The 54,551-nt window shown below is 69.0% G+C and carries 61 protein-coding genes (1 of these 61 running past the window's edge); 29 read left to right on the top strand and 32 right to left on the bottom strand.

Annotated elements, in window-relative coordinates:
* The 7 genes from ACWF7A_RS31825 to ACWF7A_RS31795 form a co-directional block, all read left to right on the top strand.
* Positions 1 to 3,293: the 3' portion of a polymorphic toxin-type HINT domain-containing protein gene (locus ACWF7A_RS31825; protein WP_452254201.1), read on the top strand. Its footprint begins 784 nt before the window's first position; only the last 3,293 of its 4,077 coding nucleotides appear in the window; its start codon lies beyond the left edge, outside the window; it ends in the stop codon at positions 3,291 to 3,293.
* A 20-nt stretch (positions 3,294 to 3,313) separates the two neighbouring features.
* Positions 3,314 to 4,207: a hypothetical protein gene (locus ACWF7A_RS31820; protein ID WP_452254200.1), complete on the top strand. Its 894-nt coding sequence runs from the start codon at positions 3,314 to 3,316 to the stop codon at positions 4,205 to 4,207.
* Positions 4,208 to 4,519: 312 nt separating this feature from the next.
* On the top strand, positions 4,520 to 4,675 hold the full coding sequence (locus ACWF7A_RS31815) for a hypothetical protein (RefSeq protein ID WP_452254199.1): 156 nt from the start codon (positions 4,520 to 4,522) through the stop codon (positions 4,673 to 4,675).
* Between the two features lie 192 nt (positions 4,676 to 4,867).
* Positions 4,868 to 5,473, top strand: coding sequence for a hypothetical protein (locus ACWF7A_RS31810; protein ID WP_452254198.1), 606 nt, complete (start codon positions 4,868 to 4,870; stop codon positions 5,471 to 5,473).
* A gap of 177 nt (positions 5,474 to 5,650) precedes the next feature.
* The gene (locus tag ACWF7A_RS31805) at positions 5,651 to 6,436 is read left to right on the top strand and encodes a metallophosphoesterase (protein WP_452254342.1); all 786 of its coding nucleotides are present in this window, start codon (positions 5,651 to 5,653) and stop codon (positions 6,434 to 6,436) included.
* 14 nt (positions 6,437 to 6,450) lie between these two features.
* Complete coding sequence (locus ACWF7A_RS31800; RefSeq protein WP_452254197.1) at positions 6,451 to 8,046, top strand: AMP-binding protein; 1,596 nt, start codon at positions 6,451 to 6,453, stop codon at positions 8,044 to 8,046.
* A gap of 137 nt (positions 8,047 to 8,183) precedes the next feature.
* The gene (locus tag ACWF7A_RS31795) at positions 8,184 to 8,576 is read left to right on the top strand and encodes a VOC family protein (protein WP_452254196.1); all 393 of its coding nucleotides are present in this window, start codon (positions 8,184 to 8,186) and stop codon (positions 8,574 to 8,576) included.
* Positions 8,577 to 8,633: 57 nt separating this feature from the next.
* Here the strand turns inward: ACWF7A_RS31795 and ACWF7A_RS31790 are convergent, their stop codons facing one another.
* The gene (locus tag ACWF7A_RS31790; RefSeq protein WP_452254195.1) at positions 8,634 to 9,008 is read right to left on the bottom strand and encodes a YccF domain-containing protein; all 375 of its coding nucleotides are present in this window, start codon (positions 9,006 to 9,008) and stop codon (positions 8,634 to 8,636) included.
* A gap of 21 nt (positions 9,009 to 9,029) precedes the next feature.
* Here ACWF7A_RS31790 and ACWF7A_RS31785 point away from each other — a divergent pair, with 21 nt between their 5' ends.
* Positions 9,030 to 9,989 carry a Gfo/Idh/MocA family protein gene (locus tag ACWF7A_RS31785; protein WP_452254194.1) on the top strand — a complete coding sequence of 320 codons (960 nt, stop codon included), beginning with the start codon at positions 9,030 to 9,032 and terminating at the stop codon, positions 9,987 to 9,989.
* Here the strand turns inward: ACWF7A_RS31785 and ACWF7A_RS31780 are convergent.
* Together ACWF7A_RS31780 and ACWF7A_RS31775 are read right to left on the bottom strand one after the other, a co-directional pair.
* Entirely contained in the window at positions 9,968 to 11,173 is a 1,206-nt protein-coding gene (locus ACWF7A_RS31780; RefSeq protein WP_452254193.1) for an Nramp family divalent metal transporter, read from the bottom strand. The genes ACWF7A_RS31785 and ACWF7A_RS31780 overlap by 22 nt on opposite strands.
* A gap of 55 nt (positions 11,174 to 11,228) precedes the next feature.
* The gene (locus ACWF7A_RS31775) at positions 11,229 to 11,771 is read right to left on the bottom strand and encodes a TetR family transcriptional regulator (RefSeq protein ID WP_452254192.1); all 543 of its coding nucleotides are present in this window, start codon (positions 11,769 to 11,771) and stop codon (positions 11,229 to 11,231) included.
* A gap of 52 nt (positions 11,772 to 11,823) precedes the next feature.
* Here ACWF7A_RS31775 and ACWF7A_RS31770 point away from each other — a divergent pair, with 52 nt between their 5' ends.
* Entirely contained in the window at positions 11,824 to 12,441 is a 618-nt protein-coding gene (locus ACWF7A_RS31770; protein ID WP_452254191.1) for an HAD family hydrolase, read from the top strand.
* On the opposite strand, the gene ACWF7A_RS31765 is transcribed toward ACWF7A_RS31770, so the two are convergent.
* Positions 12,413 to 12,616: a hypothetical protein gene (locus tag ACWF7A_RS31765; protein ID WP_452254190.1), complete on the bottom strand. Its 204-nt coding sequence runs from the start codon at positions 12,614 to 12,616 to the stop codon at positions 12,413 to 12,415. The genes ACWF7A_RS31770 and ACWF7A_RS31765 overlap by 29 nt on opposite strands.
* Positions 12,617 to 12,738: 122 nt before the next feature.
* Here ACWF7A_RS31765 and ACWF7A_RS31760 point away from each other — a divergent pair, with 122 nt between their 5' ends.
* Together ACWF7A_RS31760 and ACWF7A_RS31755 are read left to right on the top strand one after the other, a co-directional pair.
* The gene (locus ACWF7A_RS31760) at positions 12,739 to 13,128 is read left to right on the top strand and encodes a cold-shock protein (RefSeq protein WP_191303833.1); all 390 of its coding nucleotides are present in this window, start codon (positions 12,739 to 12,741) and stop codon (positions 13,126 to 13,128) included.
* 13 nt (positions 13,129 to 13,141) lie between these two features.
* Positions 13,142 to 13,726, top strand: a complete 585-nt coding sequence (locus ACWF7A_RS31755) for an HD domain-containing protein (protein WP_452254189.1) — start codon at positions 13,142 to 13,144, stop codon at positions 13,724 to 13,726.
* Here the strand turns inward: ACWF7A_RS31755 and ACWF7A_RS31750 are convergent.
* The 3 genes from ACWF7A_RS31750 to ACWF7A_RS31740 are packed head-to-tail and all read right to left on the bottom strand — an operon-like array spanning position 13,723 to position 16,445.
* Complete coding sequence (locus ACWF7A_RS31750; protein ID WP_452254188.1) at positions 13,723 to 14,157, bottom strand: DUF2771 family protein; 435 nt, start codon at positions 14,155 to 14,157, stop codon at positions 13,723 to 13,725. The genes ACWF7A_RS31755 and ACWF7A_RS31750 overlap by 4 nt on opposite strands.
* 31 nt (positions 14,158 to 14,188) lie before the next feature.
* Positions 14,189 to 15,688, bottom strand: a complete 1,500-nt coding sequence (locus tag ACWF7A_RS31745; protein ID WP_452254187.1) for an MFS transporter — start codon at positions 15,686 to 15,688, stop codon at positions 14,189 to 14,191.
* Between the two features lie 4 nt (positions 15,689 to 15,692).
* A complete protein-coding gene (locus tag ACWF7A_RS31740) occupies positions 15,693 to 16,445 on the bottom strand; it encodes a glutaminyl-peptide cyclotransferase (protein ID WP_452254186.1) in 753 nt (250 codons plus the stop codon).
* Between the two features lie 58 nt (positions 16,446 to 16,503).
* On the opposite strand from ACWF7A_RS31740, the gene ACWF7A_RS31735 reads away from it, so the two are divergent.
* The gene (locus ACWF7A_RS31735) at positions 16,504 to 17,241 is read left to right on the top strand and encodes a DUF3027 domain-containing protein (RefSeq protein WP_452254185.1); all 738 of its coding nucleotides are present in this window, start codon (positions 16,504 to 16,506) and stop codon (positions 17,239 to 17,241) included.
* A complete protein-coding gene (locus ACWF7A_RS31730; protein WP_452254184.1) occupies positions 17,238 to 20,012 on the top strand; it encodes a sacsin N-terminal ATP-binding-like domain-containing protein in 2,775 nt (924 codons plus the stop codon). Before ACWF7A_RS31735 ends, ACWF7A_RS31730 begins: the two co-directional genes overlap by 4 nt.
* Position 20,013: 1 nt before the next feature.
* Here the strand turns inward: ACWF7A_RS31730 and ACWF7A_RS31725 are convergent, their stop codons facing one another.
* The 3 genes from ACWF7A_RS31725 to ACWF7A_RS31715 are packed head-to-tail and all read right to left on the bottom strand — an operon-like array spanning position 20,014 to position 23,237.
* Positions 20,014 to 21,279: an MFS transporter gene (locus tag ACWF7A_RS31725; protein WP_452254183.1), complete on the bottom strand. Its 1,266-nt coding sequence runs from the start codon at positions 21,277 to 21,279 to the stop codon at positions 20,014 to 20,016.
* 58 nt (positions 21,280 to 21,337) lie between these two features.
* Positions 21,338 to 21,763 (bottom strand): MarR family winged helix-turn-helix transcriptional regulator, encoded by a 426-nt coding sequence (locus ACWF7A_RS31720; RefSeq protein ID WP_452254182.1) that lies wholly within the window; start codon positions 21,761 to 21,763, stop codon positions 21,338 to 21,340.
* A 40-nt stretch (positions 21,764 to 21,803) separates the two neighbouring features.
* On the bottom strand, positions 21,804 to 23,237 hold the full coding sequence (locus tag ACWF7A_RS31715; RefSeq protein WP_452254181.1) for an NCS2 family permease: 1,434 nt from the start codon (positions 23,235 to 23,237) through the stop codon (positions 21,804 to 21,806).
* Positions 23,238 to 23,292: 55 nt separating this feature from the next.
* Between ACWF7A_RS31715 and ACWF7A_RS31710 the strand changes: the two genes are divergently transcribed.
* Positions 23,293 to 23,520, top strand: a complete 228-nt coding sequence (locus tag ACWF7A_RS31710) for a DUF2530 domain-containing protein (RefSeq protein ID WP_452254180.1) — start codon at positions 23,293 to 23,295, stop codon at positions 23,518 to 23,520.
* Here ACWF7A_RS31710 and ACWF7A_RS31705 read toward each other — a convergent pair.
* The 3 genes from ACWF7A_RS31705 to ACWF7A_RS31695 form a co-directional block, all read right to left on the bottom strand.
* The gene (locus ACWF7A_RS31705) at positions 23,517 to 23,813 is read right to left on the bottom strand and encodes a hypothetical protein (RefSeq protein ID WP_452254179.1); all 297 of its coding nucleotides are present in this window, start codon (positions 23,811 to 23,813) and stop codon (positions 23,517 to 23,519) included. The two genes, ACWF7A_RS31710 and ACWF7A_RS31705, sit on opposite strands and share 4 nt — an antisense overlap.
* 60 nt (positions 23,814 to 23,873) lie before the next feature.
* The gene (locus tag ACWF7A_RS31700) at positions 23,874 to 24,341 is read right to left on the bottom strand and encodes a DUF6247 family protein (RefSeq protein ID WP_452254178.1); all 468 of its coding nucleotides are present in this window, start codon (positions 24,339 to 24,341) and stop codon (positions 23,874 to 23,876) included.
* A 400-nt stretch (positions 24,342 to 24,741) separates the two neighbouring features.
* Positions 24,742 to 25,365 carry a superoxide dismutase gene (locus ACWF7A_RS31695; RefSeq protein WP_452254177.1) on the bottom strand — a complete coding sequence of 208 codons (624 nt, stop codon included), beginning with the start codon at positions 25,363 to 25,365 and terminating at the stop codon, positions 24,742 to 24,744.
* Between the two features lie 91 nt (positions 25,366 to 25,456).
* Between ACWF7A_RS31695 and ACWF7A_RS31690 the strand changes: the two genes are divergently transcribed.
* From ACWF7A_RS31690 to ACWF7A_RS31680, 3 genes are all read left to right on the top strand, one after another.
* Complete coding sequence (locus ACWF7A_RS31690) at positions 25,457 to 27,109, top strand: ABC-F family ATP-binding cassette domain-containing protein (RefSeq protein WP_452254176.1); 1,653 nt, start codon at positions 25,457 to 25,459, stop codon at positions 27,107 to 27,109.
* Complete coding sequence (locus tag ACWF7A_RS31685; RefSeq protein WP_045312902.1) at positions 27,106 to 27,516, top strand: hypothetical protein; 411 nt, start codon at positions 27,106 to 27,108, stop codon at positions 27,514 to 27,516. The genes ACWF7A_RS31690 and ACWF7A_RS31685 overlap by 4 nt, the downstream gene beginning before the upstream one ends.
* A 66-nt stretch (positions 27,517 to 27,582) precedes the next feature.
* Positions 27,583 to 28,548 (top strand): hypothetical protein, encoded by a 966-nt coding sequence (locus ACWF7A_RS31680; RefSeq protein ID WP_452254175.1) that lies wholly within the window; start codon positions 27,583 to 27,585, stop codon positions 28,546 to 28,548.
* A gap of 7 nt (positions 28,549 to 28,555) precedes the next feature.
* On the opposite strand, the gene ACWF7A_RS31675 is transcribed toward ACWF7A_RS31680, so the two are convergent.
* Positions 28,556 to 30,052, bottom strand: coding sequence for a glutamate--cysteine ligase (locus tag ACWF7A_RS31675; RefSeq protein WP_452254174.1), 1,497 nt, complete (start codon positions 30,050 to 30,052; stop codon positions 28,556 to 28,558).
* Positions 30,053 to 30,261: 209 nt separating this feature from the next.
* On the opposite strand from ACWF7A_RS31675, the gene ACWF7A_RS31670 reads away from it, so the two are divergent.
* A complete protein-coding gene (locus ACWF7A_RS31670) occupies positions 30,262 to 31,053 on the top strand; it encodes a TrmH family RNA methyltransferase (protein ID WP_452254173.1) in 792 nt (263 codons plus the stop codon).
* Here the strand turns inward: ACWF7A_RS31670 and ACWF7A_RS31665 are convergent.
* From ACWF7A_RS31665 to ACWF7A_RS31655, 3 genes are all read right to left on the bottom strand, one after another.
* Complete coding sequence (locus ACWF7A_RS31665) at positions 31,050 to 31,661, bottom strand: DUF2537 domain-containing protein (protein WP_452254172.1); 612 nt, start codon at positions 31,659 to 31,661, stop codon at positions 31,050 to 31,052. The genes ACWF7A_RS31670 and ACWF7A_RS31665 overlap by 4 nt on opposite strands.
* Positions 31,662 to 31,781: 120 nt before the next feature.
* Positions 31,782 to 33,617 (bottom strand): ABC transporter ATP-binding protein, encoded by a 1,836-nt coding sequence (locus ACWF7A_RS31660; protein WP_452254171.1) that lies wholly within the window; start codon positions 33,615 to 33,617, stop codon positions 31,782 to 31,784.
* Complete coding sequence (locus ACWF7A_RS31655; protein WP_452254170.1) at positions 33,614 to 35,311, bottom strand: ABC transporter ATP-binding protein; 1,698 nt, start codon at positions 35,309 to 35,311, stop codon at positions 33,614 to 33,616. The genes ACWF7A_RS31660 and ACWF7A_RS31655 overlap by 4 nt, the downstream gene beginning before the upstream one ends.
* Positions 35,312 to 35,510: 199 nt before the next feature.
* Between ACWF7A_RS31655 and ACWF7A_RS31650 the strand changes: the two genes are divergently transcribed.
* Positions 35,511 to 35,735 (top strand): hypothetical protein, encoded by a 225-nt coding sequence (locus ACWF7A_RS31650; protein WP_452254169.1) that lies wholly within the window; start codon positions 35,511 to 35,513, stop codon positions 35,733 to 35,735.
* On the opposite strand, the gene ACWF7A_RS31645 is transcribed toward ACWF7A_RS31650, so the two are convergent.
* The 10 genes from ACWF7A_RS31645 to ACWF7A_RS31600 form a co-directional block, all read right to left on the bottom strand.
* A complete protein-coding gene (locus tag ACWF7A_RS31645) occupies positions 35,722 to 36,144 on the bottom strand; it encodes a hypothetical protein (RefSeq protein WP_452254168.1) in 423 nt (140 codons plus the stop codon). The two genes, ACWF7A_RS31650 and ACWF7A_RS31645, sit on opposite strands and share 14 nt — an antisense overlap.
* Positions 36,110 to 36,538: a hypothetical protein gene (locus tag ACWF7A_RS31640; RefSeq protein WP_452254167.1), complete on the bottom strand. Its 429-nt coding sequence runs from the start codon at positions 36,536 to 36,538 to the stop codon at positions 36,110 to 36,112. The genes ACWF7A_RS31645 and ACWF7A_RS31640 overlap by 35 nt, the downstream gene beginning before the upstream one ends.
* Before the next feature lie 44 nt (positions 36,539 to 36,582).
* Positions 36,583 to 36,729, bottom strand: a complete 147-nt coding sequence (locus ACWF7A_RS31635) for a hypothetical protein (RefSeq protein WP_452254166.1) — start codon at positions 36,727 to 36,729, stop codon at positions 36,583 to 36,585.
* Positions 36,714 to 36,980, bottom strand: coding sequence for a hypothetical protein (locus tag ACWF7A_RS31630; RefSeq protein ID WP_452254165.1), 267 nt, complete (start codon positions 36,978 to 36,980; stop codon positions 36,714 to 36,716). The genes ACWF7A_RS31635 and ACWF7A_RS31630 overlap by 16 nt, the downstream gene beginning before the upstream one ends.
* An 8-nt stretch (positions 36,981 to 36,988) precedes the next feature.
* Positions 36,989 to 37,405: a hypothetical protein gene (locus ACWF7A_RS31625; RefSeq protein WP_452254164.1), complete on the bottom strand. Its 417-nt coding sequence runs from the start codon at positions 37,403 to 37,405 to the stop codon at positions 36,989 to 36,991.
* Entirely contained in the window at positions 37,399 to 37,809 is a 411-nt protein-coding gene (locus tag ACWF7A_RS31620; RefSeq protein WP_452254163.1) for a hypothetical protein, read from the bottom strand. The genes ACWF7A_RS31625 and ACWF7A_RS31620 overlap by 7 nt, the downstream gene beginning before the upstream one ends.
* 42 nt (positions 37,810 to 37,851) lie before the next feature.
* Positions 37,852 to 38,154 carry a hypothetical protein gene (locus tag ACWF7A_RS31615; RefSeq protein WP_452254162.1) on the bottom strand — a complete coding sequence of 101 codons (303 nt, stop codon included), beginning with the start codon at positions 38,152 to 38,154 and terminating at the stop codon, positions 37,852 to 37,854.
* 79 nt (positions 38,155 to 38,233) lie between these two features.
* A complete protein-coding gene (gene sepH / locus ACWF7A_RS31610; protein WP_452254161.1) occupies positions 38,234 to 39,169 on the bottom strand; it encodes a septation protein SepH in 936 nt (311 codons plus the stop codon).
* Positions 39,170 to 39,270: 101 nt separating this feature from the next.
* On the bottom strand, positions 39,271 to 40,419 hold the full coding sequence (locus ACWF7A_RS31605; RefSeq protein WP_452254160.1) for a sensor histidine kinase: 1,149 nt from the start codon (positions 40,417 to 40,419) through the stop codon (positions 39,271 to 39,273).
* Entirely contained in the window at positions 40,416 to 41,075 is a 660-nt protein-coding gene (locus ACWF7A_RS31600) for a response regulator transcription factor (protein WP_452254159.1), read from the bottom strand. The genes ACWF7A_RS31605 and ACWF7A_RS31600 overlap by 4 nt, the downstream gene beginning before the upstream one ends.
* Before the next feature lie 89 nt (positions 41,076 to 41,164).
* On the opposite strand from ACWF7A_RS31600, the gene ACWF7A_RS31595 reads away from it, so the two are divergent.
* The 4 genes from ACWF7A_RS31595 to ACWF7A_RS31580 are packed head-to-tail and all read left to right on the top strand — an operon-like array spanning position 41,165 to position 44,488.
* Positions 41,165 to 41,650, top strand: coding sequence for a hypothetical protein (locus tag ACWF7A_RS31595; RefSeq protein WP_452254158.1), 486 nt, complete (start codon positions 41,165 to 41,167; stop codon positions 41,648 to 41,650).
* Positions 41,647 to 42,699, top strand: coding sequence for a peptidoglycan-binding protein (locus ACWF7A_RS31590; RefSeq protein WP_452254157.1), 1,053 nt, complete (start codon positions 41,647 to 41,649; stop codon positions 42,697 to 42,699). The genes ACWF7A_RS31595 and ACWF7A_RS31590 overlap by 4 nt, the downstream gene beginning before the upstream one ends.
* Complete coding sequence (locus tag ACWF7A_RS31585) at positions 42,696 to 43,346, top strand: ABC transporter ATP-binding protein (RefSeq protein WP_452254156.1); 651 nt, start codon at positions 42,696 to 42,698, stop codon at positions 43,344 to 43,346. Before ACWF7A_RS31590 ends, ACWF7A_RS31585 begins: the two co-directional genes overlap by 4 nt.
* Before the next feature lie 29 nt (positions 43,347 to 43,375).
* Positions 43,376 to 44,488: an ABC transporter permease gene (locus ACWF7A_RS31580; RefSeq protein WP_452254341.1), complete on the top strand. Its 1,113-nt coding sequence runs from the start codon at positions 43,376 to 43,378 to the stop codon at positions 44,486 to 44,488.
* Between the two features lie 60 nt (positions 44,489 to 44,548).
* Here the strand turns inward: ACWF7A_RS31580 and serC are convergent, their stop codons facing one another.
* The 5 genes from serC to ACWF7A_RS31555 all read right to left on the bottom strand — a co-directional run bounded on the left by serC (position 44,549) and on the right by ACWF7A_RS31555 (position 49,064).
* Complete coding sequence (serC, locus tag ACWF7A_RS31575) at positions 44,549 to 45,676, bottom strand: phosphoserine transaminase (protein WP_452254155.1); 1,128 nt, start codon at positions 45,674 to 45,676, stop codon at positions 44,549 to 44,551.
* A gap of 136 nt (positions 45,677 to 45,812) precedes the next feature.
* Complete coding sequence (locus ACWF7A_RS31570; RefSeq protein WP_452254154.1) at positions 45,813 to 46,415, bottom strand: response regulator; 603 nt, start codon at positions 46,413 to 46,415, stop codon at positions 45,813 to 45,815.
* Entirely contained in the window at positions 46,412 to 47,467 is a 1,056-nt protein-coding gene (locus ACWF7A_RS31565; protein ID WP_452254153.1) for a sensor histidine kinase, read from the bottom strand. The genes ACWF7A_RS31570 and ACWF7A_RS31565 overlap by 4 nt, the downstream gene beginning before the upstream one ends.
* Positions 47,446 to 48,243, bottom strand: a complete 798-nt coding sequence (locus ACWF7A_RS31560) for an ABC transporter permease (RefSeq protein ID WP_452254152.1) — start codon at positions 48,241 to 48,243, stop codon at positions 47,446 to 47,448. Before ACWF7A_RS31560 ends, ACWF7A_RS31565 begins: the two co-directional genes overlap by 22 nt.
* The gene (locus tag ACWF7A_RS31555; protein WP_452254151.1) at positions 48,240 to 49,064 is read right to left on the bottom strand and encodes an ABC transporter ATP-binding protein; all 825 of its coding nucleotides are present in this window, start codon (positions 49,062 to 49,064) and stop codon (positions 48,240 to 48,242) included. The genes ACWF7A_RS31560 and ACWF7A_RS31555 overlap by 4 nt, the downstream gene beginning before the upstream one ends.
* Positions 49,065 to 49,208: 144 nt before the next feature.
* Here ACWF7A_RS31555 and ACWF7A_RS31550 point away from each other — a divergent pair, with 144 nt between their 5' ends.
* From ACWF7A_RS31550 to pdxH, 6 genes are all read left to right on the top strand, one after another.
* The gene (locus ACWF7A_RS31550; RefSeq protein WP_452254150.1) at positions 49,209 to 49,808 is read left to right on the top strand and encodes an urease subunit gamma; all 600 of its coding nucleotides are present in this window, start codon (positions 49,209 to 49,211) and stop codon (positions 49,806 to 49,808) included.
* Complete coding sequence (locus ACWF7A_RS31545; protein WP_452254149.1) at positions 49,805 to 51,487, top strand: urease subunit alpha; 1,683 nt, start codon at positions 49,805 to 49,807, stop codon at positions 51,485 to 51,487. Before ACWF7A_RS31550 ends, ACWF7A_RS31545 begins: the two co-directional genes overlap by 4 nt.
* A complete protein-coding gene (locus ACWF7A_RS31540) occupies positions 51,484 to 52,095 on the top strand; it encodes an urease accessory protein UreF (RefSeq protein ID WP_452254340.1) in 612 nt (203 codons plus the stop codon). The genes ACWF7A_RS31545 and ACWF7A_RS31540 overlap by 4 nt, the downstream gene beginning before the upstream one ends.
* On the top strand, positions 52,085 to 52,720 hold the full coding sequence (ureG, locus tag ACWF7A_RS31535; protein ID WP_452254148.1) for an urease accessory protein UreG: 636 nt from the start codon (positions 52,085 to 52,087) through the stop codon (positions 52,718 to 52,720). The genes ACWF7A_RS31540 and ureG overlap by 11 nt, the downstream gene beginning before the upstream one ends.
* 68 nt (positions 52,721 to 52,788) lie before the next feature.
* Positions 52,789 to 53,418: an urease accessory protein UreD gene (locus ACWF7A_RS31530; RefSeq protein WP_452254147.1), complete on the top strand. Its 630-nt coding sequence runs from the start codon at positions 52,789 to 52,791 to the stop codon at positions 53,416 to 53,418.
* Positions 53,419 to 53,573: 155 nt separating this feature from the next.
* Positions 53,574 to 54,230, top strand: a complete 657-nt coding sequence (gene pdxH, locus ACWF7A_RS31525; protein WP_452254146.1) for a pyridoxamine 5'-phosphate oxidase — start codon at positions 53,574 to 53,576, stop codon at positions 54,228 to 54,230.
* The last annotated feature ends 321 nt before the right edge of the window (positions 54,231 to 54,551 follow it).

The raw sequence follows: 54,551 nt of genomic DNA, 5'->3' as shown, positions 1-54,551 counted from the left end.
AGGAGGCCTCCGCACGAGCCGTCGCAGCGGCCGAACAGGCAAAGCAGGCAGCACTCGTGGCCGCGGCCGAAGCCGCCGCGGCGAAGGACGACGCCGCTGCGGCAGCGGCCGCCGCCGGACGGGCAGCCGACTTCGCCAGCCGCGCCGCCAGCGCCGCACAGGAAGCCGTCGCCGCCGCCAACTCCGCCAACAACGCCGCCCGCGTCGCCTCCAACGCCGCGATGCAGGCAGCCGCAGCGGCCTCAGCCGCCGCGCAGGCGGCCTCCGACGCCCGCGGTGCCGCCGCGGACGCCGCGACCGACGCGAACCAGGCCGCCAACGCCAGGATCGCCGCGCAAAAGGCACGAGACGTCGCCGCAGGTGCACGCCTCGCCGCGGACGCGTCCAAGGCCGCGGGCGAGGCCGCCTCGCAGGCCGCGGGCGCCGCCCGGTCCGCGTCGAGCGCGGGTGCCAACGCCGACCGGGCAGCCTCGGCCGCCGAGGACGCCGCCAACCAGGCCGGCGTGTCCGGCGCGGAAGCCGAGCGCGCCCGCCGCGCCGCGGCCGACGCCCACAGGTTCGCCGCACAGGCCAACCGGGCCGCCACCAACGCCGAATCACTGGCCAACCAGTCGGCCAAGGCCGCCGGAGACGCCTACCGCGCCGCGATCCGCGCCGCCGAACACGCCGAGAACGCCGCCAGGGCCGCGGACGAGGCCGCCGCCCACGCCGGGGAGGCCGACAAGGCCGCCACGGAGTCGGAAAAGCACGCCATAGCAGCACAAGAAGCAGCCGCCGTTGCCACCCAAGCCGCCGAACTCGCCGACCAGGTCGAGAAGAACGCCCGCACGGCGGACAGCAACCGTCTGCAGTTGCTGCAGGACGAGGGCGTAGCAGCCGCGGAGAAGGCCAAGGCCGCGCTGGAGAACAAGGCCGCCTGGGAGGCAGGTGAGGCCTCCCGGATCGACCAGGAGACCCAGCGGTTCCTGGATCAGGCCACCGCGCCGAACGCCGACTCCGCCACGATGCTGAGCAATGGACGGCAGGCCGCTCTGCGGCTGCGCAACACAGGCGGCCCGTGGACCCAGTCCGCCGCGGAGATGGTGTTGTCCGGTGGCGAGCCGGAAATGCTCGACTACCTGGAAACCGGCCGAGAAGAGGCGGCGGAGGAGGACGACCGGGCGAGGGTTCGCTACCTGGCGGAATCCACGCCCGTCGAACAGCAGAAGATCGCCGCTCAGCAAGCCTTCCTCGGTGACGGCGACGATGTTCGCGAGTTCCTGAAGACGCAGTACTACGACGGCAAGGTCATCGACGACCGCAAAAAGGTCGGCCTGATCATCTCCAAGGGCGGCCCGGCCACCCAGCGGGCGGGCCAGAAGGCGCTTGAAAGCACACCGGAGGCCGTACGGGAGTTCCTCGCCGTCGGCCAGTACGACTCGGCGGCTCTCGACGACCGGATGAAGATCGGCGAGATCATCAGCGCCGGTGGTCCGGAGACCCGGACCGCCGGCCAGATCGCGTTGGCCGGGCCGCGTCAGTACGCGAGGGATTTCGTCCAGACCGGCCAGTTCAAGGCCGCGCAGCGCGACTCGCTGAACGCGTCGCACATCGCTGCGGTTCGCAGGCTGGTGGCGGAGGCGGCCCGCATCGCCGCGACCGCGCGGGAGAACGCGGCGGAAGCCTCTCGGGTTGCCGCGGTGGCCCGCAACGCGGCTGACCAGGCCGCGCAGTGGGCGGAGAGGGCTCGGCAGTCGGCCACCGAAGCTGCGGAGTACGCCAGACAAGCCCAGCAGTCCGCGAAGGACGCGCAAGCCTCCGCAGACCAGGCAGCGGAGTCTGCCCGATCAGCACGTGCAGCGGCCGATGCAGCCGCACGGGACGCGGAGGCGGCGACGCTGTCCGCGACCAAGGCGGAGGGTTCAGCTGCGCAGGCACGGGCTTCGGCGGCGGACGCGGCGAGTTCCGCGCAGGCCGCGAAGGCTTCCGAACTCGCTGCCGGCCGCGATGCCGCATTGGCACAGGAGGCGGCCGACGACGCGTACGAGATCGCCAAGACCAAGCAGCAGGACGAGCAACGGGCAGTAGCCGGTGGGCCACTCACCCCGCAAGAGCAGTCCGACCTCATGGCTACCTGCAACGGCGACCAAGCCTGCGTCGACAAGTACAACAAGGCTGTCGCCGACGCGAACCTGAGCTTGGTCGACTTCCTGAAGCAGGAAGGCGCCGAGATCATCCTGGAGATGATCGGCTACAACGACGCGGTCAAGTGCTTCACCCAGGGCGACGTCGAAGCGTGCATCTGGACCGCGATCAACGCGCTGAGCATGGTCAATCCGATCGGCTTGCTCGCCAAGGGCGGCAAGTTGGTCGCCGCGATCGCCAAGATCGCAGGCAAGGTCGGCAAGTTCCTCAAGCGGTCCGAGGAAGCGAAGTCCGAGGTCAAGGCCGGCCGGGAGGCCATCCACGAGGCCATGAGGGCCTGCAAGCTCAAGGTGATCGGCAGCAGCTTCGCGCCGACAACACGCGTTCTCATGGCCGACGGCACAACCAAAGCGATCAAGGACGTGGTGGTCGGTGACCAGGTCGCCGCAACCGACCCGGAAACCGGCAAGCTGGCAGGCCGCCCAGTCGGTTCGATCATCAGTGGTAGCGACCTCAAGCAGATGGTGTCCATCACCGTCGGCGACGACACCAGGTCCGGCTCCGTCGAGGCGACCGGCAATCACCCGTTCTGGGTAGTCGAGCGACAGCAGTGGGTGGATGCCGGGGACATCAAGCCCGGTGAGCACCTGCAGGAGCCGGACAGCAAACCGGCCAAGGTCGTCGACGTCCGGTCGTACACGCAGGTCATGCAGGTCTACAACCTCACGGTCGAGGGCCTGCACACCTACTACGTGGTGGCCGGGGACATCCCGGTACTGGTCCACAACGCAGGCAAAGATCGCTTCAGCTACCTCGATCGGCCCGGATACAGTAACTACGTGCTGAAGGACGCCGACGGCAAGATCTACTACTCCGGGATGTTCGGTGGGAAGCAAACGCAAGCCACGGTGGAAAAGCGCCACTCCAGGAACCGGAACCGTTATTCGCCCGCTGATGGCGACACTATCGAGGTTCAAGCGGACAAGCGGACCTACGGCGAGTCGCGACTGTTGGAGCAACGCCTGTCGGAGAAGCACGGCACCTATATCGGCCGCGACGGCGACAACTATCGCGGAAATCGACAGAATCCTCTGGTTGAAGAGAAACGCCCCGAGTACGAAGGCTACGAAAAGCGGCTGAAGCAGATCGCAGGCGAGGGGTGCCCGTGAGTCCTCAAGCGTTGTCTGAAGTGGAACTCGAAGAGGCATTGGAGCTGTTCGGCAGGGTTGTCGATGCATTTTCCGATGAGGAAAGGGGAAGCCCGAGCCTGGGCGAGTTCCTTGAGATCGCAGGTTCTTCAGAGCCGGCCAACAGCGCGTTCTCGTTCCCTTTGGTATTCAAGGCCAAGATCGCCGGGAATCGTCTCTACAAGGCGAACCTATCCGAACGCGTTTCCGGACTGAATGACAACACCTTCAACGAGGCGGCCGAACTGCTGGCCTTCCTGATCGAGCACGCCGACTCGGACAGTGACCAACCCGCTTCACCGTCTGATGTGGCAGGCCACCTTCTCCAAGTCCTGCAGGCAGCCAAATTCTCGTTTTCCGACATCAGCAGCGAGAACGTGGTGGACCTGACAGTGAAGGTGCCGAAACGGTTCGCCAAGGCCAAGCGGGGAGACGTGGTGGCGATTCCGGCAGCAGAGCACGGGTACCACCTGGCCGTAGTGCTGTCGGACGACCAGGCCGGCCTGGCTCTCGGGCTCTTGAAAGGCGTGTTCTCGGCGCCACGAGTCGGTCGTGTCGACCAGCATCTGGCCCGGCACATCCCGGTCTACACCGGCGACGGATTGATCAAGAACGGAACCTGGCGCGTCGTCGGCCACAACGAGGTGCTGCTCGACCTGTTCCCCGATCCGCCGGAACTCTACTGGGGTGCGGTTACCGCCTTCGGTGATCGGTTCGGAGACTACGGAGCCGCAGGGGTTGTCGGTGAACCGAAACGTCTCATCGGCAAAGCCGAAGCAGAGGTAGTTGGCCTGCTGAACAATACCTATCGGCAAACCTACGTCGACGAGTATTTCCAAAAGGTGCTCAATGAAGGCCGTTTCGACAACGGGCCGTTGCCGGGAACCTTCAGGTAGCCTGCCTGCCTCTTTCCGCTCACGACCCTAATCGGGCAGCATCTGCCGTCGACCGCAGAAGCAGTTCGGCCCCGGTTCCCCACAGGAACCGGGGCCGTTCGTTTGACTTGCGGGCGTTGGACGGGGGTTCAGCGCCCAAGCGCGGCAATGAGGTCGCACGCGTCTTGATGGGTGTCCGGCACCCGTTCTGGGTACCCGGCGAAGCTCGCCGAGTTCGAAACGGCCATGCGAGCGCACATGACCGCGCCGGACACGAAGATCTACCGGTTCAACTAGCGCAACCAAGGTCAGGCGATCGGCTTCATCGATCCGATGACCAAGCTCATGGTCATGTTGCGCACTGGCGGAAGCTTTTGGGCTGCCTACCAGCTGAAGATTTTCAAGAAGATGGACAAGGACATACCCGACAGGACGATCTCGGTCTACGACCAGTTCGCCAGCGTCATCGACAAGGGGTTCCTCTGGTGACCGATCGAGCCGGGCCGGCCGGTGCCGCGGGGTTGTCGGACGTCCTGTTCGGCGGTGCGGCGAGCTTCAGCCCTGCCTGGTTGAGCCGGTTGGACGGGATCGTGGTTCCGTTCGCGTCCCCCGCCCACATCGACCGCAGACTCGCCGACGTGCTCTACGCGGGCGCGAAAGCGGTCCGGGTGGACTGGGGGAGTGGCCGGACGGCTCAGCGAGGATCACCGGGACGACGCGCTCGTGCCGGTGTCGCTGAGGGATTCGGCTGCTCTGGTGGCTGCCACGTGGCGGGGCACCGACTTCGCGGTGGCACTACCTGACCTGACGGCGGCGCTGGTGGTCACCACCGACGGGTACTCGCTGCTCGGCGGCTCCCCTGCCTTCGTCCAGGGAGCCGTCATCGGAGGAGGTGTCGATGACGCCAGGGCTCAATTCGGCCGTGTCGCCAAGAAGCTCGGTGGTGCGCTACCTGGGATCGCGGCCCAGTACCCGCCCCTGCATCGGATATGGGCGACCGTGCATGACGCCGAACCCGGATCGGCCGTGTCCGAGCAGATCGCCTTGATGACCGCGGTCGTCGCCGGCGAGATTTCTCCGCCTGCTTTCGCCTCTAAGTGGATGGACGCGTCGAGGCGGGAACTGCACCACGGCGAACGAGTGGGCGGCGCGCTGGGCCTCGCCCTGCACGATGTCTTCTTCGTCATCGAGGACTACGCCGAACCGGACCTCTGGCAGCCCGGTGACCTGAACGACGAAGAACTGGTGGTCAAGGTCCGCGAAGCTCTGGCTTTGCTGGACCTGTAGGCCCGAACACACCTGCGGGGGTCGCGTTTCGCGGCCCCCGCAGGTGTGTGTTCACCGCTTGCCGCGTGGCGCGGGTGGGCAGGTCGCTCGCACGTCGGCAGCGCTGAATCAGGCCGAACACTGACGCGCGAGGGTTCATCACCTATCGTCGCGGAGGTGGACACGGATCGTCGGCCGATGTACGTCGTTGGTGACGTGCACGGGCACCTCTCGGAACTGATCAGAGCCCTGCACGTCGCCGAACTGTGCGACGAGGAGGGGCACTGGGTCGGTGGCGAGGCCGAGCTCTGGTTCCTCGGCGACTTCGTGGACCGCGGGCCCGACGGGGTGGGCGTGATCGACCTGGTCATGCGCCTCGGTGACGAGGCCGTCCAGGCCGGTGGGTCGGTCAGCTCGTTGATCGGCAACCACGAGGTGCTGCTGCTCGGCATGCACCGGTTCGGGGACGAGCAGGTGCCCGACAGCCTCGGGCCGCGGTCGTTCGCGCGGAGCTGGCTGCTCAACGGCGGCCTGCGCAGCGACCAGGACCGGCTGACCGACGAGCACGTCGAGTGGCTGACGACGCGGCCCGTGCTGAAGCTGCGCGACGACCACCTGCTGATGCACTCCGACACCGTGGCCTACCTCGAATGGGGGGCCTCGATCGAAGAGGTCAACGAGTCGGTCCGGCAGGTCCTCAAGGGCGACGACCTCGTCGACTGGTGGGAGTGCTGGCGCAAGATGACGACCCGGTACGCGTTCCGGGGCCCGCAGGGGCCCGAGATCGCGGACGAGCTGCTCGCGACCCTCGGCGGCAGCACGATCGTGCACGGGCACAGCGTCATCGCCGACCAGCTCGGGGTGCCGCCGGACCAGATCGACGGGCCCCTCGTCTACGCCGACGACAAGGTGCTGGCGATCGACGCGGGCCTCTACAGCGGTGGTCCGTGCCTGGTCGTCCCCTTGCCATACCGCGAGGCCTGACTACCGTCTGGGGGATGACCTCCAGCTACTCCTCGGGCACGTCCGCCGCCCCGCTGCTGGGCGACACGATCCACGCGAACCTCGCGGCGACGGTCGCGCGCTTCGGCGACCGCGAGGCACTTGTCGACAAAGCCACAGATCGACGGTGGACGTACGCGGAGCTCGCGCAGGAGGTCGACCGAGCCGCCGCCGGGCTGCACTCGCTCGGCGTGCGCAAGGGCGACCGGGTCGGGATCTGGGCGCCGAACTGCGCCGAGTGGGTCTTCGTGCAGTACGCGACGGCCCGGATCGGCGCGATCCTGGTCAACGTCAACCCGGCGTACCGCGTGCACGAGCTGGAGTACGTGCTGAACCAGGCGGGCATCCACACGCTGGTGTCCGCGCGGTCGTTCAAGACGTCGGACTACGCGGCCATGATCGAGGAGGTCCGGCCGCGCTGTTCGGAGCTGGAGCACGTCGTGTTCACCGACGATCCACAGTGGACCGGGGACGAGCTGCCGGACGTCGAGCTGGACCGCGACGACCCGATCAACATCCAGTACACGTCCGGCACCACGGGCTTCCCGAAGGGCGCGACGCTCTCGCACCACAACATCCTCAACAACGGCTACTTCGTCGGCGAGCTGATCGACTACACCGAGCACGACCGCATCTGCGTGGTGCCGCCGTTCTACCACTGCTTCGGCATGGTGATGGGAAACCTGGCCGCCACCAGCCACGGCGCGTGCGTCGTGATCCCGGCGCCCGCGTTCGACCCGGCGAAAACCCTTGCGGCCGTTCAGGAGGAGAGGTGCACGTCGTTGTACGGCGTGCCGACGATGTTCATCGCGATGCTCGACCTGGTCGACGGCTACGACCTGAGCAGCCTGCGCACGGGCATCATGGCGGGCTCGCCGTGCCCGGTCGAGGTGATGAAGCAGGTCGTCGAGCGCATGGGCATGCGTGAGGTCTCCATCTGCTACGGCATGACCGAGACCTCCCCGGTGTCGACGCAGACGCGCACCGACGACTCCCTCGACCGTCGCGTGGGGACGGTCGGCCGGGTCGGCCCGCACCTCGAGGTCAAGATCGTCGACCCGGACACGGGCCGCACGGTGCCACGCGGCGAGCCGGGGGAGCTGTGCACGCGCGGTTACTCGGTGATGCTCGGCTACTGGAACGAACCGGAGAAGACCGCCGAGGCCGTGGACTCCGCGGGCTGGATGCACACCGGCGACCTCGCGGTGATGGACGCCGACGACTACGTCAACATCACCGGCCGCATCAAGGACATGGTCATCCGCGGCGGCGAGAACATCTACCCGCGCGAGATCGAGGAGTTCCTCTACACCCACCCCGACGTGCTCGACGCCCAGGTGATCGGCGTGCCCGACACCCGCTACGGCGAGGAGCTGATGGCGTGGGTGCGGCTGCGCGACGGGGTCTCGGGCCTGACCGCCGAGGCCGTCCGCGAGTTCTGCTCCGGCAAGCTCGCCCACTACAAGATCCCGCGGTACGTGCACGTCGTCGAGGAGTTCCCGATGACGGTCACCGGCAAGATCCGCAAGGTGGAGATGCGGGCGAAGTCGGTCGAGCTGCTCGGCCTCGACGACAGCACGACGCACGCCTAGGTGAACACTGCCCGGCGCCGCCTGTGCACGGAGCGAGTTCGACCGGCGGATCAACGATCACCGCAGGTCAAAGTACCTCTTGTGCATCAGGTGTGACGGGCGCAACATCGGAGAGGTTCCGCCGAAAGGAGGCGCTGATGCTCACCGCCACCAGAACCACGACGATGCTGCCCGTCGAGGATCCCGAACGCGCCGGCCACTTCTACGCCGACGTGCTCGGCCTGAAGCCCCTCGCCACGATGCCGGACGGCACCCGGATCTTCGCGCTCGGCCAGGGCGACGCGCTGGGGCTGAGGCCTGCGGAGAAGGGCGCGCAGTCGGGGCAGACGGCCATCAGCTTCGAGGTGCCCGACCTGGAAGGCGAGATCCGCGAGCTCGAGGACAGGGGCGTCCGCTTCGAGGACTACGACCTGCCCGACTTCAAGACCGTGAACCACATCGCGGAGATGGGCGGCGAGCGCGCGGCGTGGTTCACCGACAGCGAAGGCAACATCCTGTGCCTGCACGAACTCCTGGGCAGCGAAGCCTGAGAGTCGTGCCGCTGAGTGGTCTCCCGTTCCTCGCCCCCGACGAGGGGCGGGAGATCCTCACGGGACCTCGATGATCTCCTTGCCCAGCGGCACCAGCGAGACCTTCACGAGCTTGAAGTTCGCGACGCCGAGCGGGATGCCGATGATCGTGACGCAGAGCGCGATGCCGGTGATGATGTGGCCGATCGCGAGCCACAGGCCGGCGACGATGATCCAGATGACGTTGCCGAGCAACGACCCCGTGCCCGCACCGGGCTTGTCGACGACCTCGCGCCCGAACGGCCAGAGCGCGTAGTTCGCGATCCGGAACGACGCGATGCCCCACGGGATCGTGATGATCAGGATGCAGCAGATGACGCCGGCCACGGCGTAGCCGACGGCCATCCAGAAACCGGCGAGCACCAGCCAGATCACGTTCAGGATGAGGCGCATGCCTCCATCTAAGCTCAAGTCATGAAGTGGGGTGTGATCGCTACAGGCGGAATCGCGCATGCCGTGACCGCCGACATGCTCAAGGTGCCCGACGTCGAGGTTCTCGCGGTGTCCTCGCGTGACATCACGAAGGCACAGGCGTTCGCCGGTGAGTTCGGCATCAAGCGCGCGTACGGCGACTACCGGGAGCTCCTCGCGGATCCCGACGTGGAGATCGTCTACGTCGCCACGCCGCACGGTCAGCACCACGAGGTCGTGCTCGCCGCGCTCGACGCGGGCAAGCACGTCCTGTGCGAGAAGGCCTTCGCCCTCACGGTCGCCCAGGCCGAGGAGATGGTCGAACGGGCAAGGGCGCGCGGGAAGCAGTTCCTCATGGAAGCCATGTGGACACGCGTCAACCCGTTGGTCCGCAAGGTCGTCGACGCGGTCGAGGCGGGCGAGATCGGTGAGGTGCGGACGATCACCGCCGACTTCGGCTTCCGGCACGAGTTCGACGAGAACCACCGGTTGTGGGCGAAGCGGGCGGGTGGCGGGTCGATCCTCGACCTCGGCATCTACCCGATCTCGCTCGCGCACCGGATTCTCGGCATGCCGTCGCACATCGCCGCGCACGGTGGCCTCGCACCGTCCGGAGTGGACTCCGACGCGTCGCTCCTGCTGGGCTACGAGAACGGCGCGCAGGCCCTGCTGAGCTGCTCGCTCGTCGCCGACCTCGGCTGTGCGGCGGAGATCGTCGGCACCGGCGGCCGGATCGAGATCGTCGACCCGATGTACAACCCCACCAGGGTGGTCATCAACGGCGTCGAGCACACGACTGACGACCTTGGCTACCGCCACCAGATCCACGAGGTCGAGATCAGCGTCGGCCAGGGCGCGGTGCAGCACTACGACGTGCCGTGGTCCGCGACCCTGGAGATCATGACGATCATGGAGGAGGCGCTGGGCCAGATCGGCGTCTCCTACGCGGACGTCGTCAGGTAGATCAGCGCCACGTTCAGCACGACGACCGCGAAGGCCACCACCCACGCGGCGACCGTGACGACACGCCGGTTCGTGAACGAGCCCATCACGGACCGGCGCGCGGTCAGCCAGACCAGCGGCACCAGCGCGAACGGGATGCCGAACGACAGCACGACCTGCGAGAGCACCAGCGCGAACGTCGGATCGACCCCGAGCGCCAGGATCGCCAGCGCCGGCACCAGCGTGACCAAACGCCGTGCCAGCAACGGAATCCGCACGCGCAGCAGCCCGTCCATCACCACCGCGCCGGCGTAACAGCCGACGGCCGTGGACGCGAAACCCGAAGCCAGCAGACCGAGTGCGAACAGCAGCGCGATCCCGCCACCCAGCGTGGAACCGACCGCCGCGTGCGCGCCTTCCAGCGTGTCCACGCCCTCGCGTCCCTGCAGCGCGGAAGCCGCGAGCAGCAGCATCGCCATGTTGACCGCGCCCGCCAGCACCATCGCGACGAGGACGTCGACCTTCGTCGCGCCGAGCACCGCGGGGTTGCGGCCGTGCCGGTCGCGGGCCAGCGCCGAGTGCAGGTAGACCGCGTGCGGCATCACGGTCGCGCCGAGCATGCCCGCCGCCAGCAGGACGCTGTCCGCGCCGTCGAACCGCGGCACCAGCCCGGAGACCGCGCCGCCCACCGAAGGCGGGGACACGAAGAGCCCGGCCATGAACCCGACCGCGATCACGACCAGCATCGTGGTGATCACGCGCTCGAACGGCTTCTGCCCGCGCCTGTCCTGCACCAGCAGCAGAACCGTCGACACCACGCCGGTGATCACGCCACCGAGCAGCAGCGGGAGGTCGAAGAGCAGGTGCAGCGCGATCGCCCCGCCGAGCACCTCGGCCAGGTCGGTCGCCATCGCGACGACCTCGGCCTGGCCCCAGTAGGCGAGCCGCACCGGGCGGGGCAGGTGGTCCCGCACCGCCTCGGGCAACGACTTCCCGGTGACCAGGCCGAGCTTCGCCGACAGGTACTGCACGAGCCCCGCCATGACGTTCGCGACGACGAGCACCCACACGAGCAGGTAGCCGTACTTCGCGCCCGCCGTGGTGTTGGTGGCCACGTTCCCCGGGTCGACGTACGCGATCGCGGCGACGAACGCCGGACCGAGCAACGCCGCACCCGCGCGCAGACGCGCCGAGACAGCGACCACCGGACACCTCCCCTTGATGCAAGATTATTGCAACAAGGGACCGCGCTCTAACCGGTCATGCGTCCATCGTCACTCTGGCGACCCTGACGACGGCGTCCATCGCGCTGTCGAGGTCGCCGCTCGGCATCAGCAGGTGGCTCAGCGCCAGTCGCACGGTCGTCTCCGCCGTGAGCCGCACGTGCCTGCCGGGGAAGTGCTTGCTCAGGTGCTGCTCCACGACCTCGGTCGCGTGGAACAGGATCGGATGGCCGCGGATCGTGATGAACGGCAGCAGGTCCTCGGCGTTCTGGCCGGTCAGCACGGCCGAGACCAGCCGGTCCTTCTCGGTCTGCTCGAAGGTGAAGCGGAACGCCGACCGCATCGCCTCCCACGGGTCGGGGTCGTCCTGGAGCCGGGTCATGACCCCGGTCAGGTACTCCTCCGTCTTGTGGACCGCGACGGCCTGGACGAGTCCCTCCTTGTTGCCGAACTCGTTGTAGACGGTCTGTCTGCTCACTCCGGCACGGCTGGCGACCTCGATCATGCGCAGCCCGTGGAAGCCCCGGGCTGCCAGGAGGTCGGCGGCCGCATCCAGTAAGAGCTCGGTGATGTCGCTCACCACCTCACCTTTACACAGTTATGGCTTTTGTAAAGACGTAGAGTCGGGTTCCGTGCCGTTCACCGTGGGCTTCGACCTCGACATGACCCTCATCGACCCGCGACCGGGGATGGCCGCCGTGATGAACGAGGTCGGTGCCCGCAGCGGCTACGCCCTCGACGGCGAGCTCTTCGCGTCGAACCTCGGCCCGCCGCTGGACATGACCTACCGCGAGATGGGCGTGCCCGAGGAGGAGATCCCGGACCTCGTCTCGCTCTTCCGCGCGCTGTACCCGGAGGTCGTGATCCCGTCGACCGTCGCGCTGCCGGGAGCGGCGATGGCCCTGCAGTGCGTGCGGGAGCTGGGCGGGCAGACCATGGTCGTCACCGGCAAGTACCGCAAGAACGCGGCGCTGCACCTCGAGGCGATGGGCTGGGAGGTCGACCACCTCTACGGCGAGCTGTGGGCGACGGGCAAGGCCGAGTCGCTCAAGCTGCACGGCGCCGCCGTCTACGTGGGCGACCACGTCGGCGACATGCGCGGTGCCGCGGCCGCCGGAGCACTGGGCGTCGGCGTCGTCACGGGGCCGTGCTCACGAGCCGAACTGGCCGAGGCAGGTGCCGCCGTCGTGCTGGAGGACCTGCGCGAGTTCCCCGAGTGGCTCAGGACTTCTTCTGTCGTGACTTCCTGATCACCGCGATGATCCCGAGCCCCAGCCCGATCGCCGGCAGGTAGGTGGCCGCGACGTTCAGCGCCACGGGCAGGTCGCTGTGGCCGGTGGCGAACAGCACGAAGACCACGATGATCGCCAGTACGCCCACGGCGAACAGGCCGATGGCCAGCGGCATCAACTTCGGAGCGGTCATACGAGCAGGGTAGTCGCGCTAACGGAGGTGCCTTCCCCAAGGTCTTCTGGCTACTCTGGTGGGACGCGTCCCGGGTACGCCCAGGGCGCGTTCGTCGTGCAGACAAGGGAATGGTGAGCGCGGTGCCGACCGGCAAGGTCAAGTGGTACGACACGGAGAAGGGCTTCGGATTCGTCACCCAGGACGGTGGCGAGGACGTCTACGTCCGCAAGGCGGCGTTGCCCCCCGGCGTCGACGGCCTCAAGGCCGGCCAGCGCATCGAGTTCGGCATGGCCGAGGGCCGTCGCGGGCCGCAGGCGCTGTCCGTGCGCCTCGTCGACCCGGCGCCGTCCGTGGCCGAGGCGCGCCGCCGGCCCGCGGAGGAGCTGCACGGCCTGATCGAGGAAGTGATCAGGCTGCTGGAGAACAAGGTCCAGCCCGACCTGCGCCGCGGCCGCTACCCGTCCGACAAGAAGACCATGAAGCTCGTCGCCGAGGCCGTCCGCGTGGTGGCGCGGGACCTCGATCCGTAAAAGGATCGGTGTCATGTCCGACACTGACAGGATCGTCGAGTTCGTCTACGAGGTCGGCCAGCTCAAACGCCTGCCCAGAGCGGGGTGGCTCTTCGCCGGGGTGCAGAACCCCGAGTCGGTGGCCGCCCACTCGTTCCGGGTGGGCGTTCTGGCGTTCGCGCTCGCCGTGCAGGAGGGCGCGAACCCCGACCGGGCGGCGACCCTCGGCCTCTTCCACGACGTGCCGGAGGCCCGCATCGGCGACATCCCGTACGTCGGCAAGCTCTACCTCGACGTGAAGATGCCGCCCGAAGCCGTGGCACGTGACCAGGTCCAGCACCTGCCCGCGCCGCTGGCCGCGCACATCGAGGCGCTCGTCGCCGAGCACGAGTCCGCCAAGGGCTTCGACCACACGCCCGAGGCGCGCTGCTCCCGTGACGCGGACAAGCTGGAGCTGTTGCTGCAGGCCAGGGAGTACCAGGCCGCGGGCGTCTCCAAGATGGAGCGCTTCATCCAGACCATGCAGGAGTCGGTGGTCACCGACACCGGCAAGGCGCTGCTCGACTCGGCCCTGCGGATCGCCCCCAGCGAGTGGTGGGAGGCGTTCGGCCGGCGTTAACGGGTGATGTCGACGACCCAGGAACCGCGCATGAGCGGCTGGCCGGTCTCCAGCACCGCGCCGGCCGCCTCGTGCACCTCGATGCGCAGCAGCTGGTCGGAGTCGTTCGGCACGGCCAGCGTGTACGTGTAGTCGTCGCCCTTGCCGAGCAACGGCGACGTGCAGCCCTCCTGCACGCGGGCCGCGTTCTCGTACACGCAGACGACCTCCCAGAGGCCGGACGCGAGCTGCCCGTCCACCGAGATCTGCACGACCTTGCCGGGCGGCACCTTCAACGTGCCGGGCGCGTTCTTCTCGGCGCAGTTGGAGCCCTCGACGTCGCAGTAGATCGTCGGCTCGATGCGGATGGTCTCGCCGTTCGCGTAGAACGTGACCTCCGGGTCGTGCCGCTGCAAGGAGCAACCGGACAGCACGAGAACACTGGCAGCCATTACAGAAGCAAGTCGACGCACGTCAGGCAGCCTACGGGGTCACCGGGGCGGGCCTGCGGACCAGCCTGTGCAACGAGGTGCCGTTGCGGTACATCCACGTCTGCGCGAGGCCCAGCGCGAGCAGCACGGAGAGCACCAGGAAGCCGACCCAGAACGTCGCGGGCAGCAGCACGCCGAGCGCGCCGCCGAAGACCCACGCGAGCTGCAGGATCGTCTCGGAGCGGCCGAACGCGGACGCGCGCGACTCCTCCGGCAGGTCGTCCTGGATCACCGCGTCCAGGCTGATCTTGGCCAGCGACGACGCCGTGGCGCCGAGCAGGCCGACGATCGCCGCCGTGACCAGGCCCGGCAGCGCGGCGGCGACGATCGTGGCCGCGAGCGCCGTGGCGACGCAGGCGAGGATCACCTCGTCCGGCTTGCCGAACTGCTGGCGCGCGCCGATCGCGTTGCCGAGGAAGCTGCCGATGCCCGCCGCGCCGGCGATCACGCCGAGCAGCAGGAGCTGCCGGACCGCGTCGCCCTCGGTCTGCTCGCGGACCACGAACGCCGCGAAGAGCGTCAGGAACCCCGTCAGCATGCGGATGGAACCGTTGCCCCACAACGAGACCGCGACGTGCCGGGAGATGCGTTGCCTCGCCGGCTTGGACGTCAGCGTCGCGGGCACCTCGCCCTCGGTCACCTCGACCCAGGACGGGATCTTCATGCAGAAGTACGCGTTCACGCCGCACAGCACGGCGGTGAACCAGAGCGCGCCCGGCGAGCCGAACAGGTTCGCGAAGCCCGCCGCCAGCGCACCGAACACCGCGCCCGCGGCCAGCCCGAAGACGGTCATGCGCGCGTTGGTCTTGGACAGCGTGATGTCCGGCGGCAGCACGCGCGGCGTGATCGCGGACTTGAGCACGGTGAACGACTTGGACAGCACCATGCTGCCCAGCGCAGCCGGGTACAGCAGCCAGTTGTCGAAGTTCAGCGCCATCACGACCGCCAGCCCGATCCGCAGCACGCACGACGTGGCCAGGGCCAGCCTGCGTCCGCGCTGGATCTTGTCGAGCAGCGGGCCGATCACCGGCGCGATCAACGCGAACGGCGCGACCGTGATCAGCAGGTAGAGCGCGACCTTGGTCTTGGACTCGGCGCTCGCGGCGGAGAAGAACAGCGTGTTCGCCAGCGCGACGGCCATCGCGGCGTCGGCGGCGTAGTTCATCATCACCGCGTAGGTGACCGACGTCATGCCGGACTTGCCCGCCCCGTCGGCGCGGGCCGCCCGCCGGAACGCCGCGAGCGCCTGCTGCGAGATCTGCTTGCTCCTGAACCAGGCGACGCGCGTGACCGTGAGCTTGCGCGGCGGCTTGGGCGTCGGCGTCGTCTGCTGGTCCTGGTTGGGCAGCGGACGGGTGTTCTGGGGCCGGGGCGGGGGCTGGAAACCGTGTTCGGACGTGGTCGCGCGACGCTCCCGCGGCCGGTACTCGTCGTCCTGCCACGGGTAGCGCTTCGGAGTCTCGTCGTCACTCCACCCGCGATCGCCCGTCACACCGTCAATCCTGCCCCATGCCGTTGAACCTCACTCGGAAGATGGTCGGCCAGTTCTTGCCTGTGACCAGGAACTCGTTGGTCCCGGGGATGTGCGCGATGCCGTTGAGGACGTCCACGTCACCCGAGGGTTTCAGCGAGGCCAGGTCATAGGTGTTCGTCACCTGACCCGTCGACGGATCGATCCGCACGATCTCGTCGGTCTTCCACACGTTCGACCAGACCTTGCCGCCGACGCATTCCAGTTCGTTGAGCTGGGTCACGGGCTTGCCGTCCCTGCTCACCTGCACGCTCCCGGTCTCCGCGAAGGTCTTCGGGTCGCGGAAGGTCAGCTTCGCGGAGCCGTCGCTCATGACGAGCCGCCGGCCGTCGTCGCAGATGCCCCAGCCCTCGCCCTCGTACCGGACGCGGCGGAGCTCGTCCAGCGTCTTGCGGTCGCGTTCGATCGCCACGCCGTTCTGCCACGTGATCTGCCAGATGGTGTCGCCGACGACGGTGATGCCCTCGCCGAAGAAGTCCGGCGGGAGGTCGACCTTCTTCTGGACGTTCCCGGTCGACGGATCGAGCGCGCGCATCGTCGACTGGCCCTCGAGGCCGGTGCCCTCGTAGAGGACGCCGTCGACCAGTTCCAACCCCTGGGTGAACGCCGTTGCGTCGTGCGGAATCTTTTGCAGGACTTCTACCTGCGGTTTTGTTTCGGGCTGAGTCGAGCAGGCGGCCAGAACCGCGACGATGACCAGCCAGACGGGTGAGCGCACCCAACGGAGGGTGGCACGAGTTTTCGTCCCGGCGAAGTCCTGCGGCACAATTCATGTCGTGACCGCGACTGAGATGCTCCTCGACGCCGTTGATCTCGCCCGCGCCGCCGCGCAGGAAGAGGCCGGTGTGGAACGTGTCGGCGCTCATGTCGGGGTGCACGGAGAGGACGAGTACTCCGTCACGCACCTCTTCGAAGCCGAGCACGCCGGCTACCGCGGCTGGTCCTGGGCGGTGACCGTCGCCTACGCGGGCGAGGGTTCCCCGGTCTCGATCAGCGAGGTCGTGCTGCTGCCCGGCCAGGACGCTCTGGTGGCCCCCGAGTGGGTGCCGTGGAGCGAACGGGTCCGCGCCGGTGACCTGGGTGTCGGCGACCTGATGCCGCCCCGGGAGAACGACCCGCGCCTGGTCGAGGCGTACGTGCAGTCCGACGACCCCGCGATCGAGGAGGTGGCGCTGGAGGTCGGTCTCGGCCGTCAGCGCGTCCTGTCCCGCGAGGGCCGCCTGGAGGCTGCCGACCGCTGGGCGACCTCGGACTTCGGCCCGCGCTCCGACATGGCCCGCAGCGCCCCCGCGCACTGCGGCACCTGCGGCTTCTACACCCGCGTGGCCGGCGCGTTCGGCTCGGCGTTCGGCGTGTGCGCGAACGAGATCGCCCCGGCCGACGGCCACGTCGTGCACGTCGAGTACGGCTGCGGCGCCCACTCCCAGGCCGAGGTCGACATCAGCCCGATGGTGCCGGTGGCCGACCTGGTCTACGACGACGCGCAGCTGGACGTCCTGGACGTCTCGGAGTGACCGACCCGTTCGGCACCGAGGCCCTGCGCACCTCGGTCCTCGCCGCATGGCGTGGTTCGCCCACCCGTTTCCGCGAAGACGCGAACGCCGAAGAAGACCTCCGCCTCGGTGGCTACCGGGACCGGCTGCTCGTGGAACTGGCCCAGAACGCGGCCGACGCGGCCGGGTCCTCGCCCGGTGTGTTGCGGATCACCCTGGTCGACGGCGAGCTGCGCGCGGCCAACACGGGCGCTCCGCTGACCGAGGCCGGCGTGGCCGCGCTCGCTTCCCTGAGGGCCTCCTCGAAGGAGTCCGGCGTCGGGCAGTTCGGTGTCGGCTTCGCCGCCGTGCTGGCCGTGTCGGACGCGCCTCGGGTGGTCTCCGTCTCCGGGGGCGTCGAGTTCTCCGCCGCGCGGACCCGTGCCGAGGTGCCGGAGCTCGCGTCCGAGCGCGGCGGCGACGTGCCGGTGCTGCGGTTGGTCTGGCCGGTCGTCGAGGAGGTGCCGGACGGGTTCACGACCGAGGTCCGGCTGCCGTTGAAGGTCGACCTGTCGCTGGACGACCTGGCGGCCGAGGTCCCGGACCTGCTGCTGGCGCTGCCCGGGTTGCAGCGGGTGGAGATCGGCTCGCAGTCGTGGGAGCGGTCCGTCGACGACGACGGCGTCGTCACCGTGGGGGCTTCGCGCTGGCTGGTCGAGCGGATCGTCGGTGAGCTGCCCGCCGAGCTGGTGCAGGGGGTCGAGCACCGTCCTCAGTGGACGGTTGCGTGGGCCTACCCGCTGGACGCCCCTCTCGGGGAGGACGTGCTGCACGCACCCACCCCGACCGACGAGCGGCTGTCGTTGCCCGCTCGCTTGATCGCCACTCTGCCCGTCGAGCCTTCGCGCCGGCGGATCCTGCCCGGGCCTGCCGCCTGGTCCGTTCTCGACGCTGCCGCCGCCACCTATCCGGCCCTGGTCGCTTCGGTTCCTGCCGTGGAGCGGACCGCTCTGGTGCCGCTGCCGGGCTTCCCGTTGTCCGAAGTGGACGATCGGTTGCGGACGGCCGTGCTGCGGTCGTTGCGCGCCTCCGCCTGGCTGCCCTTGGCTTCCGGGGAGTGGATCGAACCCTCGCGGGCCCGGGTGCTGGACGTGGGGTCCGAGGAGCTCGTCGACCTGGTCGAGGATGCTCTGCCCGGGCTGGTGGACGCCGAGCTCTCCGCGCCCGTGCACGCTGCCGCTTTGGCCGCCTTGGAAGTTCCGCGGGTCTCCACGGCCGAGGTCGTTGCCGCTCTGGCCGGTGTCTCCGGGGATCCGGGGTGGTGGCGGGACGTCTACGCCGCCTTTGCGCCTTTGGCCGAGGTGGATCCGGACGTTCGTGAGGCTTTGGGCTCGTTGCCCGTGCCGTTGGCGGACGGTCGTGTTGTCACCGGGCCTCGTACGACGCTGATCGCCGATGAGCCGTTGCCCGGGCTGCGGGTCGTGCACCCCGATGCGGTGCATCCGCTGCTGGTCCGGCTGGGCGCGGTCGAGGCCGGTGCTGCCGAGCTGCTCGCTGATCCTGCCCTGCGGGAGAACGTGGCCCGGTCGGTGGAGGACGCCGAGGCCGGGCTCGACGGGCTGGACCTGGTCGAGACCGTGCTCCGGCTGGTGGACCGGGCCGGGCTCCGGGCTGGTGAGGAGTCCTGGCTGGGAGCGTTGGCTCTGCCGGACGCCGAGGGCTCCTGGCATCGGGCCGACGAGTTGCTGCTGCCTGACTCCGCGTTGGTCGGCGTATTCGAGGCTGACGCGTTTCCATTGCTGTCGAAGGAGATCGCTGACGCCTACCCGCGTGCCGCGTTGGTGGCGGTCGGGGTGGTCGACGGGTTCTCCGTTGTCGTCGACGACGAGCCTTCCGGGCCCGATCACGACCTTGCTGACGAAGCCGCCTGGTGGTCGTCCGTGCTGGACGAGCCTCGTCGGGTGGTGGCCGTCCGGGATCTCGACCTGGTGGCGGACTGGCCCGCCGCGTTGCGGTTGCTGGCTTCCGACCCGGTGACCTGGCGCGCTGTCACCGAGCCCGACGGGTACACCGGGTGGTGGATCGCCCGGTACGCGTCGCTGGGTGGTGCTGCGCCTAGGTCGTACCGGGTGGCGGGGGCTTCGCTGCTGGACGGGCTGTTCGACGTCGTGCCGGATCTCGAGCTGGCTGAGCACGTTCTGCTCGCCGCCGGGGTTCGGTCCTCGTTGGAGATCCTGGACGACGACGATGCCGAGTTCGTGTTGTCCCGGCTCGGCGACGCTGATCGTGTTGTCGCCGATGCCGTGGTGTTGCGGGCCCATGCCGGGCTGCCCGAGGGGGACTTCGCTCCGCCTGAGCGGGTCCGGGTGTTGTCCGGGGCCGTTGTCGACGCCGATGACGTCGTGGTGCTGGATCACCCGTGGTTGCTGGGGGTCGCGCCGGCTTCTCGGGTTCTGCTGGCCGACGGGTCGGAGGAGCTTGCCGACCTGCTGGATCTGGCGCTCGCCTCCGAGGAGTTCGACGGGTCTCCGGACCACGTCGGCGAGGTCGTTTCCTGGAGTGAGCTCGGTGCTGTTCGGATGGCCTGCGAGTTGCTCGAGGTTGCGCTGCCTGACGGTGTGGTCGTCGTGCACGACGCGTTGATGGTCGAGGGGCAGCGGGTTTCCTGGTGGATGGCCGATGGGGTGCCTCATGTCGAGGACACGCCAGAGGGGTTGTCCCGGGCACTGGCCTGGGTTTCCGGGCGGTGGGGGGATCGGCACACCTTCGCTGCTCTGATCACCGATCCGTCGGCTGCCACCTTGCTGGGCTGACCTAGCTGGTCGTCTCTGCCGGTTCCGGTAGCGCCTCTGCCGGAGGCTGCGTCCTCCGTCGCCTCAGCCGTGGCTTTCCGATGTCTCCGCGCTTCACCAGGATGATCCACGCCGTGATCGTCACCAGCATCGAGACGGCTCCGCCGATGATGATCGGCGCCCTGCCGTTGACCTCGCCCAGCCAGCCCATCAGCGGGCCGCCCACCGGGTTGCCGCCCAGGAACACCAGCATGTAGATGCCCATCACGCGGCCGCGCATCTCCGGTTCCACCGCCAGCTGGATCGTGGCGTTCGCGGTGGTGTTGAAGGTCATCATCGCCACGCCCACGGGGATCATCATCAGACCCGTCAGGAGCATCGTGGGCATCAGGCCCGAGATGATCTCCAGGACGCCGAAGACGACTCCCGAGCCGATGAAGACGGTCATCTTCGGGGTTTTTCGTTTGGCTGCCAGGGTTGCGCCGGCGAGCGTGCCCACCGCTATGAGGGTGGACAGGAGGCCGTAGGCGTCCGCGTCTCCGCCGAAGACGTTGCGGGCCATGATCGCCAACGTCATGTAGAAGTTCATGCCGAAGGTGGCGATGAAGAAGACCAGCAGCATGACCGTCATCAGGTCCGGGCGGCTGCGCACGTAGCGAAGGCCCGAGAGGAGCTGGCCCTTTTCGCGCGTGAGGGGGTCGGAGCGCAGCAGCTGGGTCGTTCGCATCAGCCAGATGCCGCCCACCACGCCCACGAAGCTGATGGCGTTGGCCAGGAAGACCCAGCCCGTGCCTATCGCCACGATCGTCACGCCTGCGATGGCCGGGCCGATGATCCTGGCCAGGTTGAACATCATCGAGTTGATCGCCACGGCGTTCGTCAGCTGGTCGCGGCCCACCATCTCGACCACGAACGACTGGCGCACCGGGGTTTCCACCGCCGAGAACGCGCCCAGCAGCAGGCACAGGAGGTAGACGTGCCAGAGCTCCACCACGCCGGTCACGTCGAGGATGCCCAGGGCCAGGGCGCAGATTCCCAGTGCGGACTCCAGCCAGAGCAGGAGTTTGCGCTTGTCCATGCGGTCGGCCAGGACGCCGCCCCACATGGAGAGCAGCAGGACCGGGAGGAACTGCAGTGACGCGGCGAAGCCGAGCGCGACGGGGGAGCCGTTGGAGAGTTCCAGGACCAGCCAGTCCTGGGCCACCCGCTGCATCCAGACGCCGACCAGCGAGATGATCTGGCCGGAGGCGTAGAGGCGATAGTTGTATATGCCTAAGGATCCGAACATTCCGGTACGACGAGGTGGCGGACTTGCTGCTCCACCACCCGCGTAACCCGACACGTTCTTACTGACCCGCCATCCTGTCGATGATTTCGGCGGCGCGTGTCAGCAGTTCCCGTTCCTCCGGGTCCAGCTCGGCCAGCCTCTTGTCCAGCCACGCCTCGCGGGCTGTGATCTCGTCCTGCAGGTACGACGAGCCTTCGCTCGTCAGCTCGACGATGGCTTGACGGCCGTCGGTGGGGTGCGGACTTCTCGTCGCGAAGCCGAACTCCTCCAGGGCGGCTATCACGCGCGTCATCGACGGCGGTTGCACGCCTTCCTTCGACGCCAGTTCACCCGGCGTCAGCGGGCCGCACTTGTGCAGTGTGGAGAGTGCCGACACCTGGGTGAGCGACACCGCGGAGTTGGTGCGCTGTGCCCGCAGGCGGCGGTTGAGGCGAACGACGGCAAGCCGCAGCCTGCTCGCCAGTCCGTGCTGATCGGTCGCCACGTAGTTAGCATACCTCACGAAATAGTTTCCTGCCGAAAGGTCAGCTCAGCAGGCTCTGGATCGGTCCCAACGAGAAGTAGACGACAAAAGCGGCCGCCACGATCCACATCAGCGGGTGGATTCCTCGGGACTTTCCGGTCAGGGCCTTGAGCAGCACGTAGCTGACGAAGCCCGCGCCGATGCCGTTCGCGATCGAGTAGGTGAACGGCATGACGACGATCGTGAGGAACGCGGGGAGGGCGATGGTGAAGTCGCTGAAGTCGATGTCGCGGACCTGCATCATCATCAACGCGCCGACGATGACCAGCGCGGGCGCCGCCGCCTCGATCGGGACGACCTCGTAGAGCGGGGTGAAGAACATCGCCAGCAGGAAGAGCACGCCGGTCACGACGTTCGCGAGGCCCGTGCGGGCGCCCTCCGCGATGCCGGACGCCGACTCGATGTAGACGGTGTTCGACGAGCTGGACGCGGCACCGCCCGCGACGGCGCCGAGGCCGTCGACGAACAGGGCCTTGCTGACGTTCGGCAGCTGGCCGTCCTTGTCGATCAGGCCGCCTTCCTTGCCGAGACCGGTCATCGTGCCGACGGTGTCGAAGAAGTCCGTGAGCACGAGCGTGAAGACGATCAGCGCGGCGGCGAGGGCCGGGATGCGGGTCCAGGCGCCGAACGACACGTCGCCGAGCAGGCTCAGGTCGGGGATTCCGAAGACCTGGTCGGGCAGCGCGGGGTAGCCGAGGTTCCAGCCCTTGGCGTTGACGCCTGCGGACGGACCGGCCTTGACCAGCGCTTCGAGGACGATCGCGAAGATCGCCGTCGCGACGATGCCGATGAGGATCGCGCCCTTGACCCTGCGAGCGAACAGCACGCCCGTGAGCACGAGACCGACGACGAACACCAGCGTCGGCCAGCTCGCGATCGACCCGTTGATGCCCAGCCCGACCGGCACGGTGGTGTTGGCGGCGTCCGGCAGCCGGCGCACGAAACCCGCGTCCACGAGACCGATGAAGCAGATGAACAGACCGATGCCGACCGCGATGGCTGCCTTGAGCTCGTTCGGCACGGCGTTGAAGACCGCCGTCCGCACCCCCGTGACGACCAGCAGGAGCACGACGAGGCCGTTGACGAGGATGAGACCCATCGCCTCGGGCCAGGTGACCTTGGCGGCGACCGAGACGGCGACGAACGAGTTGATGCCGAGGCCTGTGGCCAGCGCGAACGGGTAGTTCGCGATCAGTCCGAACAGGATGGTCATCACGCCGGCGACCAGCGCCGTCACCGCGGCCACCTGCCCGACCGGCAGGATGTTGCCGAGCACGTCGGGGTGCGCTCCGGGCCCGGTCGGGGCGAAGCTGCCGATGATCAGCGGGTTCAGCACGACGATGTACGCCATCGTGAAGAAGGTCACGACACCGCCGCGAACCTCGCGCGCCACGGTCGACCCGCGCTCGGAAATCTTGAAGAACCCGTCCAGCATCTGGTCTCCTAACGATGTGTCCGAACGCGACTCCGCCCCGCCGCACCCTCCGTCGTTGCCGCACAGGCTGGCAGATCCCGTGCCGGTGGTGCTGGGCGGGACCGTGCTGTGGTTCGCCGGATCCCTGCTCGTCCTGATCTTCGACCGGTCGAACGGCACCCTGCTCTGGACGACACTGTCCGGCGGTCTGCTCGGGATCATCGGGTACGGAGTCTTCTACTGGCAACGGCGGGCGGCGAGGCGCGGGTCACGCGGGGCGCAGCAGGGCCTCGAAGACGCTTAGTCCGTCAGTTTCGGGTGCCCGGTGCCAGCGTGGGTGATCCACACGGTTTTGCGCTCTTCATCGATGACGTACCAGATGCGTCCGCCTGAAGTGACCTCGTATTGCCACTGGTCGTACACGTTGCCCTTGTACGTGTTGCGTGCCTGTGCGCCTTTGAGTCGATGCTGGCGACTTAGGTTCTCCGAGGACCTCGGTCGTTCAGTAAGTACTACCCACGCCTCCCAGACGCTCGACTTGGCAGCGCGGCAGAGTTCTTCCCAGCCTTTGGCTGCTTCGGTGGTGGCGAACCGCACCACGTAACCGTCTGGACGGTGGGGTGGGGCGGCGCGATCGTCGCGTTTTGCAGGCAACGCTCACTCGTCCATCGGGTTGGGGACGATTCGGCCGTCCGTGATGGTGATCGGCTGGCTGAGTGCTCGGTGCAGTTCCGGGTCCGCGTGCACGATCGCCGTGTTGGCCCACTCGTGCACGACCTGCGCGAGCACGGACCACTGGCCGAGTTCCGCGGACACCGCGATAGCTTGTACGAACTCCTGAACGAACTCAGCGCGGTCCGACTTCGGCAGCACTGAGATCCACGGGAACTCATCGAGCAGCGCATCCGCGACTGCGTCAGGACCCGCGTGCCGGAACAGCGAACGCATGGCGCGCGCCGCAGTGACGGCTCCGCTGTGCCGATACGCGTGATGGTCGGCTCGAACGAGCATCAGGTCTGCCCCGTCGCGTCTTTTGACGCGCACTTCGTGTTTGTCGGCGATGGCGGCGACGCTCTTCGGGTCGCGAGCGAGCTCGCTCCACTGCACTTCACTTGTGATGCTCACACAGTAATTCTGAACTTATTCAGGATTGCTGGCAACTGCACTATCGAGTGTGATCACGGCCATGGCTCTGGCTGGCGACCGGGCCCTTGGTTGAGCTGGGACGTTCAGGCTCATCGCCCTTCCGGGTGCCTTTCTCGGGACGCTGCTGGGTGGATTGCCTGTCTGGCCCCCTGTGGATCGAGGTGTTCTCAACCCTCGAAGCGACCCGCTGATCGACCTGGTCGCCAGGCGTCTGATCAGCAGGGCTTCCCAACAAGGGCAAGTTAGGCTAACCTAAGTCTCGTCGCTTCGTGGTGGGAGCGGCAGTCAGTTCGGGAACGGACGAGGCCCCCCTCTGGGCAGAGGGGGGCCTCGTCGTATTCAGCAGTGGGGGCTTGTCGGAGCATCCACCGCCGAAGCATCAGGGCAGCAGCAGGCCGTTCTGGCCCGAGCGTGCCGCCTCGAAGCGCGCGGAGACGTCCTCCCAGTTGACGACGTTCCACAGCGCCGAGATGTAGTCGGCCTTCAGGTTGCGGTACTGCAGGTAGTACGCGTGCTCCCAGATGTCGAACGCGAGCAGCGGCGTGACCGCGATCGACAGGTTCGAGTGGTGGTCCTTGAGCTGCAGCGTGATCAGCTTCTGGCCGATCGGCTCCCACGCGAGGATGCCCCAGCCGGAGCCCTGGATCGAGGACGCGGCGGCGTTGAGCTGACCGCGGAACTTGTCGAACGAGCCGAAGTGCTCGTCGATCGCGGCCGCGAGCTCGCCGACCGGCTTGTCGCCGCCGTTGGGTGAGAGGTTCTTCCACCACACCTGGTGCAGCGCGTGGCCCGCCAGGTGGAACGCCAGTGTGGTCTCGAGGCCGACGATGGAGCCGAAGGACTCCTTGTCGCGGGCTTCCTCGATCTGCTCGATCGTGTCGTTCGCGCCCTTCACGTAGGCCGCGTGGTGCTTGCCGTGGTGCAGCTCGTTGATCTCGCCGATGATCGCCGGCTCGAGGTCGCCGTAGTCGTAGTCGAGATCCGGCAGCACGTACTGGGCCATGACTTCTCCCCAATTGCAATCGCTTGGTACTTGCAACTTACTAGCAACAAGGCCGAGTAAACCAGTTGCGCACGGCCGTACCTTCGAAAGCGTGTCCGTGCTGACAGCCAGGAATATTTCGCTGTCGTTCGGTCCGAGGACCGTGATCTCGGAGGTTGATCTCGATGTTTCGCCTGGTGACCGCGTAGGTCTGATCGCCCCCAACGGCGTCGGCAAGTCCACGTTGCTCCGTCTGCTCTCCGGCGAGCTGCGACCCGAGACCGGATCTGTCTCGGGCACCGGGAGCGTCGCGCACCTGACGCAGGAGACCCTCCACACGACCGGAGAGTCGCTTCGGGACCACCTCGCCCGCCGCACCGGCGTCGCGCAGGCCGAGCAGTGGCTGCAACGGGAGGCCGAGGCCCTCGCGGAGGGCGGCGGCGAGCAGTACTCCGACGCCTTCGACCACTGGACCGCCATCGGTGCCGGTGACTTCGACGAACGCGCCGAGGTCGTCTGCGAGCGCCTCGGTCTGCGGGCCGACCTGCTCGACGGACGGGAGCCCGACGAGCTGTCGGGTGGCCAGCAGGCACGGCTGCGGCTCGCGGCGGTGCTGCTGACCCGTGCCGACGTGCTGCTGCTCGACGAGCCGACCAACGACCTCGACGCCGCCGGGCTCGACCTGCTGGAGTCCCACGTCCGGGGCCACCAGGGCGCGATCGTGCTGGTCAGCCACGACCGGGAGTTCCTCGCGCGCACGACGACCGCGATCGCCGAGCTCGACGAGTTCAGCCACGGGATCACCGTGTTCGGTGGCGGCTGGGACGCCTACGTCGAGGAGAAGGCGAACGCGGACCGGCGCGCGCACGAGGAGTACGAGGCGTACGAGACCAAGCGCGACTCGTTGACGCAGCGCAGCCGGCAGGTGCGGGAGTGGTCGCGCAAGGGCGTGCGCCGGGCAACGAGCGCCAAGACGCTCAACGACGAACCGGACCGCAACGTCCGGGCGGCCCACAAGCGCGGCGCGGAGGGCCTCACCGCCAAAGCGTCCGTTGTGGACCATCAGCTCGCGCGGCTGGAGGAGGTCGAGGAACCCCGCGAGGCGTGGGAGCTGCGGCTCACCCTGCCGTCGGCCGGGCGCGGCAGCTCGGTCGCGTTCACCCTGCGCGGTGCCGTGTTCCGTCGTGGTGACGTGACGCTCGGACCGGTCGACCTCACGATCGGCGCGGGCGAGCGGTGGCGGATCACCGGGCCGAACGGCTCCGGCAAGTCGACGTTGCTCGGCGCGCTGCTCGGCCGCATCCCGCTGCTCGAGGGCGACCGGTCGATCGGGCCCGGTGTCGTCGTCGGCGAGGTCGACCAGCTCCGCGCCGAGTTCGCGAGCGACGTCAGCGCGTTGCGGATCGTGGCGGACGCGACCGGCTCGCCGGACGTCGAGGTGCGCACGTTGCTCGCCAAGTTCCGGCTCGGCGCCGACGCCGTGCTGCGGCCGGCGCGGGACCTCTCACCGGGCGAACGGACCCGTGCGGGCCTGGCCCTGCTGCAGGCTCGCGGCACCACTTGTTTGGTGTTGGACGAACCGACGAACCACCTCGATCTCCCGGCCATCGAGCAGCTGGAACAGGCGCTCGAGAGCTACGAGGGAACGTTGCTGCTGGTCACGCACGATCGACGGCTCGCATCGGCCGTGCGGGTGGATCACGAGATCAACGTCCGCGACCTTCTCACGTTTCCTCGTGTGAAGGGTGGAAGATATGAGTCATGACCACCGAGGAGGACTGGCCGGTCGAACAGACCTGGTCGATGCGCAACACCCACTGGCACGCCTATGTGGAGCACACGTCACTCGACCACGCCTCTCCTCGGCAGGTTCGGCTCGAACGCACCCCTGAGGAAGTGCTGACGTCGCCGGCGGAGGTCGCCGCGTGGCTCGAGGTCAACCTCCGCAGTGCCACGAGGCCCGAGGAGACCGGCAAGAAGCGGGTGAAGGACGAACGCGACTTCACCGACTCGAACCGGGTGCACGCCTCGCTGGCGTCGCGCGGCGAGTCGATCTACACGGGTGTGAAGGGCGAGCTGACGCTGGCGGTCGAGGCCGTCACGCCGGACGAGTGCCGGACGTCCCACGACGGCGCGGACGTCGCGCCGCTGAAGTCCGGGCGCCGCCGCTAGGCCGGGCCCGAGGCTGGACGGCACCGCTAGGTTCGGACTCCTGGGGGGTTTCACGCTGGGGGTTCGATGAAGCGGTTCCTGCCTGTTCTGGGCGCACTGGTCCTGCTCGTTGCGGTTGTCGGAGCCGTTGTGTGGCAACGGCCTGAGGCGTCACCGGACGTCATCGCCACCGGTGACGTGGTGGTGCAGCACTCGGACGGCTCGCTGCTGTGGCGGTCCGGCCAGCCGGAGACGCCGCTGGTCGGGCAGGTGCTGCGGGAGCTCGGGACGATCGGGACGTCGCTCGACCGGCTTCGCGCCGCGGGCGGTGCGCTGGTGGTGACGACGATCGACTCGAAGGCGCAGGCCGGTGCGACGGAGGTGATCCGTCAGCTGGCGACCGGGCGTCCCGCGTCGATCACCGCGGTGGACCCGGCCAGCGGGAGCGTGCGGGCGTACGTGCCGGGCACGAACCCCGCCGTGGACTACGCGGGCGGCGTGGTGAGGGAGGCCGGCGCGGCGGCGCGGCCGTTCGGGTCGGTGACGCTCATGCGCGCGGCCGGGGTGCCGGAGACCGCGGAGGTCGGGGGCACGAGGACGGAGCTGCTCGCGACCGGTGAGGCGCTGCTGAGGCCGCTCGACGTCGCGACCGCCTACGCGACCTTCGGTGCCGAAGGCGTGCACCACGACACGCACTTCATCACCCACGTCACCGAGGCCGGCGGCAAGACTGTGCATCGGGCGGTGCCGAAGGGCAAGCCCGCGCTGGGCCTGGATCCCGGGCGCAGCAAGGAGTTCGCGGCGCGGGTCAACGAGGAGCTGCGGGCCGATCCGTTGTGCGGCGACGACCCGGAGGCGGCATGCCTGCCCGTCGAGGTGAAGGACGGGGACGCGGTCCGGCACGCCTGGATGATCGGCTACACCCCGCGGCTGTCGATCGCGGTGTTCGTCGGCGGGAAGTCGAGCGCCGGGGTGCAGGGCAGGCCGGTCACGGCGACGGGCCTGCCCCACGAGATCCTGCTGGCGTTCCAGGAGAAGCTGACGACGTGGTGAGCCGGGCCTAGCCGACGTGCCACGTGTGCACGGGCTCGCCCGCGTGCATCAGCTCCATGTACCGCTTGAGCATGCCGGACAGCGCCGCGTCCCTCGACAGGCCGCGCTCTTCCAGCAGTGCAACGGTTTCCCGCTGCCACGACGAACCGGTGCGTCGTGCGAGGCAGCGCTGTTCGATCACGCCGAGGTAGCGCTCACGGGCCTCGTCGGAGACACCGCAGTCGCGCAGGCCGTCGTGTGCCATCGGCAGCAGCCGGCGCAGCACCAGCTCGTCCGGCGGGATCCAGCCGATGCCCGGCCAGTACAGCTGGGCGTGCATGCCGTGCCGGGCGCCGGTGTAGAGGTTCTCCTCCGCCGCCTGGAACGACATCTGCGTCCACAGTGGACGCTCCTGCGAGGTGAGCGCGCGCTGGGCCCCGTAGAAGAACGCGGCGTTGGCCATCGTGTCGAGCACCGTGGGACCCGCGGGCAGGACCCGGTTCTCGACGCGCAGGTGCGGCACGCCGTCGACGACGTCGTACACCGGGCGGTTCCAGCGCCAGATCGTGCCGTTGTGCAGGCGCAGCTCGGAAAGACGAGGCGCGCCACCGGCTTCGAGGACCTCCAACGGGTCCTCGTCGTCGGTCTCGGGCAGCAGGCTGGGGAAGTAGCGCACGTTCTCCTCGAACAGGTCGAAGATCGACGTGATCCACCGTTCGCCGAACCACACGCGCGGGCGCACGCCCTGGTTCTTCAGCTCGTCCGGGCGGGTGTCGGTGGCCTGCTCGAACAACGGGATGCGCGTCTCGTGCCAGAGCGCCTTGCCCAGCAGGAAAGCCGAGTTCGCGGCGATGGCGACCTGCACGCCGGCGAGGCACTGGGCGGCGTTCCAGTGCGCGGCGAAGTGCGTCGGCTCGACCTGCAGGTGCAGCTGCACCGAGGTGCACGCCGCCTCCGGCAGGATCGACTCGGCGTAGCTGAGGAGCTTCTCCGGCCCCTTGCCCGGCATCGCCGGGCCTTCCATGCGCAGCACCATCTCCTCGCCGCGAGCTTTGAAGATGGTGTCGTTGAGCAGCGCGTACCGCGGTGCCTCGGAGAGCCACTTGCGGTCGAAGTGCCGTTCCCGCAACGTCGGCAGCACGCCGATCATGGCGAGGTTGGCGCCCACGTCCTGGGCCTTGGAGTCGGCGTTGTCGAGCGACTGCCGCAGCTCCTCCTCCAGGCCGAGCATCTCACCCCCGGCGAGCTCACGCGGGGGGACGTTGATCTCGAGGTTCTGCTGTCCCAGCTCCAAGGTGTAGGAGGGATCGTCGATCTTCTCGAGGACCTCCGAGTTCGCCATCGCCGGACGCATCGCGTCGTCGACGAGGTTCAGCTCGATCTCGAGCCCCATCTGCCTGCGGGGGAAGGAAAATGTGTCTTCGGCCAACATGGTGGCCAGTGCGTCGAGACTCCGCTGCATCTTCTCGCGATAACGCTGGCGATCGTCTCTGGTGAACGTGCGGCTGGACACGTCGCTTCCCATGCCGCTACCCCTTCGCTCGGCGCCGGTGGGCGCGGGCCAGGCGGAACGCCAAAAGTGACACAGCGGAAACCCCCTTTACATCGCCCAAATCGGTGCTCTCTGTCACGTGGAGGTAACAACCAGCGATCATCCGCTGGTCGGGCGTGTGCGGTTCCGCCCTCCGGACTACCTCGCCTGTTCCACCCCGGCCCGGATGCGAAACTTCCGGCGTGGCTGACGTGATCGAGATCTACGACCCGGCTGATGCCCGGCTGGACGACTTCCGCGACCTGTCGACGGCCGATCGCAGGCCCGACCGGCCGGGAGGACGGGGTCTCGTCATCGCCGAGGGCGTCGTGGTGGTGGAACGTCTGCTGGCATCGCCGTACCCGGTGCGCGGGCTGCTCGGGGTGCGGCGCAGGATCGAGGCGCTGGACCTTTCTGACCTGGACGTTCCCGCCTACGTGACGTCAGCAGAGGTTATGGCGTCGGTCGTCGGTTTCCACTTGAACCGGGGTGTACTCGCGGCGGCCGATCGTGCCCCCGAGGTGTCGTTCGAGGAGCTGGCGGAGAGGTCCCAGCGGCTGGCCGTGCTGGAGGGCGTGGGCGACCACGAGAACCTCGGTTCGATCTTCCGCAACGCCGCCGCGCTGGGCGTGGACGGCGTTGTTCTCGGCCCGGGATGCAGTGATCCGCTGTACCGGCGCAGCGTGCGGGTGTCGATGGGGCACGTGCTGCGCGTGCCGTTCGCTACCACGGATGAGTGGCCCGCGGCGCTGAACTCGTTGCGACAAAAGGGTTACACCGTCGCCGCTCTGACACCGCGCCCGTCCGCCCTGCATCTTGCAGATGCGGGTTTGCGCGGCCGGCGCGTCGCCGTGCTGCTGGGGTCGGAGGGGCCGGGCCTCACCGACGAGGCCATCGACGCCGCGGACCTGGCCGTGCGGATCCCGATGTCGTCGGGCGTGGACTCGCTGAACGTGGCCACCGCGGGCGCGGTGGCGTTCTACGCGTTGCTTTAGAGCAACGTCAGGATCAACGCCAGCCAGGCGACGATCACCCCGGTCACCACGCCGTACGCGACCCAGCGCCACACCGGCACCCTGCGCCCGAGCCACACGCTCGGCGCGAGGCCGCCGACCACCAGCACGTTCGCCACGAGCGCGAGCCACCGGCTGGTCTCACCCAGGCCCAGCGACAGCGACACGACCGTCACCGTCACGATCGCGGCCGTGATGACGCTGACCGTGAGCCCGGTGCCCCACGGGGTCGGCTCGTCCTCGTCCTCGTGTCCCGGCTCGGCGAACGTCTCGGCCGGGCGCTCCGCCGGAGCCTCGGGCGCGTCGACGGTGAGCAGGTCGCCGCTGACCGGGTCGGTGTAGCTGACGGGGGAGTTCATGACCGCGGCGATCCGCCCGGCGAGCTGCCGCCCTCTGCGGGCCACCAGCGCGTTGGCCACGCCGTCGGCAGGGGTCTCGGTGCGCACCACCGCGTCGGCCACCTTCGCCCACTCGTGCAGCGCCTCGGCCAGGTCGGCGCCCAGCGGCAGGCTGTGCGGGTCGACCTCGCGCTCACCGGACTCGTCCTCCCCGGCGAGCACGGCGCGGCCGTCCCGGACTCGCAACTCCACTGCGCCCTCCTCGGTCTGGCTTCGCGCAGAACCTATCGGACGCGGGCACGGGGGAGAACGCGCGAGTCGTGAGGTCGCGTTCGCGCCAGATCCCCATTGGCGCGAACGCGACCTTCAGGCCTAGGCGAGCGAGTCGCGCCAGGCCGTGTGCAGGGCGGCGAACCGGCCCCGCTCACCGATCAGCTCCTCGGGGGAGCCGTCTTCCACCACAATGCCACCATCGAGCACCAGAACGCGGTCCGCGATCAGGACCGTCGACAGGCGGTGCGCGATGATGAACGCCGTCCGGTCGGCGAGCACTGTCTCCAGTGCCGCCTGCACGGCGCGTTCGGTGGGTACGTCCAAGGACGATGTTGCCTCATCCAGGACCAGTACCGCCGGATCAGCGAGAAACGCGCGGGCGAACGCCACCATTTGGCGCTGTCCGGCGGACAGGCGGCCACCCCGTTTGCGGACGTCCGTGTCGTACCCGTCCGGGAGGGCGGCGATGAACTCGTGCGCGCCCACCTCGGCCGCGGCGGCCTCGATCTCCGCCCGGGACGCCGACGGACGGCCCAGCGCGATGTTGTCGGCCACCGAACCGGAGAACAGGAAGTTCTCCTGCGTCACCATCACCACGGCCCGGCGCAGGTCCGCGTCCGCCACCGAGCGCAGGTCCGTGCCGTCGAGCAGCACGGCTCCCGCGGTCGGGTCGTAGAAGCGGGCCACGAGCTTCGCCGCCGTGGTCTTGCCGGCGCCGGTCGCGCCCACCAGGGCCACGGTCTGGCCCGCCGGGACGTCCAGTGAGAGGCGCGGCAGCACCATCCGGGACGTGCCGGGGTACTGGAACTCCACGTCGGCGAACCGGACGGCGCCCCCCGCGTGCCCGAGGGCCACGGGGGACGACGGTTCCGGCACGGATGGCCGTTCCTCCAGGACGCCCGAGATCTTCTCCAGGGCGGCGGTGGCGGAGGAGTAGGAGTTCGCGAACATCGCCAGCTCGTCGAACGGGTCGTAGAAGCGGCGCAGGTACAGCATGAACGCCGCCAGCACGCCCAGTTCGACGGCGCCGTCCGCGACCCGGAACGCACCCCACGCCAGCACGACGGCCAGCGACACGTTGCCGATCGCGCGGATCGTCGAGACGAACGTGGCCATCACGCCCAGTGCGTCGGTGTTCGCGTCGCGGAACTGGCCGTTGAAGCCCGACATGATCTGCTCGTTGCGGGGCTGGCGCCGGAACGCCTGCACCGCGCGGATGCCGTTCATGGACTCCACGAACTGGACGATGATCTTGGCGATGGCGCCGCGCGTGCCCCGGTACGCCTCCATCGAGCGGCGCCGGAACCAGCGCCACAGGAAGAACAACGGCAAGAAGCCCGCGATCACGACCGACGCCAGCGGCACGTCGAGCCACAGCAGGATCACCGCGATGCCGACCACCGACAGCGCCGCGTTGAACAGGCTGTCGAGCCCTTCCTCCAGCAGGTCCTGCAGCGAGTCGACGTCGCTCGTCAGGCGGGAGATCACCTTGCCGGACGTGTACGACTCGTGGAAGCCGACCGACAGGCCCTGCGAGTGCCGGAAGATCCGGCCCCGCAGGTCCAGCAGCAGGTCTTGGCCGACACGGCCGGCGATCCGCAGGAACGCCCAGCGCAGGAACGTCGTCAGCAGCGCGCAGACCGCGTAGCCGACGACGCACCAGACCAGGATCGCCGGACCGCCGCCGACAGCGGCCGGGATGCCCCGGTCGATCGCGGCGGCGATCAGCAGCGGGCCCGCGAGCGCCGCCAGGTTGCCGCCGACGACGGCCGCGATCCCCAGCGACGTGCGGGCGACGTGCGGGCGCAGCAACGACCCCAGCAGCTTGCGCGAGCGGGCCTGCAGGCGCAGACCCGTCGAGTGCGAGAGCTCCTCGATCTCCTCGGCGGCGACGCCGCGCCACTCTTCTTCTTGCGTGACGGTCACTTCACTCACGACGCCACCTCCTCTTCGACCAGGTCGTCGTCCATTGAGGACAGAAGACGCTTGTACTCCTCGTTGGTGTCCAGCAGCTCCCGGTGCGACCCGATCGCCTCGATCTTGCCGTCGACCAGCAGCGCCACGCGGTCGGCCAGCTGCACGGTGGACGACCGGTGCGCCACCACCAGCGCCGTCGTGTCGCGCAGCACGCGCCGCAGCGCACCCTCCACCTCGGCCTCGGTGTGGACGTCCAACGCCGACAGCGGGTCGTCCAGCACCAGCACCGCCGGCTTGCCGACGACCGCGCGGGCCAGCGCCAGCCGTTGCCGCTGACCACCGGACAGCGACAGGCCCTGCTCACCGATCCGGGTCGCGAGACCCCACGGCAGCGCGTCCACGAACTCCTCGGCCTTGGCCACCCGCAACGCCTCGCGCACCTGCGCCTCGGTGACGTCCGGCAGGCCCAGGCCCACGTTCTCGGTCACCGACGCGGAGAACAGCACGGGCTCCTCGAACGCCATGCCGACCACGGTCCGCAGGTCCTCCAGCGAGAGGTCCCGCACGTCGGTGCCGTCGATCGTGATCCGGCCGCCGGTCACGTCCGCGAGCCGCGGCACGAGCGCGGTCAGCGTCGTCTTGCCCGACCCCGTCGCACCGACCAGCGCCACCGTCTCGCCGGGACGCAGGTCGAGGTCGATGCCCGAGAGCACCTCGCGGCCGTCGTCGAACGCGAACCGCACACCCTCGAAACGCACGTGCCCGCGCAGCGGCGTGGGCAGCGGCGCGGGCGAGGCGGGGCCGGTGATCGCGACGGGGGAGTCGATGACCTCCCAGTAGCGTTCCAGGGCCGAGGCGGCCTGGTTCGTCTCCGCCAGCAACCAGCCGATGGAGTCGATCGGCCAGCGCAGGTACGCGCTCACCGCGACCGCCGCGACCAGCGTGCCGACCGTCATCCAGCCCTGCACGATGCCGACCGCGCCGACGGCGAGCAGGCCCGCGATCGACAGCTCCGGCAGCACGATCAGCACCGACCACAGCGCGGCCAGGATCGAGATCTTGTTCAGCTCGGTCGCCCGCAGCTCCCGTGCCTGCGCCAGGAACCGCTTCGACAGCTCCGGCCCGCGCCCGAACGCCTTGAGCACCCGGATGCCGAGCACCGACTCCTCGACCGTCGTGGTCAGGTCGCCCGCCTGGTCCTGCGCCTGACGCGCGACGACCTTGAACTTCGCCTCGAAGAAGTACGAGATGACGATCAACGGCAGCGCGCCGCACAGCGACACGACCAGCAGCCACGGCGACAGCGCCGCGATGATGCCCAGCCCGATCACCACGACCACGCTGTTCACGATCAGGAAGACGATCGCGAACGCCACGAACCGCCGCACGGTCGTGAGGTCGTTGGTCGCGCGGGACAGCAGCTGACCGGACTGCCACTTGTCGTGGAACGACACCGGCAGCCGCTGGAGATGCTTGTAGAGGTCGAACCGCATGCTCGCCTCGACCTCGGCGGCGGGCCGGGCGACGACCTTGCGGCGGATGTAGAACAGCGCCGCCTCGCCGATGCCGAGCACCAGCACGCCCGCGATCAGCCAGGGCAGCGGGCCGGTCTGCTTGTTCTGAATCGGACCGTCGACGATGCGCTGCGTGAGCAGCGGGATGCCGAGACCGCACAGCATCGCGAGCATCGTCGCCGACAGCACGACAGTCATCCGTGCGCGGTGCGGCCGCACGTACGGCCACAACCTCCGCAAGGTCTGAATTGTCGAGTTACGTTGATCGCTCACGCGACGAGCCCCCTCCAGGTCGTCTCCAAACTACGAAGTCCGACCGGCGTTCAGCATCCGGTTTTTCTCCCGACCGGAGCCTTCAGGCTCGACTTAGGTCGAGGTCAAGGGCACGATGACCACCATGACGCGGTTTCTGCGCACCGAGCAGACGATGGCGTTTCCACACGGACGGCTCATCGCCTCACGCGACGGGGTGAACTACGTGCTCGCCCCGGACGGCTGGGACCAGCTGGCCGGTCCACGCCCCAGACACGCGATGCTCGTCTCGCGCGAGGACGCCGAGGACTGGTGCGAACGCGAGGGCTGGGACCTGCACCTGCTCGACGCGGTGCCTACGCCCTCTTGAAGGTGAACAGGGCGACGAGCCCGTAGGCGACGGCCGCGAGCAACGCCTCGGCGTGGTGCCGGTTGGTGAACCACCCGACGAAGGGTTCGTGCACCTTGAAGTAGAGGCCGATGCCCAGCACGATCGGCCCGAGCAGGATGATCGGCCACACCGGCCGCACCCCGAAGACCCGCAGGATCGGCCCGGCGAGCACCAGCGACGACACGAGCGCGAGCGGCAGCCCGATCAGCACGAGCAGCAGGAACGTCGACATCGACGTGCTGTCGAGCCACGACTTCAGGAAGCCCGACTCGTACGCCCACGTCCAGCCCAGCACCAGCCCGGCGCCGACGGCCATCGACAGCACGACCCGGAACAACAGCCGGCGTCCTGTCCTACCCGTCCTGCCCGCGGTGCTCTGCTCCGTCACGCCGTCCACCGTAACCAGCGGTCACCACGTGAGCCAAGGCGTATCCGGCTCCGGCCGAGATCGTGACCACCAGGACACCGACGACCTCCGGCGGCTCGGCGCGCATCCCGATGATGGTCAGCCCGCCGGCCAGTGCCAGCACGAACGTGCCGACCGGTCCCAGGACGGCCGTCGGCCAGACGGGCCGCCACCGGGCGAGCCTCAGCAGTGCCCACGCCACGACCGCCCACACGACGGCCGAGATCGGCGCCACCCACAGGTAGATGAGACCTGCGCACCCCAACCCGTCATTACCGACAAGAACGCCGCACAGCGCCCGGCCGATCGGCACGAACGACAACCACCACGCCCCCGCGCACACCGCCCCAACCACCGCCGCCGTGAGCACCCTCATGACTGGATGATGACGACTCCCGCGGTGCGCTTCCATGAGCACAACTACGCAGACGGCGTCCCGTCCTGGACGCGCCCGCGGTAGCTCGCGGTCGCCCTGGACGCCAGCGCGTACCCGGCCGCTCCCGAGAACGGGACGAGGACGTGCATGGTCCACGCGGGCAGCAGGTACACCATCACGATGCCGAGCACGAAGGCCAGGGCGATCGCGATCGACGTCCCGCGATCACCGTCGGCCAGGCGGGCGAGTACTCCGCGAGCCGCAGCAGCCCCCACGCCACGGCTCCCCAGAACGCCACCAGCACCGGGGTCCAGTAGAGGTAGATGGTGAAGGTGCACACGAGCGGAGCGCTGTCACACGGGAGCGTCGAGACCCCGAGGATCGAGTAGAACCACCCGGCTCCGCCGAGCGCTCCCACCACCGCCGCCAGGATCACCTTCATGCCGCCGATCATGACGACCGGGAAGCCACCCGACCAGAGGCTGAACGGCTGGTGACCGCACCCGCCAGCGCGAACGCGACGGCGGGGACCAGCGCCAGCCCCACCACGCCCGCCAGCCAGCCGAACAGCAGGAGTGTCAAGCACAGCCCGATCCCGGGCACCACCACCGACCACGGTCGCGGCTGCCGGCACACCTTCAGCAACCAGCCGTGCAGCAGCGCGGACGCGGCCAGCCCGCCCAGCAGCACCACCGGCACCAGCCACAGCCCGAGCTCGGCGTAGTCGCCCATCAGGCACCGCTCGCCCGACCAGGGCGCAGGCTCCGAGAACCCGCAGAAGCCGACGTACAGCACCACGCACGCCAGCCCGGTGCCGAGGACGGCCACCACTCCGGCGACCAGGCCCATGACCACCCGCGTCAGCACCGCCGCGCCCGCCCCGCCGCCAGCGCGGCGATCGCATAGGCCACGCACGGCACGACGACCGCTGCGACCTTCAGGAACTGGACCCCTTCCGCCTGGTACAGGTCCAGGTAGGCGGACTCGAACCACACGACGGCCACGATCAGCACGGCCCACAGGACGCTGCCGACGCCGGTCGCGAGCCACCCGCGTTCCTGCCGGGCCATCCGGAACCCCGCCCAGATCAGGACACCCGCGACGACCATCCAGAGCGCGAAGACGGGCGGGTAGAACACCGGGAGCCCGACACCGCAGCCGGTGCGGCCGGGCCGCAGGTAGCAGTACCGCGTGAACCCCTCGAGCGTCAGCGCGAACCCTGCCCCGGCCAGAACGCCGGCGACCGCCCCCACCGCAGTGCGCAGCACCATGCGCCCAGAACTATCCGATCAAGCCCCGCACCAGGGCGATCTTCACGAACCCTCTACAGGACCTTCACGGCGCGGGCCCGTCAGCACGGCGATCAGCGCGTACAGCGCGGCGAACACCGCGAAGGCCAGGAAGGTCACGCCCAGCAGCAACACCATCGCGACCACCGCCATGAGGGTCGCGGGCACGGCCACCAGCCATGCCCGCGACACCTTCAGCGATCGCAGAGCGAGTCCGCCCACCACCGATCCCACCACGGCGAAGATCGGTATCGAGGTCACGAAGGCCCCGAGGCAGCCCCACTCGTCCTTCGAGCAGACCTTGCCCGAAGCGAAGAGCTCGAACATTCCCCACCAGGCAAGCCCGAGGAGTGCACCCACTCCGGCAGCCAGCGCGACACGACGTCCCACGGTGTCAGCGTCTCAGTCAGCGGTTCGACCGCACGCCGAGTAAAACGTCCTCCCACGAAGGGACGATGGGGTGGTTCTTCTTCCCCCGCTTCGGAGGAGGGTCCTTGCGGACGGGCTTCTCCGCGGCGGGCTCCTGCTCCTTCGTCACCGGCGGTGCCGACGGGGCGGGGGCCGGAGCGGGCTCCGGTTCGGGCAGCTTCTCCTGAACCGGCGTCTCGGCCACGACCGGCGTCGCCACGGGGGCCGGCGCCTGCGTCGGAACCGGCAGGGGCTCCTCGAGGACGGGGATCGGCGGCAGCACCGGAGTCGCCTCCAGGGCCTGCCGCGCGAGCTGCGTCACCGGGCGCACCGTGCGCAGGGTCCGGTTCGGGTTCGGGTCCATCAGGTCGACTGCCACGTCGTCGAGCGCCGTGACCGTGCCGCCCTGCGCACCGGGGTGGAACGCCCAGTGCGCGCGGTTGTCCGAACGCCCTGTCGTCCAGTGCAGCTGGACGATCCAGCGGCCGTCGTCGCCCTTCCACGAGTCCCACTTGGTGTCGGACAGGTCGTGCCCGCGCAGGCCGAAGGAGTGCGCGACGACCTCACCGAGCGTCTGCACGTCCGGGCCGTCCTCACGGACCGGGTGCGCGCGCTGGGCCAGGTCCGCCGTGCGCGAACGCTCCAGCAGAACGGGGTAGGCGAAGCGCTCGATGCGGTGCGTCGGCATGCCCGAGGCGGCCGCGACCTGCTCGATGGACTCACCGGAACGGATGCGGGCCTGGATCTCGCGCGGCCGCATCTGGGCCTCGCCGGACTCGATCTGCATCTGGCCGAGGCGCGCCAGATCACCGCGCAGGGCCGCTCGAAGACGCTCGTCCGCGGGGAGCGTGAAGCGCTCGCCGCGGTTTTCGGGGTCCTCGAGGATGACGGACTTGCCGTCCTCGTCGAGCCCGATGACTCGCAGCGCTCGCATCGTGGCCTCCCTGAATTCGCACCTCGCCAGCAGACAACGTTAGGACAACGAGTCGCCGATGAGTGGGAGACTCGCCGATATCTCTACGTGATCTTGCCAGTTCACGAGGGTTGCCGCACTCCCGTTTCCGGAAGGTTCACCTGGACCACCAGACCTCCTCCCCCGTTCGGACGAGCCTTCGCCGAGCCCTGATGAGCGCGCGCGACGGACTGCACGATCGACAGCCCGAGGCCCGATCCGGCGGTCCCGGTGCGGTCGCGGAGACGTCGAAAGGGTTCGAACAACCCGGGTACCGCCTGGGCAGGCACGGTGGGGCCGGTGTTGGTGACGGTGAGTTCTTGATCAAGCTCCACCGTGACGGAGCCCCCCGGCTTGTTGTAGAGGAGGGCGTTGCGCAACAGGTTCCCGACGAGGTGCGCAAGTAGGACGGGGTCGCCGTCCACCAGATACCTGCGAGTCCGAACCGCAAACGTGACCTTTTTCTCGGCCGCCAACGCCGCGCAGGACTCGATTTCGTCGTCGATCACCTCGTCCAGCCACACCAGCTCACGCGTGGCGAGCCCGCGGTCACTGCGAGCGAGCAGCAGCAGCCCGTCGATGAGCTTCTCGCTCCGCTCGTTGGTGTCGAGCAGGTGCGCCCCGAGGCGGCGGATCTCGTCGGACGCGGCGGGGTCGCCCAGCGCCACCTCGATCAGCGTCCGCTGCACGGCCAGCGGCGTGCGCAGCTCGTGCGAGGCGTTCGCGACGAACCGCTTCTGGCTGTCGAACGACGACGCGAGCCGGTCGAGCATGCCGTCGAAGGTGTCCGCGAGCTCCTTGAGCTCGTCCGGCGGCCCGTCCAGCTCGATGCGCTGGTCGAGCCGCTCGGCCTCCAGCCGGTGCGCGGTCGAGGTGATCGAGTGCAGCGGCGCCAGCACCCGTCCGGCCACGACCCAGCCGAGCCACACGGCGAGCACCGCGGCCACCAGCAACGCGATGACCGACTGCCACAGGACCGTGTTCATCGTGTCCGCGGCGAACTCCGCGCCGTTGACCACCATGGTGTCGGCGGGCAGCTGCGCCGCCTCGACCGCCGCGATGCCCGGGTAGACCCCCGTCACCCCCGCGTCGGTGGGGAGGGCGCGCGAGACCGCCATGCCGTCCAGGGGCATCCACTCGGCGAGCAGCCAGTAGTTGAGGGCGACCAGCGCGATGCCCGCGATCAGGAACACCCCGGCGTACCAGGCCGTCAGCCTGGTCCTGAGCTTCACGAGCCGAACCGGTAGCCGGCGCCGGGCACGGTCTGGATGACCTGCGGCGCGCCCAGCTTGCGGCGCAGCGTCATCACTGCCACCCGCACGGCGTTGGTGAACGGGTCCGCGTGCTCGTCCCAGGCCTTCTCCAGCAGTTCCTCGGGGCTCACGACGTTGCCCTCCGCCCGCATCAGCACCTCCAGCACGGCGAACTCCTTGGGGGACAGCGGGAGGAACGTCCCGTTCCGCGACGCCTGGTGCCGCGGCAGGTCGAGCGTCACGCCCGCGCGTTCGAGCACCGGCGGCAGCGCGGGACGGGCCCGGCGGCCCAGCGCCTGCACACGGGCCACGAGCTCGGCGAACGCGAACGGCTTGGTCAGGTAGTCGTCGGCGCCGAGCCCGAGCCCGGCCACGCGGTCGTCCACCTCGGCCGCCGCCGTCAGCATCAGCACCCGTGCCTCGCCGCCGGTCGTGTGCACCGCCTTGCACACCTCGTCACCGTGCACGAGGGGCAGGTCCCGGTCGAGGACCACCACGTCGTACGCGTGCACCCCCACCCGCTCCAACGCCGCCTCGCCGTCGTAGCAGACGTCGACCGCCATCGAGAACCTGCGCAGCCCCTCGGCGATCGTGTCCGCGAGCAGCTGTTCGTCCTCGACCACCAGCACACGCATGACGCCTATTTTCCGTGCAAAGGGCATAAGCGCCGGATAAGGCCTTTCGCTTAACGCCGCCGAATGACGCCCTCCGTAGACCTGTCCCCATGAAATCCACCATCGCAGTGTTGCTGGGCCTGCTCCTGGCGCTCACCGCCTGCGGGTCGAAAGAGCAGCCGGCCGACGCCAAGAAGGACGAGAAGGGCGACTCGGTCCAGTTCGCCAAGTGCATGCGGGAGAACGGCGTCGACATCCCCGACCCGGAGTCGAGCGAGGCGGGCGTCGGCATCACGATCGGCGGAGAGGGCGGCCTCGACCCGGAGAAGATGAAGACCGCGCACGAGGCGTGCAAGCAGTTCCTGCCCAACGGAGGCGAGTTCAAGCCGCCGTCGCCCGAGGACCAGGACAAGATGCGCCAGCAGGCGAAGTGCATGCGGGACAAGGGTTACACCTGGCCGGACCCGAAGTTCGAGGGCGGCGGCACCATGGAGGAGGCCATCGAGCTGCCCGACATGGACGACGAGAAGGTCAAGCAGGACATGAAGGACTGCGGCATGGGCGAGGGCATGGTCGCGGCGAGGCCCGTCGGATGAAGCGTCGTGTGAACTCGAAGATCGTCATCGCCGCGCTCGTCGCCGCGGTGGTGCTCGGCACCGGCGGGGTCGTGGTGCTCACCAGGATCGCGTCCAACCAGGCCAACGCCGCCCCGCTGCAGAACGACCCGTCCAAGACGGCGCCGGTCAAGAAGACGAACCTGGCCGACCAGCAGTCGCTGACCGGTCAGCTCGGCTTCGGCGCGGAACGAGCTCTGGCCAGCCGGAAAAGCGGGACCGTCACGGCACTGCCGAAACAGGGCGACGTCATCGACCAGGGCAAGCCGGTGTTCCACTCGGACGCCAAGCCCGTGCCGCTGTTCTACGGCCAGATGCCGCTCTTCCGCGACCTCGAGTCCGGCATGTCGAACGGACCCGACGTCAAGGTGGTGGAGGAGAACCTCGCCGCACTGGGGTTCAAGGACTTCGGCGCCCCCGACGAGAAGTTCACCTACTACACGGCCACCGCGCTGAAGAAGTGGCAGAAGGCCAACGGCCTGGAGCAGACCGGGAAGCTCGGCGCGGGCGACGTGATCGTGCAGCCGGGCGCGATCCGGGTGTCGTCGCTGAACGCCCAGCTCGGCGCGCCCGCCGGCGGTGACCTGATGAAGGTCACCGGCACCGAACGCGCGGTCACCGTCGAGCTGGAGCAGTCGAAGCAGCGCCTCGCGAAGCAGGGCGAGAAGGTCGAGCTGGCGATCTCCGGCGGCAAGCCGACCACCGGCACCATCACCGGCATCAGCCGGATCGCCGCCGACTCCTCCCCAGGCTCGAAGCCGAAGATCGTCCTCACGATCTCCGTGGACGACCCCAAGGCCGCCGAGGGCATCGACACCGGCAGCGTCACCGCGCTCTTCACCGTCGCGAAGAAGCAGAACGTCCTCGCGGTCCCGATCGGCGCACTGCTCGCGTTGAACGAGGGTGGCTACGGCCTCGTCACCGAGGACGGCAAGACCATCCCGGTCACCGTCGGCATCTTCGCCAAGGGCCAGGTCGAGGTGCAGGGCGAGGGCCTGCGCGAGGGCATGAAGGTGGTGACCACCGAGTGATCACCGTCGACCACGCGAGCCGGACGTATCCCGGTGGTGTGCAGGCGTTGCGCGACGTCTCCCTGACCGTCGGGGGCGGGGAGATGCTCGCGATCGTGGGGCCGTCCGGCTCGGGGAAGTCGACGTTGCTGCACCTGATGGGCACGCTCGACAAGCCGACGGCCGGCAAGGTCGAGATCGACGGCAACGACATCTCGACCATGTCCGACAACGCCTTGTCGGCACTGCGGGCGCGCACGATCGGGTTCGTGTTCCAGCAGTTCTTCCTCACCGAGGGGCTGTCCGCGATCGAGAACGTGGCCGCGGGACTCGTGTACGCGGGTGTGCCCCGGTCGAAGCGGCGGTCGATGGCGATGTCCGCTTTGGACAGGGTCGGTCTGATCAACCGTGCGCTGCACAAGCCGCACGAGCTGTCCGGCGGTGAACGTCAGCGGGTCGCGATTGCGCGGGCCGTCGTGAACACGCCGGGGATCCTGCTGGCCGACGAGCCGACCGGGAACCTGGACACGAAGAACGGCGCAGGGGTGCTGGAGCTGCTGGAGAGCCTCAACGCCGACGGCACGACGATCGTGATGATCACGCACGACCGGGACATCGCGGCGTGGGCTCCACGCCGTGTCGAGGTGCGGGACGGAGTGATCGTGTGATCGACCTCCTCCGCCTCGGGTTCTTCGGCATGCGGACCCGCCCGATCCGCGCGGTCCTGTCCGCGCTGGGCATCGCGATCGGCATCGCCGCCGTGGTCGCCGTCGTCGGCATCCCGGCCTCCAGCGCCGCCGCGCTGAGCGAGAAGATGTCCAAGCTGGGCACCAACCTCCTCACCGCCGCACCGGGCCAGGACTTCTTCGGCCAGGACGCGAAGCTGCCGGAGACCGCGGTGCCGATGGCGAAGCGGATCGGCGCGGTGTCGTCGGCGAGCGCGACCGGCAAGATCTCCGCGAGCGTCCGCAAGAACGACCTCGTGCCGTCGAGCGACACGCTCGGGCTGCAGGTGCAGGCGGCCGAGCAGGACCTGCTGAAGGTGCTGAACGCCGAGGTCCGCGCGGGCCGGTGGCTGTCGCCCGGCGAGAAGTCGGTGGTGCTCGGGGGCACCGCGGCCTCGCGGCTGGGGATCGACAAGCCCGGTGTGCAGCTGTGGATCGACGGCCAGTGGTTCACCGTGGTCGGCATCCTCGGGCCGCTGCCGCTCTCGCCGGAGATCGACAGGTCCGCGCTGATCGGCTGGGAGGCGGCCAAGGAGGCGTTCGGGTTCGAGGGCAACGCGAACACGGTCTACGTGCGCACGTCCCCGGACCAGGTCGACAACGTCCGCAACCTGCTCGGCCCGACGTTGAACCCGCAGAAGTCCAACGAGGTCAAGGTTTCCCGGCCTTCGGAGGCGCTGGAGGCGCAGCAGCTGGCCGAGAGTTCCTACAACGCGCTGTTCCTGGGCTTGGGCGGAGTCGCGTTGTTGGTGGGTGGCGTCGGCGTGGCGAACACGATGGTGATCTCGGTGCTGGAACGGCGCAGGGAGATCGGTCTGCGGCGGGCGCTCGGGGCGACCCGGCGGCAGATCCGGTGGCAGTTCCTCACCGAGTCGGTGCTGTTGTCCGGTCTCGGCGGACTGGTCGGCGTGATCGTGGGAATCGCGGTCACGGCCGGATACTCGATCAGTCAGCAGTGGCCCGCGGCACTGCCGTGGCCGGCCCTGCTCGGGGGAGTGGGCTCGGCGATCCTCATCGGCGCCATCGCCGGCGTCTATCCCGCGGTGCGGGCGGCCCGTCAGTCGCCCACGGAAGCACTCGCCTGAAAAAGCCCTGGGGTGCACCGAGAACTCGTCGGTGCACCCCAGGCCGCTGTCCTCTGTGGATCAGAGCTGGCCGACGACCCAGTCGATCGCCTGCGTGAGGATCGTGACGTCGTTCGGCTCGATGGCCGGGAACATCGCGACGCGCAGCTGGTTCTTGCCGAGCTTGCGGTACGGCTCGACGTCCACGATGCCGTTGGCGCGCAACACCTTCGCCACCGTGGCGGCGTCGACGTCGTCAGAGAAGTTGATCGTGCCGACGACCTGCGAGCGGTCGGCGGCCTTCTCGACGTACGGCGTGGTGTACGCGGTCTTCTCGGCCCACGAGTAGAGCCGGTCGCTCGAGTCCTTCGTGCGCGCGACCGACCAGTCGAGGCCACCGTTGCCGTTGATCCAGTCGATCTGGTGCGCCAGCAGGAAGAGCGTGGCGACCGACGGCGTGTTGTACGTCTGGTCCTTGGTGGAGTTGTCGAGTGCCGTCGGCAGCGACAGGAACTCCGGCACCCACCGGTCCTTGAGCTCGTCGACGCGCTGCAGAGCCGCGGGCGACATGAGCGCGAGCCACAGACCACCGTCGCTCGCGAAGGACTTCTGCGGCGCGAAGTAGTAGACGTCGAAGTCCTCGGCCTTGACCGGCAGACCACCGGCGGCGGACGTCGCGTCGATCGCGATCAGCGCGTCACCGGCACCCTCGATGCGCGTGACGGGCATCGCGACACCGGTGGAGGTCTCGTTCTGCGCCCAGCCGACCAGGTCGGCGCCCTCGGCGTAGAAGAGCTCGGGCGTCGTGCCCGGCTCGGCCTTGGTGACCAGCGAGTCCTTCAGGAACGGCGCGGTCTGCGTGACCTTCGCGAACTTGGAGGAGAACTCACCGTTCGTGAAGTGCTGAGCGGTCTCGCGCACGAGGCCGAAGCTGGCCGCGTCCCAGAACGCCGTGGTGCCACCGTTGCCGAGCACGACCTCGTAGCCGTCGGGCAGCTGGAACAGCTCGCGCAGTCCGGAGCGGACGCGGCCGACGAGGTTCTTGACGGGCTTCTGCCGGTGCGACGTGCCGAGCAGCGCGGCACCCTCGGACGCGAGGGCCTGCACGGCCTCGGGACGCACCTTGGACGGTCCACAGCCGAAGCGGCCGTCAGACGGCTTGAGCTCGGCGGGAAGCACCAACGAGGTCGGATCGGCGGTCTGGGTCATGTGGTCACGCCTCCGGGGCGATTGACTGAGCTTCAGGGACCTGACCGGCGCCGTTGCCGGAGTTCACAGTGTTGCAGGCCGGTGGCCGGGAGGTGACAGCCGGGTGTCCTGGGTCACTGCGAACGTCCCGCGAACGTCACTGGAGCATGCCGCGATCCATCGCAGTGGTGACCGCCGCGGTCCGGTCGGACACGCCCAGTTTGTTGAACACCCGCAGCAGATGCGTCTTCACGGTCGCCTCCGAGATGAACAGCGCCCGCCCGATCTCGACGTTGGACAAACCCTTGGCGACCAACTTCAGCACCTCCGCCTCGCGCGCCGACAGAGGCGGCGTCCGGACCTGCCCGACCACCTTCGCCACCATCGAGGGAGCCAGCACGGTCTCCCCGCGCGAGGCTGCCCGGATGGCCGCGATCAGGTCCTCGGTCGTCGAGTCCTTGAGCAGGTACCCGGACGCACCGGCCTCGACCGCGCGAAGAATGTCCGAATCCGTCTCATAGGTCGTGAGCACGAGGACGCGCGGCCCGGTCCCGACAATCTTCGCGGTGGCGGCCACACCGTCCATTTCGGGCATTCGCAGGTCCATCAGCACGACGTCCGGCTTCAGCAACGCCGCCTGCGCGATGGCCTCCTGCCCGGACCCGGCGTCCCCGACGACCTCCAGGTCGTCCCCCACGAGCATCCCGCGCAGCCCCTGACGCACCACCGGGTGGTCGTCCACCAGCAGAATCCTGATCACAGCGGCACCTCCACCAGCACTGACGCCCCCTCGTCCGAGGACAGCGACAGCGTCCCACCCACCTGTTCCAGCCGGGCACGCATGCCCCGCAGGCCGAAGCCCTCGGGAGCGTCGCCGAACCCGCGGCCGTCGTCGCGCACCTCCAGCGAGACGCCGTCCTCGTCGAACCTCATGACCACGTCGACCCGTGAGGCACCGGAGTGCCGCGCCACGTTGGTCAGCGCCTCCTGGACGGTCCGCAGCAGCACCACCTCGGCCGAGGTCGGCAGCCCCACCGGATCGCCGATGACGCGGAAGGTGGACTCCAGCTCCACGCCGTTCACCAACCGCCGCAACGCGTCCTCCAGCGACGAACCGTCCAAAGGCGAGGGTGAGTTGGACGCGACCAGTGCCCGTGCCTCGCGGAGGTTCTCCCGCGCGGTCCGCAACGCCAGCTCGACATCGGGCCGCGCGCCCTGCAGCAGGGTGATGATCGACGTGAAGCCCTGCGCCAGCGTGTCGTGGATCTCGCCCGCCCAGCGGGCCCGTTCGGCCTCGATGGTGAGCGCCTCGATGCGGTTGAGCAGCTCGGCGCGTTGCCTGTTCTGCTCGGACATGCGGCTGATCGCCCATCCGAAAGCCTGGGAGAACGCGATGATCAGCAGCGCGGCCGGCCAGGGCAGCGCGGGCACGGCACCCGCGGCCCAGGTCAGGATCTGCGGGGTGAACACGAACAGCACCATCGGCCAGAACGCCCACGCGACCGGCAGCACCATGTAGATCTGCGGGACCAGGCCGAACAGCGCGAAGGTCGCGTTGCCGCTGAACCAGACCGCCGGGGCGAACGTGGCGAGCGAACCCGCCGCGTAGACCAACCCGTGCCAGTCCTCGTTCCCGCGCTGGACCAGCTTCTTGCCGTAGAACAGGAACCACAGGCCGTTGAGGCCCAGCAACCCCGCCGCCGACAGGCGGTCGGCGAGGGTGTTGTCGTCGATCAGGATCAGCACGAGCGCGGTGGACTGGGTGATGGCGAACAGCACGTACCAGGTGATCAGCGACTGGTGTTGCTCCACTTGAAAGTCCTGCTGACGAGCAGCAGGCCCACGATCGTCCACGCTCCGAGCACCAGCGCGACCTTGCCGAGCTCCCATGATCCCGCCGCCTCCATGACCGCGTAGTCGTCGTTCAGCGCGAACACCGATCGGAAACCCTGACACACCCACTTCAGCGGGAAGAGCGAACCCACCGTGCGCAGCGACTCGGGCAGCGCCGACTGCATGATGAACACACCGCTGAGGAACTGCAGCACGATGTACGGCAGGTTGAGCACGCCCGCCGCGTTGCGGGTGGACTTCGCGATGGCACTCAGCGCCACGCCGATCAGCGAGCACGAGATCACGCCGAGCGTGAAGACCCAGCCGAAGGTCAGCCACTTCTGGGCGGTCGAGGGGAGTTCCACGTCGAACCGCAGCACGGCGACGATCATCAGCAGCACGGCCTCGAACAGGCTCGACACGAAGACCAGGACGATCTTGCCGATGAAGTAGGACGTGAACGGCATCGGCGTGCCGCGCAGGCGCTTGAGCGTGCCGTCCTCGCGGTCGGCCACGACGCTCATGCCCAGTCCGACGAACGACGTCGAGATGATGCCGGCGCCGATCATGCTGGCCGCGAACATCTGCGCGGCGGCGGGCTCGCGGACGTAGACGGTGCCGAGCAGCAGCATCAGCAGCGCGGGCAGCGACACCGTGAAGATGAGGTTCTCCTTCTGCCGGAAGAACTCCCGCAGCTCGGTCGCACCCCTCGAGAGACCGAGCGTCAGGGTTCCGGGCAACGTTGCGGTGGTCACGCGATCAGCTCCAGGTAGACGTCTTCCAGCGACGGGCGGGTGACGGTGAGTTCGGCGAGCTCGCCGTGCCTCGACAGCTCGGCGATCGTCTTGGTGGGCTCGGAGGTGCGGATCTCCTGGTAGCCCCGGTCGGACAGCCAGCGCACGGTCGCGTCGGCGTGGGCCCGGCCGCCGAGCGTCTGCGGCGTGCCCTCGGCGACGATCCGGCCGCCCGCGAGCACCGCCACGCGGTCCGCGAGCGCCTCTGCCTCGTCCAGGTAGTGCGTGGTCAGCAGGATCGTGGTGCCCTCGGAGGCCAGCCTCTTGATCAGGTTCCAGAACTGGCGGCGCGCCTCGGGGTCGAAGCCGGTGGTCGGCTCGTCCAGGAACATCAGTTCCGGGCGGCCGATGATGCCGAGCGCCACGTCCAGACGGCGCCGCTGACCGCCGGAGAGAGTGCCGCCGCGGGACTTGGCCTTCTCGGTGAGCCCGACGAGGTCGATGACCTCTTCCGGGTCACGCGGGTTCGCGTAGTACTTGGAGTAGTGGTGCACGGCCTCGCGGACCGTGAGGTTCGCGGCGTCGGTCGCGCTCTGCAGGACGATCCCGAGCTTCGCGCGCCACTCCCTGCCCGCCTCGGCCGGGTCGGCGCCGAGCACGCTGACCTCACCGGCGTCCCGGTCGCGGTGTCCCTCCAGGATCTCGACGCTGGTGGTCTTGCCGGCGCCGTTCGGGCCGAGCACCGCGAAGACCTCCCCGCGGGCGACGTCGAGGTCCACCCCTGCCACCGCCTGGTGGTCCTTGTAGGCCTTCCTCAGGCCCCTCACTCGGATCGCGTTCATGTCGTAGATCCTGCGATTTCGAGGGGTCCGCGCGGGACGACCGTGCCGCTGACCCCGGTTGTCCACCGGTCGGTGGACACGCGGTCGTGTTTCGGCCGTGTTTCCACTCCGGGATAGCGCGCTTTCGCGTGTTAGAACAGCCGGGTGCATCTGACGCCGCATGAACGCGACAAGCTCCTCGTGCACGTCGCCGCCGACGTCGCCCGCCGCCGGCTGGAGCGCGGGGTGCTGCTCAACTACCCCGAGGCCGTCGCGTTGATCACCGACCACGTGCTGGAGGGCGCGCGGGACGGCCGCACGGTCAGCGAGCTCATGGAGAGCGGGCGGACCGTGCTCGCGCCGGAGCAGGTCATGCGCGGTGTGCCGGAGATGATCGACTCGGTGCAGGCGGAGGCCACGTTCCCGGACGGCACCAAGCTCGTCACCGTGCACCACCCCATCGCGCCTTCCGCAGGTCCGGCGCCGGGCGAGGTGGTCGTCGGTTCCGGGCCCGTCGAGCTCAACCCCGGACGGCCGCGCGTGACGATGGTCGTCGTGAACGTCGCGGACCGGCCCGTCCAGGTCGGTTCGCACTTCCACTTCGCCTCGGTCAACACGGGGCTGTCTTTCGACCGCGAGGCCGCGTTCGGCTACCGCCTGGACATCCCGGCGGGTACGGCCGTGCGGTTCGAGCCGGGCGTCGAACGCGAGGTCACGCTGGTTCCGCTGGCAGGCTTGAGGATCGTCCGGGGGTTGCAGCGATGATCGACCGCGAACGGTATGCCGAGCTGCTCGGGCCAACGGTCGGCGACCGGATCCGGCTCGCCGACACCGACCTGTTCATCGAGGTCACCGAGGACCGTTCGCGCGGTGCCGCGTCCGGTGACGAGGTGATCTTCGGCGGCGGCAAGGTGGTCCGCGAGTCGATGGGCCAGGGCGTCGCGACCAGGGCCGAGGGTGCTCCGGACCTGGTCATCACGGGTGCGGTGATCCTCGACCACTGGGGTGTCGTCAAGGCCGACGTCGGTGTGCGGGACGGCCGGATCGTCGCGATCGGCAAGGCCGGCAACCCGGACACGATGGACGGCGTGCACCCCGCGCTGGTGATCGGCCCGTCGACGGAGATCCTGTCCGGCAACGGGAAGATCCTCACCGCGGGCGGCATCGACTGCCACGTCCACTTCATCTGCCCGCAGATCGTGGACGAGGCGCTGGCGTCCGGCCTGACCACGTTGATCGGCGGCGGCACGGGCCCGGCGGAGGGCACGAAGGCCACCACGGTCACGCCCGGAGCCTGGTACCTCGACCGCATGCTGACGTCGATGGACCACATGCCGGTCAACGTCCTGTTGCTGGGCAAGGGGAACACCGTCTCGGAGGAAGGTCTGCGCGAGCAGCTCGCGGGCGGCGCCGGCGGGTTCAAGCTGCACGAGGACTGGGGCACCACGCCCGCCGCGATCGACGCCTGCCTGCGCGTGGCCGACGAGTCCGGCGTCCAGGTCGCGATCCACACGGACACGTTGAACGAGGCCGGGTTCCTGGAGTCCACTGTGGACGCCATTGCCGGTCGCTCGATCAACGCCTACCACTCCGAGGGCGCCGGCGGCGGGCACGCGCCGGACATCATCCGCGTGGTCTCGCTGCCGAACGTGCTGCCGTCGTCGACGAACCCGACGCGCCCGCACACGATCAACACGCTCGAGGAACACCTCGACATGTTGATGGTGTGCCACCACCTCAACCCGTCCGTGCCGGAGGACCTGGCGTTCGCGGAGTCGCGCATCCGGCCGACCACGATCGCCGCCGAGGACCTGTTGCACGACCTGGGCGCGATCTCGATGATCTCGTCGGACTCGCAGGCGATGGGCCGCGTCGGCGAGGTGATCATCCGGACCTGGCAGACCGCGCACGTCATGTCGTCGCGGCGGTCGCTCGACTCGAACCTGCGCGCCCAGCGGTACGTCGCCAAGTACACGATCAACCCCGCCGTGGCGCACGGGATCGCGTCCGAGGTCGGGTCCGTCGAGGTCGGCAAGCTCGCGGACCTGGTGCTGTGGGAACCCAAGTTCTTCGGCGTGCGGCCTTCGGTGGTGCTGAAAGGCGGGTTCATCGCGTGGGGTGCGATGGGCGACGCGAACGCGTCGATCCCGACGCCCCAACCGGTGTGGGCGCGGCCGATGTTCGGCGCGACGGCCGGTGCGGCGTCCTCGGTGTTCTTCGTGGCACCCGAGGCCGTCGAGGCGGGGATCGGCGAGCGGTACGCGCGGCGGGTGCTGCCGGTGGACTCGACCCGGTCGGTGACCAAGGCGGACATGGTCCACAACGACGCGATGCCGGACGTCCGGGTCGACCCGGACAGCTTCGCCGTGCACGTCGACGGTGACCTGGTCGAACCGTCACCGGTCGCGGAACTGCCGATGGCCCAGCGGTACTTCCTGTTCTGATGCTGACCGCGCTGATCCTCGCCGACTCCCGCTTCCCCGGCGGCGGCCACGTGCACTCCGGGGGACTGGAGGAGGCCGCCGCGCGCGGTCTGGTGCACGACGAGCCGTCGCTGGAGTCGTTCCTGCGCGGGCGTCTGGTGGGGGCCGGGTTGCTGGCGGCAGGGTTCGCGGCCGCGGCGGCTCGGGGTGAGGATCTCGCGTTGTTGGACGCGGAGCTGGACGCGCGTACTCCCTCTCCTGCCCAGCGCGCGGCTTCCCGGGCACAGGGGCGGGGGATGCTGCGGGCTGCTCGGCGGGCCTGGCCTTCTGCCCGGCTGTCCGCGTTGCCCCGCGACCCGCATCAGCCGCTGGTCATCGGAGTGCTGGTCGGTGACGCGTTCGAGGCTGCGCTGACCTGCGCTTATCTCTCCGTGAGCGGGCCTGCGTCGGCGGCCGTGCGGTTGCTGGGGCTCGATCCGTTCGGGGTCAACGCGATCGTGGCGTCGCTGGACGTCGAGGAAGTTGCTTCGCGGGCTTGCGTCGAGCTGCCCGCGCTGGGTTCGCCTGCCTTGGACCTGTTGGCCGAGGCACATCTCCGACGTGAAGGGGTGCGTCTCTTTGGGAGCTAACCACGGTCCCGACCCGCATGATCACCACCACGGAGCCGCGCCGCGCATCGGCATCGGCGGTCCTGTCGGCAGCGGCAAGACCGCGCTGACCGCGGCCTTGTGCCGCGCGCTGGGGTCGCAGATGTCGCTGGCGGTCGTCACCAACGACATCTACACGACCGAGGACGCGGACTTTCTGCGTCGCGCCGGCGTGCTGGACCCGTCGCGCATCGAGGCGGTGCAGACGGGGTGTTGTCCGCACACGGCGATCCGCGACGACATCACCGCGAACCTGGACGCGGTGGAGCGGTTGGAGCACCGGTTCTCCGGGCTCGACCTGGTGATCATCGAAAGCGGCGGGGACAACCTGACCGCGGTGTTCTCGCGCGGGCTGGTCGACCGGCAGATCTTCGTCGTCGACGTCGCGGGTGGTGACAAGGTGCCGCGCAAGGGCGGGCCCGGGGTGACCACCGCGGACCTGCTGGTCATCAACAAGATCGACCTGGCGCCGTACGTGGGCGCGGACATGGACGTGATGATCTCCGACGCCCATCGGATGCGCGGGGACCTGCCCGTCATCGCCCAGTCGCTGGTCGAGACCCCCGAGGCGCCCGAAGTGGCCAAGTGGGTGCTCGCCCAGCTGTGAAGGCCTCAGCCCGGTTGGTGGTGTGTTTGGACTCGCACGGCAACAGCGTCGTGCGAGTGCTGCGGTCGATGACACCGTTGACATTGGTGCCGCACCGCCGAGTGGGCCCGGTTGCCTTGGTGCACCTGGTTTCCTCGGTGACGGCACCGCTGGGCGGAGATTCGTTGTCCCTGACCGTCGAAGTCGGTCCTGGAGCCTCACTCGAGCTTCGAGGTGTTGCGGCGACACTGCTTCTGCCCGGTTCGTCCGGTGCGGCGTCTTCGTCGATCGTCAGGTTTCTCGTAGAGGGATCGGTTTCCTACCTGCCCGAACCGACCGTCGTGACTCGGCGCGCGAACCACACCGCAGTGGTGGAGGCCGAATTGGACGGTCACGCACAGTTGCGAACCCGGGAGGTCCTGGTGCTGGGGCGGGCGGGTGAGCCCGCGGGTGCGTTGTCGACGTCCGTGCGCGCAACCCGTTGTGGGACGCCGTTGTTGCACCAGCAGCTCGTGGTGGGTGACGCGGTGGTGGACTCTTCGTCGGCGGGGTTGGCGGGCAAGAGAGTCGTCGGCACCGAGCTCGTGCTCGACTCGGTGGAGCGACCGGCCGGCGGCGGGGAGTGGTGGAGCGTGGTTCCGTTGGCAGCAGGCGGAACCCTTGCCACCGCACTGGGTGATGACGTGGTCACTGTCACACGTGTGCTCGACGCCATCTGACTCGATCACGAGCTCGATCCAGAACTGTTCTTTGCACGGACAGTCACCGTTCAGGTGGTGGTCATCACCGCGCAGGCGGTTTCGGGAACGCGCGCCCGTGCGTATGGTCGCGGGTCCAGGGACCACGAGTTCTGCCGCTGCTTGGAGGTTCGCCGATGACGGAGACCACGAACATCGCACTACCGGCGATGCGCGTGTCCTACGAGCAGGGCTCGCTCAGCGAGGCCGAGCTTGCCGCCACCTGGCACGACCAGCTCCAGTTGTGGCTCGACCAGGCCGCGGGTGCCGGTCTTGCCGAGCCGAACGCCATGGTGCTCGCGACGACAGACGTGAAGGGCCGTCCCTCGTCGCGGACCGTGCTGGCGAAGGGGCTGGATGCTCGTGGGCTGGTGTTCTTCACCAACTACACGTCGAACAAGTCGCACGACCTGATGGCCACCCGCTACGCGTCGGCCACGTTCCCGTGGTTCGCGATGCAGCGGCAGGCGCACGTGCGCGGGGTCGTCGAGAAGGTCGGGCCCGTGGAGACCGCGGAGTACTGGAACTCCCGGCCTCGGGGATCGCAGATCGGGGCCTGGGCCTCGCCCCAGTCCCGGGTGGTGACCGGGCGGTCCACTTTGGATTCCGCGCTGCACAAGATCGAGCGGCAGTTCGCCGACACCGAGAAGATTCCTGTACCGCCGCACTGGGGTGGGTGGCGGATTCGGCCCGAGGAGGTCGAGTTCTGGCAGGGGCGGCGGGATCGGATGCACGACCGGCTGCGGTTCCGGGACGGGCGGGACGGGTGGTCTTTGGAGCGGGTCGCTCCGTAGGTTTTTGGGTGGTGTGGGGCGCTTCCTGTGGGCGGGGAGCGCCCCGTTTTTGTGTTTTTGGACGGTTGGCGTGGGTTGAGCCTGGCGTGGGGCTGGCCGTTGAGTGGGGCCGACCTGGCGTGGGGCCGACCTGGCGTGGGCTGACGTCTACGTGGGGCTGACCTTTGCGGTGGGCTGCCCTGGCGTGGGGCGAGCCAAGACGGTGGTCACCTTGAGGGCGGCCACCTTGCGTTGCGTGCTTTCCCTGGGGCTCTGCCCCAGACCCCGGCAATCTGATCAGGGGGCCAGCGCTGCCGGTGGGTAGATGGCACGCCTGTTGCT

The sequence above is a fragment of the Lentzea sp. NPDC055074 genome, assembly GCF_053608005.1.
The sequence above is the reverse complement of the archived record's forward strand: the minus strand, read 5'-3'. Positions and strand labels throughout refer to the sequence as shown.

Bases quoted from the DNA above. Each gene is read 5' to 3' on its own strand.
- ACWF7A_RS31815 (WP_452254199.1), top strand. From the start codon at position 4,520: ATGACCAAGCTCATGGTCATGTTGCGCACTGGCGGAAGCTTTTGGGCT.
- ACWF7A_RS31805 (WP_452254342.1), top strand. From the start codon at position 5,651: ATGTACGTCGTTGGTGACGTGCACGGGCACCTCTCGGAACTGATCAGA.
- ACWF7A_RS31800 (WP_452254197.1), top strand. From the start codon at position 6,451: ATGACCTCCAGCTACTCCTCGGGCACGTCCGCCGCCCCGCTGCTGGGC.
- ACWF7A_RS31795 (WP_452254196.1), top strand. From the start codon at position 8,184: ATGCTCACCGCCACCAGAACCACGACGATGCTGCCCGTCGAGGATCCC.
- ACWF7A_RS31790 (WP_452254195.1), bottom strand. From the start codon at position 9,008: ATGCGCCTCATCCTGAACGTGATCTGGCTGGTGCTCGCCGGTTTCTGG.
- ACWF7A_RS31785 (WP_452254194.1), top strand. From the start codon at position 9,030: ATGAAGTGGGGTGTGATCGCTACAGGCGGAATCGCGCATGCCGTGACC.
- ACWF7A_RS31765 (WP_452254190.1), bottom strand. From the start codon at position 12,616: ATGACCGCTCCGAAGTTGATGCCGCTGGCCATCGGCCTGTTCGCCGTG.
- ACWF7A_RS31755 (WP_452254189.1), top strand. From the start codon at position 13,142: ATGTCCGACACTGACAGGATCGTCGAGTTCGTCTACGAGGTCGGCCAG.
- ACWF7A_RS31750 (WP_452254188.1), bottom strand. From the start codon at position 14,157: ATGGCTGCCAGTGTTCTCGTGCTGTCCGGTTGCTCCTTGCAGCGGCAC.
- ACWF7A_RS31725 (WP_452254183.1), bottom strand. From the start codon at position 21,279: ATGTTCGGATCCTTAGGCATATACAACTATCGCCTCTACGCCTCCGGC.
- ACWF7A_RS31715 (WP_452254181.1), bottom strand. From the start codon at position 23,237: ATGCTGGACGGGTTCTTCAAGATTTCCGAGCGCGGGTCGACCGTGGCG.
- ACWF7A_RS31695 (WP_452254177.1), bottom strand. From the start codon at position 25,365: ATGGCCCAGTACGTGCTGCCGGATCTCGACTACGACTACGGCGACCTC.
- ACWF7A_RS31685 (WP_045312902.1), top strand. From the start codon at position 27,106: ATGACCACCGAGGAGGACTGGCCGGTCGAACAGACCTGGTCGATGCGC.
- ACWF7A_RS31680 (WP_452254175.1), top strand. From the start codon at position 27,583: ATGAAGCGGTTCCTGCCTGTTCTGGGCGCACTGGTCCTGCTCGTTGCG.
- ACWF7A_RS31675 (WP_452254174.1), bottom strand. From the start codon at position 30,052: ATGGGAAGCGACGTGTCCAGCCGCACGTTCACCAGAGACGATCGCCAG.
- ACWF7A_RS31655 (WP_452254170.1), bottom strand. From the start codon at position 35,311: ATGACTGTCGTGCTGTCGGCGACGATGCTCGCGATGCTGTGCGGTCTC.
- ACWF7A_RS31650 (WP_452254169.1), top strand. From the start codon at position 35,511: ATGACGCGGTTTCTGCGCACCGAGCAGACGATGGCGTTTCCACACGGA.
- ACWF7A_RS31640 (WP_452254167.1), bottom strand. From the start codon at position 36,538: ATGAGGGTGCTCACGGCGGCGGTGGTTGGGGCGGTGTGCGCGGGGGCG.
- ACWF7A_RS31630 (WP_452254165.1), bottom strand. From the start codon at position 36,980: ATGAAGGTGATCCTGGCGGCGGTGGTGGGAGCGCTCGGCGGAGCCGGG.
- ACWF7A_RS31620 (WP_452254163.1), bottom strand. From the start codon at position 37,809: ATGGTGCTGCGCACTGCGGTGGGGGCGGTCGCCGGCGTTCTGGCCGGG.
- ACWF7A_RS31615 (WP_452254162.1), bottom strand. From the start codon at position 38,154: ATGTTCGAGCTCTTCGCTTCGGGCAAGGTCTGCTCGAAGGACGAGTGG.
- sepH (WP_452254161.1), bottom strand. From the start codon at position 39,169: ATGCGAGCGCTGCGAGTCATCGGGCTCGACGAGGACGGCAAGTCCGTC.
- ACWF7A_RS31600 (WP_452254159.1), bottom strand. From the start codon at position 41,075: ATGCGTGTGCTGGTGGTCGAGGACGAACAGCTGCTCGCGGACACGATC.
- ACWF7A_RS31595 (WP_452254158.1), top strand. From the start codon at position 41,165: ATGAAATCCACCATCGCAGTGTTGCTGGGCCTGCTCCTGGCGCTCACC.
- ACWF7A_RS31590 (WP_452254157.1), top strand. From the start codon at position 41,647: ATGAAGCGTCGTGTGAACTCGAAGATCGTCATCGCCGCGCTCGTCGCC.
- ACWF7A_RS31580 (WP_452254341.1), top strand. From the start codon at position 43,376: ATGCGGACCCGCCCGATCCGCGCGGTCCTGTCCGCGCTGGGCATCGCG.
- serC (WP_452254155.1), bottom strand. From the start codon at position 45,676: ATGACCCAGACCGCCGATCCGACCTCGTTGGTGCTTCCCGCCGAGCTC.
- ACWF7A_RS31555 (WP_452254151.1), bottom strand. From the start codon at position 49,064: ATGAACGCGATCCGAGTGAGGGGCCTGAGGAAGGCCTACAAGGACCAC.
- ACWF7A_RS31545 (WP_452254149.1), top strand. From the start codon at position 49,805: ATGATCGACCGCGAACGGTATGCCGAGCTGCTCGGGCCAACGGTCGGC.
- ACWF7A_RS31530 (WP_452254147.1), top strand. From the start codon at position 52,789: ATGACACCGTTGACATTGGTGCCGCACCGCCGAGTGGGCCCGGTTGCC.
- pdxH (WP_452254146.1), top strand. From the start codon at position 53,574: ATGACGGAGACCACGAACATCGCACTACCGGCGATGCGCGTGTCCTAC.